The organism is uncultured Rossellomorea sp. (assembly GCF_947488365.1).
Taxonomy (GTDB): Bacteria; Bacillota; Bacilli; order Bacillales; family Bacillaceae_B; genus Rossellomorea.
Genome location: NZ_CANKZT010000006.1, coordinates 57,672 through 115,342 on the forward strand (window position 1 = coordinate 57,672; position 57,671 = coordinate 115,342).

Genomic DNA, 57,671 nt, shown 5'->3' on the forward strand with positions numbered 1-57,671 from the left:
CAATAGAGAGCTCAGGGTCAGGTTTAACGCCTGTGAATATTCCGTAAGTAAGCCCTTTCAAAAATGGGGTGATTTGATCAACCACCCCGACTTTTTGGAGGACTTCATCTGTGACGATTAGTGGGTTTTGAATTTGGAGGCGCTTGATTTCATCCGGTAAAACTTCTGTTGCTCCTTTTCCTGTCACCAATTTGTTAGCAATTTTAAAAGTTGAGATTGTCATGAAAAGTATCTCCTTTCGATTCTTCTATAAACAGTAATGCAAGTTCTGTGCCAACTTTCTGAAAAGTATGAACAGAAGGAAGGAGGTTTGTAAGGCTGTCGAAAAATAGTCAAATCCGATTATAAAAATAATCAAAAAAGAGAGCCTTGATTCTAAAAGTAATCAAAGCTCCCATTTCTTCATTTTTTGGACGATCGTGGATTGACTGACTTCGAGGACTTCTGCTGCTTTTCTCGTTGTTTTATATTTTCGTATTGCATTAGTGATCAATTGTTTCTCTACTCGATCCACGGCCTCTTTTAAAGGAAGAATTTCTCCTTCATAAAATGCGTCTGGTTTCTTGATGGATTCACTTAATTCAGGTGGGAGATCTTCACGTCCGATTGTTTCTAAAGGAGTGATAACGACTAAGCGCTCAATCAAATTTTTTAATTCTCGAATATTACCAGGCCAATCGTATTCATGTAAACAATCCAATGCCTCAATGCTCATCACTTTGCTTGATCCATATTCATCATTGAAGCTTTGTAAAAAGTGTTGAGAAAGGGGAATGATTTCTTCGCGACGCTGACGCAGGGAAGGGATTTGAACTGGAACGACGTTTAAACGGTAATATAAGTCTTCGCGAAATTCCCCTATTTCCACTAAGTTCTTAATGTTTTTATGAGAAGCAGCGATGATTCGAACATTAATTTGTTTGAGTTTTGAAGAACCAATGGGAATGAATGCTTGATCTTCAATGACCTTTAATAGTTTTACTTGAAGCTCCAAAGGAAGATCACCGATTTCATCAAGGAATAACGTGCCATTATCCGCCACTTCCAGCAATCCTTTTTTTCCTTTAGATAAAGCACCGGTGAAAGCACCTGATTCATACCCGAATAATTCTGCCTCTATTAAACTTGGAGGGAAGGCTCCGCAGTTAAGCTCTAGAAAACTGCTGGTCGAACGATTCGAATGCTCGTGTATGTATTTTGCAATCATCGTTTTCCCAACACCGGTTTCCCCCTGCAAGAGGACTTTTACATCCGTTTTGGCTACTCGATTAATGGTGGTGAAAACCTTCTTCATCCTTTCACTGGAATAGATGGAAGACTTCTCTGCTTCATTAGAAAACGTAGCATTCGAACTTTGGCGGAGGTTCTTTAGTTCTTGCAGCTCATCAATTTGCAGTTTTAATTTTAACAGTTCGGTGATATCACGAACACTGTTTACAACGTATAAGATTTCATCGTCATCATTGAAAATCGGTGTACCGGACACGATGATTTTTCTTCCATTGTGAATGGACTGCATCAATGTAATCGGTCTTTTTTCTTTCAAGACCTGGATGGAGGCAGACTTGGATATATATCCAGCCTTAATGAGCTCTTCCATATGATAACCGATAAGTTGCTCGGATTTGAGGTCCGCTATTCTTTCATAGGATTTGTTTACCTTGACCGTAATACCATGTCCATCTGTAATGAAGACCCCATCATAAAGGGAATTGATTATATCATTGAAAACAGGACTTTCAAGTAGCTCACTATATTGATTTTTTTTCAACCTTATCTTTGGAGGAGAATGATGGAACATTATTTTCTTGAGAATTTCACCAATCGATTCCCCGAGATGACCATCATGAAAAATCGTATTCATATCATCAAGCGTAAGAATTCCGACAATCTCATTCTCATGATTCACAACCTCCAGAGCATCCACCCCAGATTCTGAAAATAATTCAATCGCACGATCCACCTCATCTGAAACTAGCAGCTTCATACAAAATCCTCTCCCATTCAACATGCTACTTCGTTAACTCTATTCTACACTAAAGTGATGAGGGACGGACCTTCACTTCCCATGAGCCTGACTAGAAAGGGTGTTTAAATCGTATCTCTCTGAGGGAACATAAACCATATGAAGATTTCAGGGAGGTATGCATATGAAAGCCATCATCATTGATCAATACGGAGACAAAGACGTATTACAAGAAAAAGAACTCGACCAACCAAGAATCGGAGACAATCAAATCTTATTGGAAAATCATGCAACATCCATTAATCCAATTGATTGGAAGGTACGGGCAGGATACTTGAAAGACATGCTCGACTTTGAATTTCCAATCATCCTTGGATGGGATGCAGCAGGTGTGATTGCAGAAAAAGGCAAGAATGTGAAGGGGTTTGAAGTCGGTGACAGAGTATTCGCCAGACCGGCAACGACAAGGCTGGGTACATATGCTGAGTATGTGGCAGTAGATGATAAACTCCTCGCCCAAATGCCTGACAGCATGAGCTTTGAAGAGGCTGCTGCCATTCCCCTTGCCGGATTAACGGCTTGGCAATGCTTAGTAGATTTTGGACAAATCAAAGAAGGGGATAAGGTGCTCATCCATGCGGGATCCGGTGGAGTAGGTAATTTCGCGATTCAGATTGCGAAAAGCTTCGGAGCACACGTCGCGACTACGGCAAGTAGCAAAAATGAAGAGTTCGTCAAATCATTGGGTGCTGATCAGTTCATCAATTATAAAGAAGAAGATTTCAGTGAGGTGCTGCAAGAGTTTGACTTAGTACTGGATTCCATGGGTGGGGAAGTCCAATCAAACAGCTATAAGGTGCTTAAAAAAAACGGAAAGCTCGTATCCATTGCACAGCCTCCATCTGAGGAAAAAGCGGCAAAGTACGGTGTGAAAGCCGAATTCTTGTGGCTCGATCCTAAGGGAGAGCAACTGGCCAAGCTTGCCGACCTGTACGAGTCCGGTCAATTGAAGCCTGTAATCGGAGAGACATTTGAGCTGAGTGAACAAGGATTAAAGGACGCCCACGCATTAAGCGAAACACATCACGCTCAAGGGAAAATCGTGATTAAAGTGAAATGAAAATGGAAGGGACGGACCTTGATGGAAGGTCCGTCCCTCTTTGCTACTTCTTCCCCTCACCATCATCTTCATCCTCCACGATCGTTTCCTGCTCCTCGTGAAATTCCACTTCCGTCTGTCCAGTCACTTGATCAAACGGTGTGTAAAAGAGGGTAACGCTTTTCTTTTTTACAAACACCTTATATAAGCCGATCCGCACCAATATGGTTAAGGCAGTTGGGAAACCTACAACCAAAAGATTGATCGGATCCATATCAGGAATCTCCGCCAGCGGTTGTCACGGATACAGCCGAAATGGTTGCAATCATCGTTGCTTGCTGCGCTTGTATGAGTGTTTCAATGGCAGTCGATAAACTCGCCTGCATCACTGTAGAGTTCGTAATCTTATCGCTGATCAAAAGGTTCACGGCCATCATTAAATTGATATCCTTGTGCCACTTGAAGTACTTATCAGAGTTAAGTTCTTCCCAGACATCCTTTACTTGATTCACTAAGCTAGAGTCGGCATTTACAAAAGATAGTAGAGCGATTTGAGGATAGAACATCGCCTTCGTCTTGATGCCTGCTTGCTTCATGGTATCAAACAAATGAATGCAGCGGCTGACAAGCTCATCTTGAGACGCTTCCTCGTGCAGGGAAAGAATGTGACTCATGCTTTGCAGATCATTCCCTTTTCTGAATCCTGCATCGTTCAATTTCGTATAGAAGCCTTCAATCGTATGGACCATCTCACTCTGATCACCTTCTCTTTGAGCAAGCAGAGTAGCGAAGGGATAATCACTATGTCCTGTTAAAAAGAAATGCTGGGCCCTCATTTCTTTATAAACCTTCATTGCACGATAGGACAAATCTGTACTGTAATCATCATTTGAAAGCAGGGTCATGGCAGCTATATAGGTGAACGTTCCTCTAGAAAATCCAGCTTCCACTAAAGAATCATATAAGGCAAGAAATTCATGGAACTTTACTTCTGGCGTTTCAAAACGTGTATCAAGCATCCCCGCAAAAGTAAATCGAATTTCATGCTTTAACGTCGAAAATGCACCGACTTCATTTTTAAGATAATCACTGACTTCTACAAAACGGTCCAGGTCAAATGCGCGTTCATTCGTTACGTACAATGAAGCGACCATCATTAAGGAACGGGAGTCCGATACCTTCCAGCGCAATTTCTTCTTTAATTGTGAATAGATATCCTTGTATTTCTTCACTTTACTCATTACATCTTCCATTCATTGCACATCCCTTATTTTGTTAGTTAGTAAGATATACGAGTGTATGGAAAAAAAGTTTCATGCAAACTATGTAAAGGAAACTTGACGTTAAGTTTCCTTTACACTATGATATGGAAATATAAGGAGGTATCCCTCTTTGAAAAATAAACTAGTAGAATACCGGAAGACGTTTGGATACTCACAGGAAAGATTGGCGGCTAAATTAGGGGTATCAAGGCAAACCATCATCTCGATTGAAAAAGGGAAGTATGACCCTTCTTTGAATCTGGCTTTTCAGCTGGCAAATGTATTCGAAGTGTCAATTGAAGAGATTTTTATTTATGAAGAGAAAGGGGGAAAGAAATAGTGCAAACAAAGGCATACCTGGTTTTAGGATGGGTTCTGGTCATACAGACTGCTTTCTTGTTCTTTGTCGGCATAACGGCAAAGGAATTTCCATATTTTGCTCTTACTCCCATGTCATTGACTGTTTTAAGTTTTTGTATGTATTATCTCTATCCACAGTTTAAACAAAAGGATGAGCGGATGAAGATGATCCGGGAAAAGGGGATCTATTATTCGTATTTTGCCATCTTGGTGTTTCACATCATTTTCATGACCATTCTGCAGTTTGACGTGATCCACCTAACAGCAATGAACCTATTAAATGTCCTGACCAGCCTCACCATCATGACCGTATTTATCTCCATGGTGATTGTGGCGAGAATCTACTAAAGTAAAGAGGGACGGACCTTGATTCCTAAGGTCCGTCCCTCATCATCATCATCATCAATCTTTTTCCTGATCCACTATTTTCAATGGAGATGCATCGTCACTCTCTTCCACTATATGTTTCAGCTTGGACAGCTTATTGGTCCAGAACTGCTCGTAATATGAGAGCCAGTCTTTTAACTCAGCTAGAGGCTCAGGTTGTAATCGATAGATTTTTTCCCTGCCCACTTTTTCACCATAGACCAATTCAGCTTCAGAAAGAATGGTGAGATGCTTGGCGATGGCTGTTCGACTGATTGGAAAATGAGAGGTCAGTGCTGAGATGGGCATCTCTTTTTCGGAAAGTAACCTTAGGACCTCCCTGCGAGTCGGGTCTGCGATCGCCTGGAATACATCATGTTTAGCTGCAGACACTTATCCTTCCACAACCTTCCTAAGCCTCTGATCCACAATGCCGACCCAGCCGTTGGCCATTCTGTCACGAATAACAGAGCTTTTTTCATGCGCTTTGGATACAACCGCATCATCATGCTTCCAGCCGCCATGGATAAGCGTAAATTCTGTTTGATCTCCTACCTCTTTTAAGAGAAAAGTAACCACCCACCCATCTGTATCCCATGAGAAGGACAACTTGTAAGGGGGATCTAGCTCCAATACCTTACAAGGAGAAGGTCCAAAAGGGGATTGAATATGAAATTCGTGACCGACTTCCGGTTTGAAATCATTGGGCATGAACCAAGAGGAAATACTGTCTGATGTGGAAACCGTGTTCCATACTTTTTGGATGGGAGCGTTGAATAAAACGGTTTGTTTAATATCTTCTAATTGATTTGATTTCATGAATGTCGCCTGCTTTCTTTGGTTGAAATAACACCAATTGGTTTTGTATTTATAATATAACACCTTTTGGTTTCGTGTCAATGGTGGTGTGATGAAAGAAGGAGAAAGGTGGGAGATTGTAGAAGTAGAGTTCTTGGCGTAATTGATTACGTCTTTGATTGGTAGTATTGGTGTAATAGGTGAATTTTATTTGATTTTCATCCGTTGATTTAGGTGGTGCATTTAACAGGCAAATAAACGACGATATTCACCTGTTGAAATTTGCAGGAAATTTAACAGGCAAATCATTTTGTGGCAAAGTACCGGTCACACAATAGCACAGAATGACAGGAGGACTTACCATCCGAATGGTACATTTAGATAGCAGGGAGGAGATAAGCAATGGAAATGCTTAATAGGATGAATGATTGCCTCCAGTATATCGAGGACAATCTTGATGGAGAAATCGAGACGGATGAATTGGCCCGGTTGTCACTCAGTTCAAAATTTCACTTTCAGAGGCTGTTTTCACTTGTGACAGGTTTTACCGTAGCCGATTACATCAGGAAGAGGAGACTCACATTAGCGGCTCAGGAACTGACTAATACGAATGCCAAAGTCATCGATGTTGCTCTTAAGTACGGATATGAGACACCAGAATCCTTCTCGAAAGCCTTTCGAAGGGCTCACGGAGTATCCCCATCCCAAGTGAGGGAATCAGGCACTCCCTTAAAAGCATTTCCACGCATCTCATTCCAAATCCAACTTAAAGGGGAAGTCGAAATGGATTACAAGATTGAGGAAAGAGAAGCATTTCAAGTGATTGGAAAAGGTAAAAGAGTTTCAACGTGTAACGGTGAGAATTTGAAAGACATTCCTGCATTTTGGAATGAAGTGAACACGACTGATTTAGATAGGAAGATTTGTGAAGCAGCTGGAAATAACGAGATGCTCGGGATTTGTATGGAGTTTGATCATCCAAATGAAGAGTTCACGTATTTTATCGGGGCTGTGAAGAAGACAGATAATAATCATACACTAGAGGTAAAAGAGATTCCCGCTGCCACATGGGCTGTCTTCGAATCAGTCGGGCCGATGCCACACGCGATCCAAATCGTCTGGAAGCGAATCTTCTCTGAATGGTTCCCTTCCACAGGGTATGAACATGCAGGCGGTCCCGAGTTTGAATTATACCCGCCGGGAAATCCGAATGACGAAAACTATCGTTGTGAGGTGTGGGTTCCGATTATGAAGAAATAATGGCAGATGGCCTCCAGTTCATGAATGGGGGCTTTTTTGTCATTCATCTGGACTTTTGATTGGGATACTCATCAATTCAGTTATGAAAAGTCCATTTTGATAGTGAAAGTCATATGATTTAAATCGCGGGGGAAGGTAAAAAGGGTTTTATTATCGACTTTAACGTGTTTATTATCGACTCTTGAGATATATTATCGACTTTGCCGATTTTATTATCGACTTTCGTCCATATATTATCGAGTTCGATTCTATTCAATTTGCCCATTACTGAAATATTTCCTCATCCCTCAACATTGGCTTCCTACTATTATTAACTCAGTAAAGTAAACCAGCTAACTCTTAAATAATAACTGCATTCCTTCAATATTGTCCCCCCACGCATAATACTATAGAATCATATATACATACATATTGGGGTGAAAACGATTGAATTATAAACGAATTAAACCGCGAAAAATATATGAAGAAGTGGCTGAGGTTTTGATCGATATGATTAAATCGGGTCAGTTGAAGTCAGGCGACAAGCTGGATTCCGTTCAGCAGTTGGCTGAGAATTTTCAAGTGGGCCGCTCGGCTGTCCGTGAAGCATTGAGCGCGTTGCGGGCGATGGGGTTAGTTGAAATGCATCAGGGTGAAGGTACATATGTAAGAGAATTCGATTCAAGCATGCTTTCTCTTCCCATATATATTGCAGCCTTAATGAAAAAAGATGACGTAAAACAATTGCTGGAAGTGCGGAGGATATTAGAGATAGGTGCTGTTGAAGCGGCTGCTTCGAGAAGAACCGACGAGCAGCTTAAAGAAATTAAAACGGCTTTAGATCAGATGCATTCAGCCAGTGATGAAGAACTGGGGGAAGAAGCAGACTTCCGTTTCCACATGGCGATTGCCAAGGCTTCACAAAATGAACTGTTGACGGGCCTCATGAACAATGTGTCGGAAATGATGGTCACCACCATGAGAGAAACGCGACGTCTCTGGCTATATTCAAAAAAGTCGACCTTGGATCGCTTATACCAGGAACACCAAAACATCTACGAAGCCATCGAAGCAAAAGACGGACAAAAAGCACAGCAACTCATGCTCCACCATCTACATAGCGTCGAAGAAGTCCTCATGAAATACTTCGAGGACATCCAAGAATAAGAGGGACGGACCTCCAAAAAAGACCAAACCTTGATTTAACAAGGATTGAGCTTTGATGAAGGTCCGTCCCTCTTGTTTTTTTATAAAATTACAAAAATAAGGTTGTGGTATGTAAGCGTTTTATTTATACTGTTACATATATTAGTCATCTGATGACCTGTTAACATGATTTGTTGGGGAGTTTGTGGGAGAAAATGAAATTCACTTTTAGAGGGGGAAGTTAGGATGAGTGTTGGTATGTTAGCTTTATTGGCGGCCATGCCTATTTTTTCGGTTTTCTTGTTTTTAGTTGTATTGAGATGGCCGGCAAAGAGAGCGATGCCTGTTTCGTTGATTGTGACCGTGCTGATGGCCATGTTTGTGTGGGAGGTGCCGGGGAATCAGATTGCAGCCGCAAGTGTGAAAGGGGTTGTAACCGCACTGGAAGTGGCAGTCATCGTATTCGGAGCGATTCTATTATTAAATACGTTAAAGGAAAGTGGAGCTGTTTTCACGATCCGCAAAGGATTCACGAGTATCTCACCTGACCGGCGCGTACAGACGATCATCGTTTGTTGGTTGTTCGGAGCTTTCCTGGAAGGAGCTGCAGGATGGGGAGCACCAGCGACGATCGTTGGTCCACTCCTCGTTGCGATCGGTTTTCCGGCCATGGGAGCCGTCATGGTCGCCTTAATCCTGCAATCGACTCCCGTTTCCTTTGGGGCAGTTGGGACTCCCATTCTGATCGGAGTGAATACAGGGTTAAAGGATTCACCATTGGTTCAGCGATACGTGGCAGAACAAGGAACGACCATGGATACCTACATAAATGGAATCGGCGGTCAGGTCGCCATCATTCATGGAATCATCGGAATCTTCATTCCCCTCTTTATGGTCACCATGCTTACGTACTTCTTCGGAAAAAATAAATCCATCAAAGAAGGATTGGCCGTTTGGAAGTTTGCTATATTTGCAGGATTGGCGTTTACGATTCCATATGCTCTTGTAGCAAATCTTCTTGGACCGGAATTTCCTTCCTTGATCGGTGGTCTAGTCGGCTTGGCCATCGTGGTGCCGGCGGCTAAAAAAGGATTATTCGTTCCAAAACGAACATGGGATTTTGACAAACCATCAAATTGGGACCCGGCGTGGAATGGTTCGCTGAAAATTGACGAAACAGAAAAACCCAAGAAAAACATTTCATTCCTTGCAGCTTGGATGCCATATCTCTTAGTAGCGGTCCTATTAGTTCTTACGAGGTTAAAATCGCTGCCTTTCACAGACTGGATCCAAGCTTGGGTTTTATCTGCAGACAATGTATTTGGTACGACGATCTCGGTTGCATCAAAACCATTGAACATACCGGGAACGATTTTTATCTTCGTTTCACTGATCAGCATTTTTATCTATAAAATGAATATGAAAGATTACGGACGCGCCGTAAAAGATTCCTTTAAAACCATCGTCAGTGCAATGGCAGCATTAATTTTCGCTGTACCAATGGTCCAGGTATTCATCAATTCAGGTGTCAATGCTGCGGAGTATGCAAGTATGCCACTGGTGTTAGCTGAAGGAATTTCCAATGTATTCGGAAGTTATTGGCCACTGGCAGCTCCTACGATCGGGGCCATAGGTGCCTTTGCTGCCGGAAGTAACACCGTGAGCAATATGATGTTTTCCCTTTTCCAGTTTGGAGTAGCGGATAATATCCTGGCAACGCCTGCCGTGATTGTTGCACTGCAAGCAGTGGGAGGGGCCGCAGGGAACATGATTTGCGTTCATAATGTCGTTGCTGCTTCATCTGCTGCAGGGTTAATCGGAAAAGAAGGAAATCTCATTAGAAAGACGCTCATTCCAATGGGTTTTTACGTCCTATTTGCCGGGGGGATTGGGTACGTCTTGATTAATGGAATCGGCTTTAACATTGGCACGTTCATCCTGGTTGGAATTGTAGTGATGATTGCCGGCCTTATCATAAATGGGCAAAAACAAAGCAAGAAAGACTTGAAACAAACAGCATAAGGAATGGTCATATAGCAAGCTCCCATTAATAGTGAGCTTGCTTTGTTTTTAGCTTTTGAAATGGGTGTATGTCCATATGCTGAAAAAATGGGAATAATCAGCAGGTGAATTCAACACAAAAATCAACAGTTAACATTCAATCAAATTTCAACAGTTGAACACAAATACCATTATCATTTAAAAGAGGAATGACAAACGTATGCATCGAACTTACTAAAAGATAATCCAAACCAAGTCATCTGATGACCTGTTGACTTAAAGTGATCTACGTTTTACACTAGTACTATTAGTGAACTAGCAGAGAATTCCAATGAATTTTTGCGGAAAGTAAAGGTGAGGTCTATGAAAGTATCATTATTTGTGACTTGTTTAATAGACATATTTCAGACCGATGTGGGAATGGATACGGTTGAATTACTTGAAAGGCTTGGGTGTGAGGTTGATTTTCCAGAAAAGCAGACCTGCTGCGGTCAGCCTGCTTATAACAGTGGATATGTAGCGAAGGCGAAGGAATCAATGAAGCATATGATTTCGGTTTTTGAGAACTCGGACTATGTGATTACTCCGTCCGGATCGTGCGGAACCATGTTTAAGGAGTATCCTCATCTTTTTAAAGGGGACCTTGAATGGGAGGGGCGTGCTCAAGAATTAGCGGATAAAACGTATGAGCTTACTCAATTTATCGTCGATGTGCTGGGAGTCGAGGATGTAGGTGCGAAGCTCGATGGGGTAGCCACCTATCATACTTCCTGTCATATGACGCGTCTGCTGGGGGTGAAGGAAGCCCCTATGAAACTCCTAAGTCATGTGGAAGGGTTAGAAATGAAACCGCTGCCACATCGTCATGATTGCTGTGGATTTGGTGGGACATTCTCGGTGAAAATGTCCCCGATTTCAGAGCAAATGGTAGATGAAAAGGTGCAGCATGTGGAAGAAACAAAAGCTGATATTTTAATAGGTGCGGATTGCGGATGCCTGATGAATATTGGTGGGCGCATTGAGAGGCAGGGCAAGCCGGTAAAGGTCATGCATATTGCTTCTGTATTGAATAGTCGATAAGAAAGGAGGAAGGCAAATGGCAATGAAAATAGGAAATCAATCCTTTAACGATCGCGTTTCAAGCGGGCTAGCCGACACGTTTATGAGGGGAGCCGTTTCCTCTGCTCAAGGGCGTTTCCGGGATGGCCGGTTAAACGCGGCCGAAGAATTGGGGAATTGGGAAGATTGGCGTAAGCTTGGGGAAGAAATTCGTTCCCATACCATTGAAAACCTTGATTACTATCTTGAGCAATTGAGTGAAAATGTAGCGGGACGCGGCGGCCATGTATTTTTTGCGGAAACTGCAGAAGAGGCCAACGAATATATTACAAATGTTGTGAAAAAAAAGGACGGTAAAAAAGTCGTTAAATCGAAGTCCATGGTGACAGAAGAAATCAATATGAATGAAGCCTTGGAAAAAGCGGGCTGCGAGGTTGTTGAGAGTGATCTGGGAGAATGGATACTTCAAGTCGATGATCACGATCCACCTTCTCATATCGTGACTCCTGCCCTTCATAAAAATAAGGAACAAATCCAGGAAGTATTTCGAAACAAACTCGGCTATGACAAGACAGAAAAACCGGAAGAACTGGCTTTATTTGCACGGGAAAAGTTAAGGGAAGAATTTCTTCAGGCTGATATCGGAATCACAGGATGTAATTTTGCCATTGCCGAATCAGGCACAATCTCTCTTGTGACCAATGAAGGGAATGCCCGTATGGTCACGACGGTGCCGAAAACGCAGATCACCGTAATGGGAATGGAGCGGATTGTCCCGACATGGGAAGAGATGGAGGTCCTCGTTAGCCTGCTGACCCGTGCCGCAGTCGGACAAAAGCTGACAAGCTATATCACCGCTCTGACGGGTCCTAAACAAGAAGGAGAAGTGGATGGTCCAGAAGAATTTCACCTTGTAATCGTCGACAATGGCCGTTCGAAAATCTTGGGTACCGCCTTCCAATCGATTCTACATTGTATTCGTTGTGCAGCCTGCATCAATGTGTGCCCTGTCTATCGACATGTTGGCGGCCACTCGTATGGATCGATTTATCCCGGGCCTGTGGGAGCTGTCTTGTCTCCGCTACTTGGTGGATATGAAGATTATAAAGAGCTGCCGTATGCATCCACATTATGCGGAGCTTGTACGGAAGCATGCCCGGTTAAAATTCCGCTTCACGAACATTTACTCCGTCATCGTCAGGAAATCGTTGAGAAGGAAGGAAAGGCCCCTATTTTTGAAAATCTATCCATGAAGGCCTTCAGTCTCGGAACGGCTTCACCAGCCATGTACAATATCGGGTCCAGATTCGCACCAACGACTTTTGCTGCTTTTACAAGAGACGGGAAGATTTCAAACGGACCGGGACCATTGAAAAACTGGACCGAATCCCGTGACTTTCCTGCACCGAAGAAAGATCGATTCAGAGATTGGTATAAAAAAAGACAGAAGGAGGGAAAAGCGGATGAGCATCGGTAATATTAAGAATCGTGATTCGTTTTTGAATAACCTGGCATCTCATCTGGGAAGAGAGCGCAAATCGCATGTTGACAAGCCTCAATGGAATCACAACCCCCAATGGGAAGTGTACAAAGATTACTCTCAGGATCAGCTCGTTGACGTATTAAAGAAGCAGTGCCAGATCATTCATACCGACGTACATGAAACCGTTGCATCTGAGTTATCCACGCTGATCCCCCACCTTATAAGGGATTACGGTGGGAAAACAGTTGTGACCTGGGATGACCCGCGATTTGCCGAGTTTGGTCTATCTGATTTTGGAGATGATGGGATGGATGTACGTGTATGGGATCGAAATGGCGGAGAAGAGAATCTTGCTTATTCAGCGACTGCTGATATCGGTATTACCTTTAGCGATGCCACACTTGCCGAGTCGGGGACGGTTGTCTTATATAGTGATGATGGTAAGGGACGTGCAGTCAGCTTGCTCCCTGCTGTCTACATCGCCATCATCCCCAAAAGTACGATCGTCCCAAGGATGACCCAAGTGGCCAGAGACATTCACAATAAAATCGAAAGCGGTGAACGTGTCGCATCCTGCGTGAACTTTATATCAGGTCCAAGCAACAGCGCGGATATTGAAATGAATTTGATTGTGGGTGTGCATGGTCCTGTTAAGGCTACGTATATAATTGTGGATGATCGATGAAAAATCCTGGACCTGATTACTGGTTTATGTACCAGTGATCAGGTTTTTTTATTAGAAAAGGGGAGGGGAACTTCTCCATCATTCACTCAATTTAGGCCAACCCACACCATACCAATATCTCCTCTTCAACACGTGATTGACTCATTATATTCATCATGTTACTATAAAGTCACATATTATAGGTGACCAATCATTCACATGTAAAACACAATGAAAGGATCGTTAATATGAAGGACGAACTTTCCACATTATTTAAGGCGCTGGGGCACCCGATAAGAAGGGAAATCCTGGACCTGTTAAAGCAGTCGGCAAGAACAACCGGTGAACTGAATGAGCATTTTCCCGAGGTGACAAGATATGCGATCATGAAACATTTGACGATCTTGGAGGAAGGGAATTTGGTGGTGGTGAAGCGGGAAGGGAAGTACCGACGAAATTACCTTAACGCGGTTCCGCTTCAGGAAATGCACAATCGGTGGGTAGGAAAGTATATGGAGTCTACCGCCAATTCGCTGTTAAAGTTACAGGCATTGGCAGAAAACAAAGGGGGAGAAGAAGGAATGGAAAGAAGTAAAGTATTTCGTATTGAGCAAGAAGTGATGATAGATGCACCAAGGGAACAGGTATTTAAAGCGTTAACCGAGCAAGCGGGGGATTGGTGGGAGTTTAAATTGGCTCCTGAGGGAGTAAGTTCACAATTCACATTTGATCCTGTACCTGGTGGGCAATTTATTGAGAAGTGGCGTGAAAACGAGGGGGCGCTTTGGGGAACGGTGTATTACGTTAATGCTCCTGAGGAAATCCGTCTCCATGGCCACCTTGGTATGCAAGGTGCCGTAAACAGTGCATACACATACCGCTTGATTGAAAAAGGCGATTCCACGCTTCTTCAGCTATCCCATACTGCATCAGGAGTCATTGAAGACGATTGGCAGGAAAAGCATTCAGAAGGGTGGAGTTACCTACTGGGTACCCTGCTGAAAAAATATGTGGAAGAGAAATAAAAATACGAAAAAGTTCATAAAAGGTGATAAAAATGGTAGATGTACTGACAGAAATAACCATTCGCTGCCCGCTTCATAAGGTTTCGGAGTATGCTGCCGATCCAGATAATGCACCAGAATGGTACGTAAATATTGATTCGGCAGAATGGTTGACGGAAAAGCCTTTATCCATTGACTCTCAAGTTGCATTTAAAGCAAAATTCTTAGGGAAGGAACTCTCTTACGTTTATGAAATTACGGAGTTTATCCCGGGTGAGAAGCTTGTAATGAAAACCGCAAACGGACCGTTTCCAATGGAAACCACCTATACATGGGAGGCACTTGATGAACAAGTGACAAGGATGACTCTCCGAAATCAAGGAAAGCCCACCGGTTTTTCTAAATGGGTGGCGCCTTTTATGTCTACCATGATGAAAAAAGCGAACAAAAAGGATTTAAAAAGAATCAAAGACATTTTGGAGAGCTAAAAGGAAGAAGGCTGTTTTCTTTTGAAACTAAAGAATTCAGCCTTCCTTTTTCTTGTGGAATGGTGAGCAAGAAAAATCTGGTGTGTGTCCCCTGTCTGCCTAAAAAGAGAAGTATGCTCCTGAAAAGGGGCGGACTGTATTCATGTTCATTTGATCACCACATAAGGCCTCATCATTTCATAATCCTCATGCTCTAAAATATGACAATGCCAGACATATAACCCTGTATAAGGACCGAATGGCACAATAATCCGTGTCATTTCCCCTGGGTTTGCACAAACCGTATCTTTCAAGCCCTGCTCATTGGTCTCGGGTTTGATACGAGGTCCAATGGGTACAACACTCCCTCCCGTTTGATAGATCTCCTTATCGAATTTCTGTCGGTCGAGGACTTGAAACCTGACCAAATGCAAGTGGATGGGGTGGGATTCTTCTGTTACGTTGATGAAATTCCATATCTCAATACTCCAAAGATGGGGCATTTCTGTAATTGGATCCGACCATAATTGATTATTTAAAAGGTGAATTTCCCGCTTGTATTGATCATTACTCATGTTCAACAGAAGATTTCTGGTTTGATAAGCATTGCTCTCTTTCAACCTTGGTACAGCATTTAATGTTGATGGAATCTTGCTCGTATCTGTCCCTACGAGTGGTTTGTTCACACGGAACTGCATCAGGACTCCCGTCGTATCAGGATCAGGAAGATCACCCGTTGGAAAAGGTGCCGGCGCATCGTTTTGGATGGTTATGACTTGCCCTCTCATGGAAGAAAAGTCCAGGATGACATCCGCTCGTTCAGCTGGAGCGAGTAAAATCTTCCGGACGTTAACAGGTGCAGGGAGGAGACCTTGATCGGAACCGATTTGGATAAACGGATGATCGTTAGAGAGTGAGAGTTGATACGTCCGGGAATTAGAAGCATTGATTATCCGAAAGCGATAGCGGCGTGGTTGGACTTCTAAGTATGGCCATACCATCCCGTTAATCAGGATCGTGTCTCCAAATAAATTAGAGCGGATGGAGGGATTGACGTAAGTATTGGGAGGATCAGGCTGTGAAGGATAGTAGAGTGATCCATCTTTATTGAAGGAACGATCCATGATCACCAAGGGAATATCGTATGGAACTTGGGGTAAGGACAAAGACCTTTCCTTTTCGTCATGGATGATATAAGCACCTGCGAGTCCGGCATATATATTCAGGCGGGTGATCCCTACTGCATGGTCATGGTACCAAAGAGTAGTGGCTGGCTGTTGATTGGGGTACGTGTAGACTTTCACTGCAAAGAAAGGACCGACCTCTTTAAAGTCCTTTGTAAACCAGGCATCTGGGTAACCGTCGCTCGTATCAGGGGTAGCGCCACCATGAAGATGAACCACGGTACGGACCTCCGGGTTATCCTTTTCCGCCCCGTGAACAGTTGTATCGATGGGGAGGAAATGCTCCTCTGGAAGTTCATTTTTCCATAGTACCCGCACAGTTTGATTGCGTTTCGCTCTAAAGGTAGGACCTGGGAATTGTCCGTTGTAACCCCATATTTTAGTAGGAGGGAGATCCCGGTGAAGCTTTTGCATTCCCTCCTTCATGGTCACTTCGTAATAAAGGGAATCCTTGTGCGAAGAGGTGGGATGGATCGTTCCCATGACAGGCAGCTGGTCGACGAATTTCTCAAGCATCATAATCCTCCTTTATATGGAACCATTTATTGATATGTATTTCGGTCGTTTTTGAAATATCCTCTTTCCCTATAAAAAAGGTAGAATACACTATTCCCATTGGAGGGTAGCGTTTTTTGTCGGGCTCCTTTACTTCAGTTTAAATTCTCCATAAATCATCATAAATTTGTTACACTATCTAAGTTGCTAAATCGTTCAATCATTGGAGGAAGTCATGTCAAATCGAAATAAAGGAATACTCCTATTACTTCTATCAGCGTTTGGTTTCTCCCTGATGGCTGCATTCGTGAAGCTGTCAGGAGATGTGCCGACGATCCAAAAAACTTTTTTCAGGAACATCGTTTCTGCATTCATCGCATTCGGTTTTGTCCGCTATCATAAGGAGCGATTATTCGGTAAGAAAGAAAATCAGAAGCTGCTGTTGCTGCGCTCCAGTTTAGGGGCTGTCGGGATCGTCCTGTTCTTCTATGCGATTGATCATCTGGTGTTATCCGATGCCGATATGTTGAATAAGCTCAGTCCGTTCCTGACCATCATTTTCTCGGCTATTTTCTTGAGGGAAAGGACACGTGTTTTCCAGGTAGTGGCGATCATCATTGCGTTTATCGGTACCTTGTTTATCATCAAACCTGCGTTCTCCTTTGATGTTATTCCATATTTGGCTGGAGTGTTTTCTGCTATTTTCGCAGCAGGGGCATACACGGTCCTTCGTGTGTTGGGAAGCAGAGAGAAATTTTATACGGTAGTCTTTTACTTTTCATTTTTTACGACTGTCGTACTTATTCCGTTCGTGATCGCTTTTTATGAACCGATGAGCGCTCAGCAATGGATTTATCTATTATCCGCCGGCGTTTTCGCGACAGTGGGTCAGTTCGGAATCACGATGGCTTACAAGTTTGCACCTGCAAGGGAAATATCAATCTTTTTCTATTCAACCGTCGTGTATTCCGCCATGATCAGCATCTTCTTATTCGGGCAGATTCCTGACGTATTAAGCATCATCGGATACGTCATCATCTTTGCTGCTTCGTTATATATGTTTTTGAAAAATAATCAAGCAGGTAAAAAATCAGAAGCATGATTCCTTTCCTCATCCCTTTACCGGATGGGGATTTTTTTGTTAAGGAAAGAGAAAATGACAGCTTTTTGAAAATCAGTATTTCCAAAAAAGCTGAAAGAGCTATAATGTAAGTATATGGAATTAATTGCGGAGAGGGGAGTTTTCATGGTCCTGCGCGAAACAAAATCAGCCAAGTGGGCAATCGCCCTGTTAGGTGTCGTTCTCCTTAGTAATCTTTTATTGTATCAATCAGTGGTTCAACGATTTCTATCGATAGAATTGGAGAGGGGAGTAGTCATAGGATCTCTACTGGATTTGATGATTATTTCCCCGGCCCTGGCCTATGCCGCATTCAAACTGTCGAAGAAACAAGTCGTTGGATTGATGGTATTCGGCCTTGTGTTAGCCAGATTCATCATTCCTGAAGAATTATTTGAACCGTTCACTATCCTTCTCTATTCCGGGATCGGTTTAGAAGTATTATTCCTGGCAGCAGAGGTTGGGCTTATCTTCCTTGCTGTACGAAAATTCCCCGAAATTCGATCTGCCATGAGATCATCAGGAGTAGGACCGATCTTTTCTTTGCTGCCGGCAGTAGAGAAAAAAGTGACCGGTCACATTCTGATCCGGATCCTTTCCTCAGAGGTGTTAATGGTTTACTATGCTCTATTGTGCTGGCGCAGCAAACCTCCTGTCCATGCCGGTGCAGTAACGATGCATCATAAGACCAGTGCCGTTGCCATGAACATCATGCTCATCCATGCCGTCGTGATCGAGACGATCGGTATCCACTGGTGGCTTCATTCCAAGCTTCCGATTCTGTCTTTCATTCTCTTGATTCTGAACGTTTATACCGTTCTATTGTTTATAGCTGAAATTCAGATTACCAGGCTGCATCCACTGGAAGTGAAAAATGGTCATCTTTATGTGACGCAAGGGTTGATGCAACGAATAGGCTTACCTCTTAATCAAATTGAACAAATCGAATGGGGGAGGAAACCTGGCAAAGAAGCACTCGTTTTCATGCATAAAGACTTTGAAGAGATTCATCCACAAGTCGTTCTATCTTTGAAAGAACCAGTGGAAGCAACGATGTTTATGGGGAGAAAGCAAAGAGTCTCTGAAATTGCTCTAAGGGTGGATGAGCCGGAGAGGTTGAAGGAATTGTTGGAGGTAAGGAATTCATGAAAAAAGTGCCTGACTTTTAATAAAGTCAGGCACTCAGCATCGATCACTTCATCCGATACACCCAATCACAATGCCCGATCATCGTTTCATCATGTGTCACCATGATGGTGGCGATATTTCTTTCCTTTGTTTCCTTGGCGAGAAGCTCCACGACGGACTTGCCGCGAGCTTGATCCAGGCTTGCAGTAGGTTCATCTGCGAGGATCAATCTTGGTTCGTTCATGAGGGCACGGGCGATGGCAACCCGCTGCTGCTCCCCGCCTGACAGCTGTTCAGGATAATGGGACCTGCGATCAGCCAATCCGAGGTGGGATAATAATTCCCCTGCCCGTTTCCGGAGTCTGTCCCCCTGTTTATTCAGCTTTCCTACAAACACTAATTGCTCTTCCACCGTTAAAAAAGGAACCAGGTTTGATTGTTGAAAGATAAAGCCGATCTCTTTGAGGCGAAGGGATGTTTGTTCTTTCTCGTTTAGATTGTGGACGTTTCGCCCGTTCATTTTCACTTCACCACTCGACGGACTGGTTAAGGCTCCTATGATGGAGAGAAGCGTACTTTTTCCCGATCCGGAAGGTCCTAATATGGCACCGAACTCACCTGGATTTACCCTCATGGATACATGGTCCAATACCTTCAGCTTCTCATTTCCCTGTTCATATGTTTTGCTCACATCATGTAACTCTAAAATGGCTGTCATCTTATTTCACACTCCCGATTGCTTGTAATGGATCCACAGTCACAATGCTTCTAAAGGATAAAAGGGAACCGATCCACGCCATCAATAGAATTAATGCACTGTTGAATAGGATCATGGTGACCGATAATTCAAAAGGTACGTCTGCCGGAATCACTAATGTAAGTCCGAAGGTAACGACATTCCCTGCAACGATGCCTGCGATGGTAAGGGTGGAAATTTGCGCGAATAGTGCACCGAGAAGAATGCCCGCTTTCGTCCCGATCGCTTTTAAAACACCGTATTGGTGAAGTTTTTGCAGGGTCATGACATAGAAGAAGGTGGCTAATACAATCGCTGATATGATGAGCAGAAAGATCACCATCATATTCAGTGAGCCTTGCTCTGCAGAATAGCCAGGCACATTAGATAGAATCTCTTCTTTAGACACGGTATCCATTTTTGAAGGCGTGTCTATCATTCCTTCATTCGTAAATAGAATCGCTTGGTATGTGAGCGAATCGCCATAAAGATCCTCCCATGTTTCTAAAGATGTAAAAACGGCCGGCGTGTGGCCGTAGCTGAATCGTTTTTTAGTAAATCCCTTGATCACCCACTTTTTGTCGTCGTAGGTGAAAGAATCCCCAATCTCCAACCCTTCTTTCTTCAGGCCAGGATCAGCAAGAACTTCATAGGGAGCAAGCTTCGGGTGCTCTGCCGTCGTTGGCATAAAAGTACTGTCGGGGTCAGCGGCAAATAGGCTTACATTTACCGTCTTGCCCCCCTGATCGATCTCTACCATTTTCAAACCAAGAGGAGATCCTCCTTTTATAGAAGCAATCTCTTGTTCTGTTATCTGTGATCGTTCAAGCTGATGCTTGTCACCAGCTTCCACCACATACGTGTCAGCAGGCATATTCTTTATAGCCGAAGCGTTATCCACCGATAATCCATTGGCAAGTCCTGATATCGATAGTACCAGGCTCGTGATTAATGTGATAATGCCTATAATTAATAAAAACTTTACCTTCCCATAGCGCATTTCTTTCCATGCTAGAAACAAAAAAATCACCTTCCCTTTCATTACTTCTCACTAATGATAAAAGAGAAGTATGAACGGAAGATGAACAACGGATTAAGGAAGAGTCACCGTAAAGGTGGTTCCTTTATTGGTCCTGCTCTCAACATGGATTTCACCATGGTGCAGGGTGATGATCTTTTTGACAATGGAAAGGCCAAGGCCGCTGCTATCCTTTTCTTTACTTCGTGAGTAATCTGCTTTGTAAAAACGTTCAAATATCTTTCCCTGGTGTTCAGGAGGAATGCCGATTCCGCTGTCTTCAATAATAAACCTGAACCCCTGGTGATGTTTGTGAAGGAACAGGTTGATTTCGCCCCCTCGGGGTGTGTATTTGATGCTATTTGCCAACAGGTTCTCAAATACCTGATAGAGCAGCTCTCCGTGACCGTTATAAGTCACATCATCGGCTTGGATGGACACAGCGAGGTCTTTTCTTTCCCACAGCCATCGTGTTTGTTTCATGAGATCATGGAGCAATTGAGTCATGTTAGTGGGTTCATGTTGAATCGATCCATTATCCTTATCGAGAGAAGCGAGGGTCAGCAGCTGCTTACTCAGCTTCGACAGCCTGGTGCTTTCTGATTCAATCACTTTTAAGTAATGGTCCCGATCCTCTTCTGACAAGGAAGGAGAGAGAAGCAGATTGGCATAGCCCTTCATGGAGGACAGGGGCGTCTGGATTTCATGCGAAACATTTGAAACGAACTCCTGTCGCATATTCTCCACCTGCATCAGCTGCCGGCTCATGGTTGTAAAGGAGCGGGCTAAGGTACCGATTTCGTCCTTGCGGCTTTCATTCAATCGAATCGAATACTCACCGCCGGCAATTTTCTTCGTGGCATTCGTCAATTCACGAATCGGTTTCACAAGATAGCGGGTACTGAAGAACACGATCAGCATGCTGAGAAGTATCGTAAAAAGAAGCAGGACAGATAAAAGAATATGAATTTCATTAAACTGTTGTTTCACATTGGGTCTCATGAACAGGGCATGGGGTTTTCCATCAATTTCAATGGGAACACCAATGCTGTTGGTTAATTCATTTGAGAAAAATCCGGTCACAAATGTGGTAGATGGATAATTCGCAATTCCATGGTAAGTGGATCCGTTCACAACACTTTCTACAATTTCCTGAGAAAGGCTTTGATCACGGAAGTCCTCTCCGTAGAATGTTCCGGGAGCTTTACCATCTGTTACATAAAATTGATAGCTGAGCTTCGCCGTTTTTTGAAAAAAACCAGGAGCATCCATTGAAGCTGCATTAAATAGATCAACGATGTCTTTCGCGATTTCAGTGTTTTTTTCATCATTGGCTGGCTTTAAAATATGTTGATAGTAAAGATTCGAACCGATGAAAGCAATGACACTGCTCGTCAACATGATAAGAAGGGTGACGACAACAATCCGGACATACAGCGAGCGCATTTTAGGTCACCTCCAATTTATAGCCAATTCCACGGACAGTAGTGATCAAGAAATCATCGGAATGACGGAAACGTTCACGAAGCCTTTTAATATGGACATCAATCGTTCGGTCATCCCCTTCAAAGTCCATTCCCCATACATGTTGAATGATTTCTTCCCGTGAAAAGGTTCTGTTAGGGAAGCTCGCTAAATAATATAATAATTCAAATTCTTTAAGTGGAAGAATGATTGTTTTTGCTCCGTCCTTCACTTCGTACGATCGTTTATCAAGAATCATTTCATTGAGACGAATTTTCTGGGGAGCGGCACGGTGAAATCTCCTCAGGATCGCTTGTACTCGAAAGAGAAGCTCTTCCTTTTCAAAGGGCTTTACCATATAATCATCGGTTCCGGCTTCATAGCCTTTCGCTTTATCGGTAAGACTGTTCTTAGCGGTTAAAATAATAATCGGAATATCGTAGGTTTCCCTGATTTCCTTCGCCAATTGAAACCCATCCTTATTTGGCATCATCAAATCGACAATCGCCAAATCGATCGACTGTGCTTCAAGAATGACAGAAGCTGCGTCCCCGTCTTGTGCTTCAGTAACCAAATAGCCATTCTGCTCTAAATGAACACGTATAAGCTTACGTAAATGGGGATCGTCATCTACGACAAGTATTGAAATCATCACTAATCCTCTTTTCCGTCACCTGTTTTTATGAATCAACTTTAGCATAACTCACGCTGCTTACACCAATTAATGACCCATTCCAGTACTGTTGGATATAATATAAATAAAAATATCTTTCACCCATATCTTTTTAACCAATTCATCCGTTATAAGTATGAGAGGATTCAAAGGAGTGAGGACGATGCAAACGAGATCTGGCTTAAAAAAGAATGAAGGACAGCCAAATGATGAAGTCATGGAAGAGCTTGTTCCCAAGCTCTATCGATACTGCTATTTTCTGACGAAGAGCAAATGGGACGGTGAGGACTTGGCTCAAGAGTCCATATGTAAGGCACTGAGTCATTATCCTGCTCAACAGTGGAAATCATCTTTACTTAATAAAATCGCTTATCATCTATGGGTGGATAAAGTTCGGAAACAGAGTAAGGAAGCGATTGGCGGAGTCCCGGAAGTGAAGGCTGAAGACATTCCAAATGAGGGGATCAGTCTTGAAACCCTGGAGAAGCTTTCAAGAAAGATGACACCCAAACAGTTAGTCACTTTTGTTTTGAAAGAGGCGTTTCAATTCAAGATTTCTGAAGTGGCAGAAGTTCTGGGGATGACGGAAACCGCTGTGAAAGCCTTGCTGAATCGATCGAGGGAAAAGCTGAAAAAATTCTCCGATGATGGAGACGGGTGCGGCGTTCAAACCTACTGGAATGAAGCGCTTCAGAAGGAGTTGAACGCGATTTTATACCGCAGCCTAATGGCCCAGGATCCCAGTCTTCTTTTGGCATACATTCCAATCCTCCTTGCACATGCTCCCGCCCAAGGCCGATTTGTACGAACGTCTGGCTCTCCTTCAAGCGTCCTCTCACTAGCTGCATAACGAATGAAGGAGGAAGTAAGGATGAATACCATACCTTATGTCATTGAACAGTCAAGCAAAGGGGAACGATCCTACGATATTTATTCACGATTGTTAAAAGACCGGATCATCATGGTGAGTGATGAAGTGAATGACCAGATGGCCAACAGCATTGTCGCCCAATTGTTATTCCTTGCTGCAGACGATCCGGAGAAAGACATTTCCTTATATATCAATAGCCCTGGTGGCTCCACTTCAGCGGGGTTCGCCATCTTTGATACGATGAACTATATAAGTCCTGATGTTCGAACGATCTGCACCGGAATGGCGGCTTCTTTTGGCGCGATGCTGCTGCTTGCAGGGACAAAGGGAAAAAGGTTTGCCTTACCAAACAGTGAAATCATGATTCATCAGCCATTAGGTGGTGCCCGTGGGCAGGCTACAGACCTGGAGATTTCAGCGAAGCGGATTCTGAAGCTAAGACAGCACATCAACGAAATCATTTCTGAAAAAACAGGCCAGCCCGTTGAAAAGGTTGCCCTTGATACCGACCGTGATTATTTCATGAGTGCATATGACGCGAAGGAATATGGGATTATCGATGAAATTATAGAGAAGAAATGATGGAAAGGAAGGGACGGTCGTTGGGGCCGTTCCTTTTTTATGTCATTCATTTGCTGATAATGGAGAGGAATTCAGCAGCTGAACGAAGGGGAAGGGTGTACCAGGCACAGAACGTGGGATTTGTACCTGGTACATTTCTCACGATACGCCATAACTCAAGAAGGGTATGGTAAAATAAACCATGATATTTTATGTGTATGAGGGAGGAATCGCAGGTGACATTGGTTATACTTTTGGGGCTTATCGGGGTTTTTATTTTCATGAGAACGCCAAGTGAGAAAGCCTATTCATTTAAGTGGATTGATTCCTTGAATACGTATGAGTGGTTTCAAAATCCTTGGGCAGTCGGATGTTTTTTATTTGGGATGAATCTGGTTTTATTTGGTACAACAGGACTGATATTGTATGGTCTTACCTTGATGATGATTCCATACCTTCACCTTGTTATCATGTTGGCTGCTGTTGTGGTGAGTATCCTGGTGTGGAGTTCAATTGGAAGTGCGAAAGAGTGGGAGAAAGGTGAGAGACTGAAGGCAGGTATGGTGGGAAGCAGTTTCTATTTGCTTCTCTTTTTGTTCATCCTGTATCAATGGGTCACTTATGTACCTCAGTATCCAGGTGAGGACGGGGTTATGACCTCTGTAGGATTCTTTCTTGGGCTATTGGTATCGGGGGTGGCGTTTGTCATATGCTTTGTGATAATGGTTTTTCTTCCCGTTGATAGGCGTGTGTAGCAGGATTCCTTTCTTTTTCTCATCCATTCTATTATCCTTATAGAATACATTCTGACAAAAAGAGGTTTTAGCATGAAAACAATACATAGCGATGTGATTCAATTTCGTGGATCTCATTACGATTTTGGTTATATGCAAGGGTCTAGGATAAAGGATTCGGTCACGGTGAGAAATCGCGAGAATCAATGGAAGGTACGAAAACAGCGCTTTTCCATCGGCATCCGGGAAACAAAGGGAGCGATCAAAAGATTTGCCCCTGGCATCTGGGATGAACTTCTTGGATTACAAGAGGCGCTCGAGTGGCCGTTGGAAAGAGTACTGAAGGAGTTTGGCGGATATCGTGTTGAGTATGTGAAGTCCGGCTGCTCGATTATGACGGGCAAAAATTATTTGATCCGAAATTATGATTATCATCCGAAGACGTATGAGGGAAGGTATACCTTTTACAAGCCGACGGATGGAGGGTATAGTATCATCGGACCGAGTCAGCGGGTGACGGGACGGATGGACGGTATGAATGAGAAAGGATTGGCCATTGGATATAACTTCATGCATCGGAAAAACCCAGGGGATGGCTTCATTTGCTGTATGATTGGACGTTTGATTCTGGAATCATGCGGAGATGTATCGGAAGCTGTTGAGATGCTGAAAGAAATTCCTCACCGGCACTCTTTTAGTTATGTGGTGTATGACAGAAGCGGTGAAACCTTTATCATTGAGACTTCCCCTCGTGGCGTGGAGATTCGGCAGTCGAATGCGTGTACGAATCATTTTGAGGTGATGACTCATGAAAATCGAAATCATCTGGTCGATTCGAAACGCCGATTGAGTATCATTCAAAATAAGCAGGCAACAGATGCCCATGAAGCATTCCGCTTAATGAATGATACTGATAAAGGCGTTTTCTCCGATTTATACGGAAGCTGGGCTGGCACCATCCATACATCTGCTTATTTTCCTAGTGAGATGAAGGCTTGGTTTGCCCTGGGTGGGGACCGGGAACCAGTTGTCTTTGATTTTGCCAAGTGGCTTGAAGGGGAAGATGTTGTCCTTGAAAAGATCATGGGTGAGGTGGATACGGATATTCCCTTTGTGCACATGGATGAAGGAGCCGATTGGTTTAAACAGTAGAATTTCATAAAAAATGCCCCCGGTCCTGTAACCGGGGGCATATTAAGATTAAACGAACTTCACGACATCTTCATATGGTCGACGCGTTTTCGGTACTGGATCCTTTACCCGGTATCCGAATGCCACCATGACGGAAATGCTGAAACGACCATCTTCCAATAACCCTTCTTCATCTAAAAGCGTATTCAACTTTTCAATGTCAAAGCCTTCGATCGGACACGAGTCGACCCCGATTTGAGCGGCTGCCGTCATCATATTTCCAAGGGCTAAATAGGTTTGCTTTCCGGCCCAGTCGTATAGGGGACGATCGCCTTCAAGTAAATCGAAATCAACCTTCTGGAATTGCTCGATCTTTTCTAAGTATTTTGCCATATGATCTTCAGGCAAGTGTTTCACGTTTTTAAAATGATCTTGTAAGTATTGTGAATCGTATTTCGTATCTTTTTTCGTTCTGGCCAGGATCACGACGAAATGACTGGCTTCAGGCAGCTTTCCGTACGCTCCCCAAGCCGTATTCTTGATCTTTTCTCTCAGTTCAGGATTTTGAATCACGACGAATCTCCAAGGTTCGAATCCAAACGAGCTTGGTGACAGACGGCCGGTTTCCATGATGAACCTGAAATCGTCATCGGACACTTTCTTGTTTGGGTCGAATTCCTTTGTTGCATGTCTAAAATGGTAGGCATCTAAAATGTCTTGCTTTACTTGTTCTTTATTATCAGCCATTAAACATTCACTCCTTATCCATTGATTCAATCATGTTTAATTTACCATAAGTGAGAAGGTGAATCATGTGATGTGCCTGAACAATTCTTAATCGTTTGGTGTAGTTTCTTAATACCGCTAATGATTTCCGTGCAAGACTTCGCTTTCCGCGGGTAGCCGGTGAGCCTCCTCGGCAAGCCTGCGGGGTCTCACATAAGCTACTTTTCCCGCAGGAGTCTTCGTCTTGCACTCCAATCAACCGCTGGAAACAGCTAAAATCAAATGTATGGAAATAAATATAAACCCGAACCAATCCACCTTCTAGGAAGCAGGTTTGTTCGGGTTTTACTTAGACTAAAACACTTTTGTCCTGCCCTCTTTGATATTTAAAACAATACATAAGATACGACAATATACAAAACGGTTATAATAAAAGATGGAGCCATATATCTCCACTTGTTCATCACGTTTGTCGGGCGAAGAAGCAAGTAGACGATGACGAGTGTCATCAATAATCCCAATCCCGCGATAAAGATATGGGAACTGTCGACTGCTTCAAGGATGGCGCCTTTTCGGTAAAGGACATCGGTCAGGACGAGCAGTTGTATGTTAAAGAGGTTGCTTCCGAGAATAGAGCCGATCGCCATATTATAGTTTGCCAATTTAAAAGCAGCAAGGACTGTAACAAGCTCAGGCAGGGAAGTGGAAGCAGCGATGAGAAAGCTGCCTACAAAGCTTGCGTTCATACCTGTTGCCTTTGCCAATTGGTCACCTGCAATCGATAACACACTTCCTGACGCAAATACGACCAGTGCAGCAATGATAAAACCTATAACGGCCGCTTTTAGGGAATAATCCTTCGCAGGTACAGATTCTCCTTCTGCATCATCGCTGGAAACGAATTTCATCGCAACGAAGTATAGAATGATAATAAAGAACATTTCAATCCCAACGCCAAAAACTTCAATGGAGCCTGGCATAAAAAGGGCGAAAATGATGATCGTGAGAAACAGGAATCCAAATAGGGCAGAAGGAATATTTGCCTTCCTGTTCACCTTTTGGAACAATCTTCTTTTACGATAAATCAGATCCACCACTGCCAGAATAAAAAGATTGAACACATTACTGCCGAGCATGTTTCCTACGGCAATATCAGGGTTATCGATATAAACCGCCGTTAAGCTCGTTGTTAATTCCGGAAGTGACGTTGCCCCTGCAATGAGGAATGTTCCAACGACAGCCCCACTTAATGAAGACTTCTTACTGATGACATCTCCGAACTGATTCAGGTAAATAGCAGCCGCAACCACGATGGCTGCAGCAAGTAGAAAAACAATGTAAACCATATAATCCCCTCCAAGCCAGCGCATACAAAAAAGACCCCGGCACAAATTTTGTACCAAGGTCTTGCGTGCTGAAGAATGAGCTAAAGCCTGATGAACCAGGTATTTTCATACCGTGATGACGATTCACCAGCCGTTTACCGGTCGCTACTCCCCTTGTTACTATTAATGTATTAGGATTTTGAAGGTTTGTCAATGAAAGTGCTTATATTATTTTATGAGGAGGCGAACGTGTGAAAGTGGAAAGGGAATATCAAGTGAAACAAATAGTTGATTATGATATCAAAGGAAAAATGAAAGCTGAAATACAAGAATTATTAAATGAATGTTTTGGAGATGGCTATCCTGATGATAGAATTTACTTTAAACAGATTCCTCATTTCAGGTATCTCGTCCATAACGAAGATCAACGTTTAGTGGGGCATGTTGGGGTGGATTACCGAGTCATGAAATTGGAAGGTGAGCCTATAAATGTATTGGGGGTAATCGATTTGTGCGTTTCAAAGGGTAGTCGCTCCCTGGGAATCGGATCACAACTTCTCTTCGAATTAGAAAGGTTCTGTAATGGGCGAAATATCGATTTCCTTCTCTTATTTGCCGATGATCCTTCCTTATATAAAAGAAATGGCTTCCAATCGGTGTCCAACCAATGCACGTGGATGAAAATCAACGACCAAAACCAGACCACCAGGGGCATTGGGACCGAAACCATAAACCAACTCATGATCAAACCAATAGGTACCAAAAAATGGTCAAGCGGCCAACTGGACATGCTTGGTTACCTCTACTAAACTTTGAGGTCCGAGAGGGACGGACCTTCAAAAAGGAGTATGTATGAAGGAAGAGTATTATGATGAATTATTAGGTGTTCGTACGAGTGAGTTGCAGATGGGGTTTCACCGGTCTTTTCATTATCATCGGTACGAGCCGACTCCGTATCAGGCATTGGATGAATTATTCCGACATTATAGATTGAATAGCAGCGATCGTGTGGTCGATTTCGGTTGTGGGAAAGGACGATTGAATTTCTTAATTCACCACCTATTTCAATCTACCGTTGTTGGCATTGAAATGAATGAAGAGTTTTATGAAGAAGCCGTGGCGAACCGGAAAAGCTATTTAAAAAAAGCAAAAGCCAAACGTGAAAATCTCTACTTTTATCACTGCCTGGCAGAAGAGTATAGGATCCATCCAAAGGATAACCGATTTTACTTTTTCAATCCGTTCTCTGTTCAAATTTTCATGAGGATCATCAATAACATCCTCTTTTCAGTGGAACAATCACCACGTGATATCGAGATCGTGTTGTATTATAGCTCGGATGATTATGTGCATTATTTAGAAGATCACCCCCTTTTTGTCTTGCGGAAAGAAGTGAACTTGTCAGGGGATTATGAAAAGAATGAGTATGAGCGATTTTTGGTGTACGGTTTGATGTATTGAATGGGGTGTCTCCTGACTAGCTTTGGGAGGGCACCTTTTTTTTAGGGCAAAGCCAATATTTTTGATTTATCCGCTTTCATATCGGAGAATAGTACATGGCATGTGAAAAGGAAAAGGAGGCGGTTGGAGAATGAGAATACTAGTTGTTGGTGCAGGTGCCGTTGGTGGCTACTTCGGAGGTAGATTGGTAGAAAAGGGTGAGGATGTTACGTTTCTCGTCCGTGAGCGAAGAGAGCAGCAGCTGAAAGAGCATGGATTGCTTATTGAAAGTGTACATGGTGATTTTCACTGCGAGCCGAAAACGCTGAGATCAGAAGAAAAAGCAGAGCCCTTTGACGCCATTATCCTTTCAACCAAGGCTTATCATCTCAAGGGAGCTATCGAGAGTATTCACTCCTTTGTAGGTGAAAATACGATGATCCTTCCACTTTTAAACGGGATGTCACACGTAGGCGACCTTATAGAAGCATTCGGGGAAGAAAGAGTGATTGGCGGTTTATGCTTTGTGGAGTCGACGCTTGATGAAACAGGGAAGGTCATTCAATCGAGTCCCATTCATGATCTCGTTTTTGGAGAAAGAAGTGGTGAGCGAACGGATAGAATTGTGAAGCTAGATGAGGCCTTTTCAGGAACGAAGGCAAACTTTCGATTATCCGACACCATCGAACAGGATATGTGGCATAAGTATTTATTTATCACCACTCTTTCAGGTGTAACATCCTTATTCCGGGCACCGATTGGACCGATTCGGGAAATAGGTGAGGGTGCAGATAGGATCAAAGGAGTCCTTTATGAAGCCGCAGCGGTTATGAGAAGCTTGAAAGCACCACTTGCTGAGAAAATAGAAGAAGCTCAATACGATAAAATCAATCAAATGGGCTACAGTATGAAATCATCCTTACAGCGGGATATGGAAAAAAATCTCTCCGTAGAAGCGGATCATTTATACGGATATTTATTGAAGGCTGCTGAAGCACAGGGGATTGAAGCAAGAGAGTTGCGTTTGATTTATGGGAATTTGAAGATTTATGAGACAGCGAGTAAATAAAGATGATAGACATCTGATGCCTGTTATAAGGTGTTGGATGTTTTTTTTTGTGAAATGGAGTTGGTTTTATGGAAGGCAGTTGTTAAATAAATGCTGAAAATCAGCAGCTGAATCCAATCCCTCAGCTGCCAATCTATACAAGCTCATTGCACCATCCCCTTATTTATGAAAAGAAGGACTCATATTCCTCGACGGGACCACCTTATATAATCGCTGAAGAACCACCATGGAAACAACCGTGACTACTACGTCCAGCGGCAGATACGCAACCATCCATCCCCAGGCAACCGTGTAACTGAATCCGTCCGGTGCTTCTGCCCAAAATGTTAGGGCAAGGTACATGAAATTCGTTCCGATTATGTAATTTAACAATAGGGCGAGGATTCCTGCAATGAGATATCCTCCAAATGTACGCTTCCTTTCCAAAACGATTCCCACGGCGAACGCAACCACGATAAAGGATAGAATAAATCCAAAGGTAGGACTGAATAAACTTGAAGGTCCTCCTTTAAATTGTGCAAACACCGGTGCCCCTACTAATCCCAGAGCTAAATAAACCGTCATCGCCTTCGCGCCCACGCGGCTTCCAAGCACTCCTCCGGCAATGATGGCAAACACCAATTGAAGGGTGACCGGAACTCCTCCGATCATTAAAAACGGAGACACATTCGCTCCTACTGCCATTAATGCCGCAAAAAGACCACATAAGACCATCTCTCTAGTTTTTCCCATTTCCATTTTCTCCTCCTTAAAACTGTGGTATGATTGTTATTATCTTAAATGTTAACCTATTTGTAAATAAGGTTGACATAAAAGGAGGGAAATGATGAAAGGGTTTTTCATCACCGGCACAGATACGGATATCGGAAAAACGATAACAACTGGATTGTTAACAAAGTACTTCTTGGAAAAGGGCATTGATGCGTTCCCCTATAAGCCCGTACAAAGTGGAGCTGTCTTGAAAAAAGGTAGACTAGTAGCCCCTGATACTGAATTTTATGAAGAGGTCACCAATCGTTCTTTTGGAAAAGATGCGAATACATATGTATTAAAAACGCCAAGCTCTCCTCATCTGGCAGCTGCAATAGACGGTGTTTCGATTGAATTGAAGCCAATTTTAGAACAAGTGGAGAAGTTACAAGGCATTCACGAACTTTTACTGATTGAAGGAGCGGGAGGACTGATTGTCCCGTTAAACGAAGAAGCAACCATTCTTGATTTAATCGAACGAGTGTCACTGCCTGTCATTCTTGTCGCGCGGGCTGGACTTGGCACAATTAATCATACGGTACTATCTGTGATGGCATTGAAACAGCGGAGTATTAAAATCGCAGGCATCATCCTGAATCAGACATCCATAGATGAAATGGAGGAGATCGAGCGGGACAACAAACGAATGATTGAAACATTAACCGGTGTAAAGGTAATCGGTGTACTGCCAAACATATCACAGGATTCTTTTGAAACTGTCGATGTAGCGGAATTATTCAAGAATTGGAAACTAGAAGAGTCAGAGGAGGATATACAGAGTGAATCAATTACAGCTTATTGAAAAAAGCAGTCAATATATGTGGCTTCCGTTTACACAGATGAAAGATTATGATGAGAACCCGTTGGTGATTGAAAGCGGGGAAGGGGTTTATCTTCGGGACATCTGCGGGAACGAATATCTTGATGGTTATTCTTCCCTTTGGCTAAATGTCCATGGCCATCGCAATGAGGAAATCAATCAAGCGATTAAGGATCAGCTCGATAAAATCGCTCACTCTACTCTTCTCGGTGCCACCAATGTTCCATCAATTTTGTTAGCCGAGAAGCTGGTCCAACTTTCCCCGGAGAGATTAGCGAGAGTCTTCTACTCAGACAGCGGTGCAACCTCTGTTGAGATTGCCATTAAAATGGCTTATCAATACTGGCAAAATAAAGGGAAACCGGAAAAGCAGAAGTTTATCACTCTCCAAAATGCGTACCATGGAGATACAGTCGGTGCTATCAGCGTCGGGAAGGTGGACATTTTTCACAGAGTCTACAAATCCCTTATGTTTGAATCACTCGTTGCTCCGTTCCCGGACGTCGTTCATCATCCAGATTTAGTAGATGAGGAAGAGATTCGAGATCGTGCACTCGAAGAGCTGGAAGGTATTTTGAAAGAGAACCACCATGAGATTGCCGGGATGACAGTGGAGTCGTTGATACAGGGTGCTGGTGGTATGAATATTATGCCGAAGGGCTACTTTAAAGGCGTCGAAAAGCTTTGCCGGAAATATGAGGTGCTTCTCATTGTCGATGAAGTGGCAACAGGCTTCGGCCGTACAGGAAAAATGTTCGCTGTCGAGCATGAACAGGTCCAGCCGGACATCATGACTGTGGCAAAAGGGATCACCGGAGGATACCTCCCGATTGCAGCAACCCTTACCACAGAAGCAATCTATGAAGCTTTCTATGATGATTACACGTCATTGAAAACCTTCTTCCACGGCCATTCCTATACAGGGAATCAGCTCGGCTGTGCTGCGGCATTGGCGAATCTGGAGATCTATGAAAGAGAAAATCTGATTGAAAAAGTTCAAGAGAAAGCGGGAATCATTGAAACCTTATTAGTTCCATTAAAGGACCATCCCCATGTAAGCAGCATTAGACAGCTAGGGATGATCTGCGGCATTGAGTTGGTACAGGATAAAGCCAGTAAAGAGCCGTTCCTATGGGAAGACAGAGTCGGCTACCGTACCACCATAAAGATGCGTGAACTGGGCATGCTGACCCGGCCGATCGGAGACACCATCGTCTTCATGCCACCACTCGCCACAACCGAAGAAGAGCTCGAGAAAATGGTACGAATTATGGAAGAAGCAATATGCATCACAACGAAGAAAGCAGTTGGGGTTTAGGGACGGACCTTCAACCACCCAGCACTGCTAATCAAAACGGTAGAGAAAGTAGAGAGAGGGACGGACCTTGGATGGGGTTCGTCCCTTTATTGTTTGATAGGGTGGTAGTTTAGCAGGTGAAAAAACGCTGGAAATTAACAGGAGGAATATAGATGGAATCCAACAGTCAAAATAATGTGATTTGTAAGGGGTGCAAAAAAGCGAGAATGTACAGGGTACAAAAAAGGAGGGACGGACCTCCAATCACCCCACCCAAAACCAAAACATTGATTTAACGGGATTTGAGTAAATGAGGAGGTCCGTCCCTCTCACTGAATTGCTTCCAATAAAAAGTCTACGATGTGGATTGCTCGCATTTTATTGGATAGGCCTTCTCGTTCGATGCCGAGTTTCATTTGGAGGAGGCAGCCCGGGTTTGATGTGATGATGGTGGTTGCCTGGGTTTGTTCGACGTTGTCCATTTTGTGATCGAGGATCTTCATGGACATTTCGGATTCGACGATGTTGTAGATCCCGGCTGAACCACAACAGTGATCGGCTTGTTTCATCTCAACGTAATCAGCACCTTCCACTGATTGCAGGAGAAGTCTTGGTTCCACAAATGTCCGCTGAACGTTTCGCAAGTGACATGAATCCTGATACGTGATTCGTTGAGGGGAAACGTTCAATTTCTTTTTATGAAACTCTAATTCTACAAGAATGGAGGAGATGTCTTTGATTTTATTTTTAAATTGAACCGCACGATCTTTCCAATCGGGATCATCCTTCAGTAAGTGATCATAGTCGACGAGAAAGGCTCCGCATCCTCCGGCATTGGTGATAATGTAATCGACTCCTGATTCTTCAAATGCCGCAATGTTTCGCTTTGCCAAATCCTTTGCCGAGTCCTTTTCACCGCTATGGCCATGCAAGGCTCCGCAGCAGGTTTGCGTTTTTGGAATCACGATGTCACAGCCTGCCAGCTGCAATAGTTTCGTAGTGGCATTATTTGTTTCCAGAAACATCGTATCCATTAAACAGCCAGAGAAGAAAGCGACTTTTTTACGAACGTCCCCAATCGAGGAAAGAGACGTTGGGCGCTCCTTCATGTCTTTCAGCTTTGGAACTTGAGGAAGTACGCGCTCCATTGTCGCCATGCTTTCCGGAAATAGTTTCATAACACCCGTAGTGTGTACCGCCTTCTGCAGTCCTGAGCGTTGGTAGATTCCGAGAAGGTTCGTGACCATTCTCATTCTGTCCGGGTGTGGGAATAATCCTTCAAAAACGGTTCTTCTAAGAACCCGTACAGGAAGGGAGTGCTTTTTATTTTGATTGATGATATCGCGTGCTTCTTCTAAAAGGTGACCGTAGTTCACTCCGGAAGGACAAACGGGTTCACAGGCTCTGCAGCCTAAGCATAGATCCAATGTTCGTTCAACTTCTTCATCGGGTTCGATGACGCCATCCACCACTGCCTTCATTAAGGCGATTCGACCGCGTGGTGAATGGGATTCTTTAAATCCTGATTCTATATACGTAGGACAGGAAGGGAGACAGAATCCGCATCTCATGCAATTCAATAATTCATCTTCATCCATTCGGTCTTTAAATTCCTGCTGTATCTTTTGTTTTTCTAAAAGGGTTGTCATCTTGAAATCACCACACGTTTTCTTGATTCTTTAGCGAATACTTTATTCGGATTCATTATGTTAGTTGGATCGAATGATTGCTTGATCATTTTCATGGCTGCAATGCCTTCAGGTCCAAGTTTCCATTCGAGATAAGGGGCTTTCATCATGCCGACTCCGTGTTCTCCGGTAATGGTTCCACCCAATTCAATGGCATGAGCAAAGATTTCTTCAAAGGCCGCTTCGACGCGCTCCATTTCATCATGGTCCCGGGCATCAGTCGCAACCGTCGGGTGAAGATTTCCGTCCCCGGCATGGCCAAAGGTACAAATCTTCAACTCATAGCGATCGGAAATATCATTGATCGCTTTCACCATCTTGGCGATTTCCGAGCGGGGAACCGTCGCGTCCTCTAATATCGTCGTCGGTTTAAGACGTGCCAGTGCCGATAGGGCAGAACGGCGGGCGGTACGAAGGGCATCTGCTTCTATCTCCGTTTTGGCTAATTGAACAGATACAGCGTTGTTCTGCAAACAAACTTCCTCCATTCGGTTCATATCACGTGCAACCACTTCCGGAGGACCGTCCTGTTCGATCAAGAGCACCGCTTTTACATCGGTTGGCAAGCCGATTTTGGCGAAATCCTCGACCACCTCAAGTGTAGGCTGATCTAAAAATTCAAGGGTAGTCGGAATGATACGATTGGCGATAATGCTGGAAACGCTTTGGGCAGCTGCTTCGATATCCTGATAAAGGGCCAGCATCGTCTGCTTCGTTTCGGGCATGGGAACCAACTTTAATGTCGCTTCTGTGATGACGCAAAGTGTTCCTTCAGATCCGACAAAAAGGCGGGTCAAATCATAGCCGGCTACGTCTTTCGCAAGTTTCCCCCCGGTACGGATGATGTCTCCATTGGGGAGGACGGCTTCCAATGCCAGCACATAATCGCGGGTTACGCCATATTTCAGCCCTCTCAAACCACCGGAGTTCTCATTGATGTTCCCACCGATCGTTGAGATTTTCATGGAGCTTGGGTCAGGAGGATAGAAAAGACCCTTTGCTTCTACTGTATGAATGAGATCCAGGGTCACAACACCCGGCTGGACCGTCACTGTTAAATTCTCTTCATCGACTTCCAGGATCTTGTTCATATGGGTGAATAAGAGTACAAGTCCGCCTTCTGTAGGGCAGGTACCTGCGCAGAGATTCGTTCCGGACCCTCTAGGGACGATGGGAATACGGTGCTCATTGCAGACTTTTACGACTTCTGATACTTCCCCTGTCGAACGGGGGACGATGACCGCGTCAGGCATGGATTGGTAATTAGGAGTTGCATCATAGGAATAGACAAGCTTTTCTGCGGGTGTATCCCGGTAATTTTCTTCGCCGACGATTTCGATGAAACGTTTTTTTATTTCTGGAGTGATCATACTAAATTCCACCTTTATTAACATGTTTTTCATATCTTGTATAAAAAGAGTAAAGAGACGATACCTGACGATGGGTCAAGGTCCGTCCCTCATAATAGCTTATTTAATTGCGGCTTTCATGGCTGATCGCAGGTGGCCGTTGTGAAGTGTGAGAAGGTCGTAGACTTCTTTTTCTTCGAGGCCTGTCAGAAGCGATAAGATGGCAGGTTTGACGCTGCCGAATGTTTCAAGGGCTTCGGTTGCTTCCTGTTCGGAGACGTCCGCTGCTTCCATGATGATGTTTCTTGCTCTGACTTTCAGTTTTGCGTTTGAAGGCATCACGTCGACCATTAAGTTGCTGTATACCTTGCCCAGTTTGATCATGGAAGCGGTAGTGAGCATATTCAAAATCAGTTTTTGGGCTGTTCCGGCTTTCATGCGCGTCGATCCTGTGACGACTTCCGGACCGACTTCTGCGACGATCGAGTGGTCGGCTACATCACACATCGGGGATTGAGGTGAGCACACAACAGACGCGGTTACAGCCCCTCTTGATTTTGCTTCCTTTAAAGCTCCGATCGTATAAGGCGTCCGTCCGCTTGCGGCGATACCAACCACGACATCATTTGCGCCAACTTCACGAATCGCGATTTCGTTGCGGCCGCCCTCTTCATCATCCTCGGCGCCTTCTAAGGGAAACTGGATGGCTCTTTCACCACCCGCGATGATTCCAATCACCTGGCCGGGATTTGTGCTAAAGGTAGGCGGGCATTCCGATGCGTCTAGGATGCCCAGGCGTCCGCTTGTGCCTGCACCTACATAAAGAAGACGGCCGCCATTTTTTAACCTCGCTACGATGGAATCGACCACACGTGAAACAACTGGGATGGTTTTTTCCACGGCGTATGCAACGGTTTGATCTTCTTCGTTGATTCTTTCTAAAATCTTCTCCGTGCTCAATGTATCTATGTTTAATGTTTGAGGATTTCTCGTTTCAGTCAGGATCTTATGAAGGTCCATATTCTATAGTACCTGCCTTTCAATTTGTGAATACGGGACGGGGAGTGATGGACCCCAGTATGACGGGTTTACCTGCTCCGGTTGCTCCTGGGACGTTGCCCGGATTTCCGTGAAGCGTTTCGTTCGCCAGGAGGGCAAAGGCGATTGCTTCCTTGGCATCGGAAGAATAGCCGATATCTTCCTGGATCTGAATGTCTAACTGGGGAAGAAGCTCCCTCATCATACAGAGAAGTGACCCATTGTAGCTTCCGCCGCCGCCAATGATGACTTCGTTAATAGGATGCTTTGGAAGAACGAATTTTTCATAGGCATCCGAAATCGTCAGAGCTGTGAAGTAGGTTGCTGTCGCAACCAAGTCTTCTTTCGAAAGATCACCAAACTCTTCGAGGATGCGATTCACGAATACATCTCCAAACAGCTCGCGACCCGTTGACTTTGGAGGGTCTTTAAGGAAGAAATCCTTTTCCCATTCCATCCATTTCTGTGCGACGTCTTTCTGGACCGTCCCTTTCCCAGCAATCGCTCCATCCTCATCAAGAGAGAGGCCGTATAGTCGCTCGCATAATCCATCTATGACCATATTTCCAGGACCGGTATCAAATGCGAATACTTCTTGAAGAGTGCAATCTTTAGGAAGTACAGTCACATTTCCGATGCCGCCGATATTCTGAAGCAGTCTTCCTTTGTCTTTTTTCCGGTAGAGAAGGTATTCAGTATAAGGTACAAGTGGGGCCCCTTCACCGCCGGCAGCCATATCCATGGAACGGAAATTGGAGACGACTCTAGTATTTGTACGATACGCAATCACGCTCGGCTCCCCGATTTGAAGAGTGGAAGGAACCGAATTTTCGGTATGAAAGGGCTGGTGATAGACCGTTTGCCCATGTGATCCGATAAAGTCTAAAGCCTCTACTGAAACGCCAGCCTCTGAACACACCTTCAACACAGCATCGGCATAAACGTCTCCAAGCTCAAAATGCAAGCTGGAAAGGAGGGGAGTGGACGATTCTGTGACACTCATCACGTCGAAGATTTTCTTTTTTACGTGTGGAGGGAAGGGAGCCGTCGAATAATGAACGAGCTCCACCTTTGTATCCGTGCCGCTGCCTTCAATTGAAACAAGGGCAGCATCCACCCCATCCACAGAAGTACCGGACATTAACCCGACAGCTAAACGCTTACTCATATGACAACCTTCCTTCCCTGATGGCTTCTGTCACATCGACTGCCCCGGTGGCAGGGGAGGTTGAATCGACGATATAGGAAGCGTCTGGAAAACGCTCTGAAATACTTTCTTTAAAAATGGATTGCACCACCACATTATGTTCAAGGACACTTCCTTTTAAGGCGATAACCGGTTTCGAAGAGATCTGCAGTTTCTCCAATAAGGCAATCGTCTGTCGAGCAAGCTGCTCCCCGGCTATCTTAAGTAAAAGAAAGGCCTCTTCATTACCAGCCTCAGCTTGCTTGTGAACCGCCTTCGCCAGCTTGGCAATTTCACCTTTGGCAGAAGAATAGATAAACCCTTTTAACCCTTTCCCATCACTCGCTCCGATTTCGTCTAAAATGGTACGGGAGAAAGGGGAAAGTGGTTTACCGGAATCCATCTCCATGGAAACCTGTTTACAGGCTTCCATGGCTATATGATACGCACTGCCTTCGTCACCAAGAAGATGTCCCCATCCGCCGGTGGTTCCTTCCTGTTTCCCGTTTCGTCCATAACAAATCGAACCGGTTCCCGCAATGGTCATCACCCCGTTCTGATTTCCGATTAAACAGAAATAGGCGAGGGTGGCATCATTCAATACGATAATAGGCAGGGAAGTCATCCTTTGTAACTCCTTCTTGATTCGATGAGCCAGATTACCGGACTCGGCACCTGCCATTCCGATTACAATATGGGACACCTCTTCAGAAGAAGTGTGGTCCAAGCATTGTTGAATCACGGATGAGAGGTTGGTCAGTGCCTCTTCAAAGGAAACCGTTGGATTGCCGTGTCCGGATAAACTTTGAAACAGGATGTTCTTCTCTGAATCAAGAACGAGTCCTTGTATTTTCGTCCCGCCTGCATCGATTCCTATCACTCTAGTCATCTAAAGAAACCTCCACATTACTTGGTTTGAAAAGCAAATTTACCCCAAGGCTTCAGGTAATCCAATAAGAAGATCTCTTCTTCGTGGATACGCCCCACCACATTGGTTTTGCCTGAATTCTCCATATCTTGAAGCGCGATCTGAAGTTCTCCTGCATACTGGGCATATAGGTCGTTTTCAATAACAATGTCTCCGCGTTTGATGTCTACCGTATTATGGGGAGCGAATTCTCTTCCACGATATTTCACTCGGCTTTGAGTCGAGCGGATCAAGTAGTCAGATACGTCACCACGATAGAAGTGCGGTTCTTCAAAGATAATCGTCTTTTCTAAGTCAGTGGTCGTCTCATGGGTTTCGACTGTAAAGGTCAGCTTCGATGTGTTCAGTTCACTAAGCAGCTGCATTTCACGTTCTGATGCATAAGCGTTACTGATAATGACGTCATCAATTAACCCTGTTGCAAAAAGATGCTTCGCCTGGACATCGATCGGAAGGTTCCTGTGCATTTCTAATGTAGGCAATCCTTCCGTGACCGGCCAAGGACCGAATGTTGCATCGGAAGAAGAGACAAACGCAGCCGTTCTCATCCCGAAGTCTTTAAACTTTTTACTACATTCAATAAAGAATGGATAGGATAAACCCGAGTAGCGGTGCGGATAGAAGTTATGACATCCAAGCAATTGATCCTTATTCGGTTGATACGTCATGATGTTATCGATGTATTTCGTTGCATTACTCATGTTGAGTTCAATTTTCAAATCATAAGGGTTGTACGACATCATCGATTCTTCATGCCCTGTATACCCGAGATCTAGGCGGATACCGTGAGCCCCGAGATCGCCAAAAAAGGATAAATCATCATACGAGATGTTCAGTTCTTTGAAAATACGGGGACTGATGTCAGCGATGACTTCCATATTTTTTTCACGTGCAAACTTAATCGTTTCTTTAAAGTTCGAGATGATCCCATCTTTGTCACCTTCTACTGATAGTAAGCAGGTGAACACTCGCTTAAAACCGTAAGACGCAGCCAGAGCCAGATATTCTTTATCCTTTTCAGTAGTTGAATGGTTTGGGTAAATTGAAACTCCCAGTTTTTTACTCATTGGTAAGCCTCCTTAAAATTAATTGTTTTCAAGTTTATCTATTCTTTTTAATAAGGGTATCATTTGTTCAATTAACGAGATCTCACTGATAGAGGTCATCAAATGGTCCTGGGCATGAATCATCAGAAGTGATTTTTCAAAATCTTCTCCATTGATTTCTGCCTGAATGAGACTCGTTTGCGTTTTGTGAGCTTTGTTCAGCTCTTCATGGGCTGTTTTCAACATCTCTTCAGCTTCCGCAAACTTACCTTCATGTGCCTTTGCCAGTGCTTCATATGCGGTGCTTTTTGCATTCCCGCCGTTTGATATAATTTCAAATATCTCCATTTCTACGTTGCGTACCTCTGCCATTGTGTACTCCTCCTCATTCCTGTTTAGAACTAGTTTCTACTAGAGTAGTAAAATAAAAGTTTAAATATTTTAAAATAATATTGAAATTTAATTTCATTATCGCATATAATCATATTAAACTGAAAGCCTTTTCAAGACAATCATTTTTTTTGGAGGTGACTATGACAGAATTTCAAGTACTAAAACACATCAAAAGTCAGATGGAGAACTACACCCCGTCTGAAATTGCGGTTGCTCAATATGTGCTCGAGTTTCCTGACAAAGTAATGGAAATGACGACAAAGCAACTCTCACAATCATGCGGGAGCAGTGAAGCAGCCATCATCCGATTCTGCAAACGAATCGGAATCAATAGTTTCAGCGGATTGAAGATCGAACTGGCCAAAAGCACAAATATTGAAGAAACAATGAGTCATGACATCAATACACTCCTGCATTTTGAAGACAATCTTGAAACCGTCTTCAGCAAAGTACTGGTGAACACCTATCAAGCGATCAAGAACACGGAAAAGCTTTTTTCCATAGATGATCTGGATCGGGCTGTGAACGCGTTCCATAAAGCTGAACGGGTATACCTGTATGGAGTAGGAGGTTCAGCTGTAGTAGCGGAAGACTTTACGCAAAAGCTATTACGACTGAACTATCTGGCATTTCAAGCTAGTGATATTCACGTGCAGATGATGATGGCTGCCAATTTAACGGAAAGAGATGTCCTATTCGTCGTTTCGACTTCAGGGCAGACGAAGGAAATATTAAAGCTGATGAACGTCGCCCAAGAAAAAGGGGCTACAATCGTTCTATTGACACAGCATGGGAAATCACCGGCGAGGAAGCTCGCTGATATCGTCTTAACGATTTCCGAGGAAGAACACAACATCCGAATCGGGACCATGACGGCAAGAATTGCTCAACTCGTCGTGATTGATGCTTTATTCGTCGCTTTATGCATGAAAAAAGGACATGGCGTCTATGAGCAAATTATTCATACACATGAAGTAGTACAAAGAATGAAAGAGGAGGAAGAGTAGAAATGAGAGTATTATTCGTATGTTCCGGTGGAATGTCCAGCGCAATTGTAGTGAATGCACTGAAAAAAGAAGGGGACAAGGCAGGTATTGAGATGGAAGTCCATGCAATCGGAACCGGTGAGGTATCTGAGGAGATCTCCAAGGGGTGGGATGTTTGTATGGTGGCACCACAGATCAGACACCGTTTTGATCAAGTGAAGAAAGCCGCTGATGAAGCGAATGTTCCTTGTGGTCCGATTCCTCCACAAGCGTACACGCCACTTGGCGGCCCGACTTTACTGAAAACAGTAAAAGAATTAACCAACTAATTTAATAGGAAACAAGGGGGTAAAAACATGCAAAAGTTTGTGAATTTTTTAGAGAATAACTTGTCAGGTCCAATGGCCCGACTCTCTGAACAAAGGCATTTGCAAGCAATTCGGGATGGGGTTATTTCAGCACTGCCATTTATTATCGTAGGTTCATTTTTCCTGATCTTAGCTTTTCCACCGCTTCCTGATGGCGGAATATTCGGAGACATCAAGCAGTGGGCTGCAGACAACATCGTCGAAATCCTGATTCCATACCGACTGACCATGTTTATCATGTCACTCTATATAGCCTTCGGGATAGGGTACAACCTCTCGAAAAGCTATAATCTGGATCCATTATCCGGTGCCCAAATTTCAGTAGCAGCACTTCTATTAACAATTACACCGAAAGTAATGGACGGAGAAGGATGGGTTCTGCCGATGACCAACCTTGGTGGTCATGGATTATTCGTCGCCATGGTCGTCTCGATCTTTGCAGTTGAAATTTTGAGGTTCTGTAAAACGAAGAACATTACGATTAAAATGCCTGAGCAAGTACCGGCATCTGTATCACGAAGCTTCGAAGCACTTATTCCTGTAGCGATTGTCATTCTACTGGTTTCTGCCGTAACCGTATTAGCCGGAATAGATTTACATCATTTGATCGGTGTAGCTGTTGCTCCATTAGTTACAGCCGGTGACAGTATATTCGGTGTATTGATTCCGGTATTCTTAATTACATTCTTCTGGTCATTCGGTATCCACGGGGTGTCTGTAGTAGGAACGGTGGCCCGTCCATTATGGGAAGTGTTCCTTGTAAACAACGCAGATGCGGTTGCAAACGGAGAAGCAATCCCGCACATCGCACCAGAAACATTCTACCAATGGTTCATCTGGATCGGTGGTTCAGGAGCAACTCTCGGACTAGTTCTGGCCATGGTCTTCTTCTCGCGCTCGAAATACCTGAAAGCGTTAGGAAGAACAAGTATTGTACCAGGCATTTTCAATATCAATGAGCCTATCATCTTCGGTGCTCCAATCGTATTGAATCCGATTCTGATCATTCCATTTATTACGATCCCTCTGATCACTGGTACTTTGTCATATGTGGCAACGTCTATTGGCCTGGTATCGCCAACTTATATCATGCCACCTTGGACACTGCCGGCACCAATCGGAGCGTACCTCGCAACGGGTGGTGACTGGAGAGCCATCGTCATGGTTCTTATCAATATCGCAATCTCGTTCGCTATCTATTTCCCATTCTTCAAGATGTATGACAAGAAGATGGCGAAGATGGAAGAAAGCGATCAACAAGCGGCGTAATAGAAAAGCGGAGGCGGCTCGATCAGCTCCGACACCGGAAAGGCGTTCTTTGCCTTTTTGGTGGGCTGGATTTATGACCTCGAGGGGCTAGCCGCCGGAGCTGGACAAGAGAAAAGCGGAGGGACTTTGCCTAGAGGCGACAAGCATAAGCTAAGCCGTCAAGAAGGTTGCACTTCACCCTTCTTGGCGGAATAGCTTATGACCTCGAGCCTCTAAGCCCCGTAGCTGGACAGGTAGAAAAGCGGAGGGAACAGCCGCTGTAGCTGGACAAATACAAAAGCGGAGGCGGCTTTTCCCTCTCCACATAAGCATTCATATCAAAAAACAGAAGTGGGGGTCCTAGGATTCCCACTTCTTCATTAGCATTAGGAGTGATTCAAATGACAGAAACGGTTGTCCCAAAGCGAATCGGTTTTAGAAGTGTGTTTGTTCTTCTAATCTCCGTATCTATTGGACTATTACTTCTTTCCAAGCCTTTGATGAGTGCGGGACTCGCAAAGGATTGGAGCGTATTTTTAGCAACGGGGATTTCGGCATCGGTTGGACTCTCATTTGTTCTCTTGAAAATTGAAGGTCCTGTTGAAAATGCCTCCGTTAAAAAGAAGCGCGTTTTATTAGCAGTGGTTGTCAGTTTCTTAATAAGCTTTATTTTGGCGTTTGTTGCCAAGTAATCTCGAGGAGGCATTCACAATGAAAAACGGAATCAAGATCGTTACGATCGGCGGGGGCTCAAGCTATACTCCCGAGTTTGTGGAAGGATTGATCAAGCGTTATGATGAGCTTCCAGTGAGTGAGCTGTGGCTTGTAGATATTGAAGCTGGGAAAAATAAGCTCGACATCGTCGGGAATTTGGCGAAGAGAATGGTAGAAAAAGCTGGGGTTCCCATGGAGATTCATCTTACGCTGGACCGGAAAGAGGCATTGGTAGATGCTGATTTTGTCACGACTCAAATGCGAGTCGGACAACTAAAGGCGAGAATCCACGATGAGAGGCTTCCGATCAAGTACGGGATGATCGGCCAGGAAACGAATGGTGCCGGGGGATTGTTCAAGGGAATGAGGACGATCCCGGTTCTATTGGAAATCGCAGATGAAATGAAGCAGCTCTGCCCTGACGCCTGGTTGATCAACTTCACCAATCCTGCAGGCATGGTGACAGAGGCTTTGCTGCGCTACGGGTCACATCCTAAAGTCGTTGGCGTATGTAATCTTCCCATTAATACGAGAATGACATTGGCCAAGCTTCTTGACGTCGAGGTAGAACGACTGCATATCGACTTCGCCGGATTGAATCATATGGTGTACGGATTGGACGTTTTGGTGGACGGTGAGTCAGTTTTAGAGGATGTACTGGAAATCATGAGCAATCCTGACAAGCAGGTCAGCATGAGGAATATTGCGCCGCTCCCATGGGAACCGGAGTTCATCAAGAGTCTGGGAATCATTCCATGTCCTTATCACCGATATTTTTATAAAACGAGTGATATTTTAGAAAAGCAGTTAGAGGAATTCAAGACGGGGACCACCAGGGCAGAAGTGGTTCAGCAATTAGAAAATGAGCTTTTCGAACTTTACAAGGATGAAAACCTTGATATCAAGCCTCCACAGCTTGAACAAAGGGGAGGGGCTTATTACAGCGATGCGGCATGTAATCTCATCTCATCGATTTATAATGATCGCGGTGACATTCAAACGCTGAATGTCCAGAACGACGGAGCGATCAGCGATTTACCACGGGAATCTGCTGTGGAAGTGAATTGCGTCGTTACGAAGTCTGGTCCTAAGCCGATTGCGGTTGGTGAGCTGCCGGTGGCTGTGAGTGGACTTGTTCATCAAATTAAATCCTTTGAACGGGTTGCTGCGGAAGCATCGGTTACAGGGTCCTATGAAAAAGCATTGCTTGCCATGACGATCAATCCGTTGGTGACGAGTGATGTGAAGGCTAAGCAGCTGCTGGATGAAATGCTTGAGGTGCATAAAGAGTATTTACCGCAGTTTCGTGAGCGATTTACACATAGTTAAGGTTGGGAAGTGTCTCAAATATTGATTTGGGGCACTTTTTGCGTGGATTGGCGAGGAGAATGGGGGTAGGAAGTGGTTTTGGTTAAGATATTATCGAGTTTGAGCTGTTTATTATCGACTTTTCGGATATATTATCGAGTTTGGCATGTTGATTATCGACTTTTCAAATATATCATCGACTTTACCCATTATATTATCGATATTCGATAAATAAGCGATGCCCAAGTGGGTCCGATTCCAGTTTATTTTCAAAAACACCCAGTTTATTTTCAAATTCTCAGATTTATTTTCAAAAACACCCAACTTATTTTCAAATTTCCAGATTTATTTTCAAAACGCCTCAACTCAACCCACCCCCTCACCAAGTTCGACCACAATCCTCACATCTTTCTTCCGGACGAGCATACCATGATAGAAAGAACGCTTATCCGAAAGGAAACGTCCGCCTATGATTCCAGTTAAAACAAAAGTAGCAGCCTCCTTATATGCCACGATGTCAATCAGCTTTTGGGGCATATCATTTGTATCAACGAAAGCAGTGTTGGACACCCTTGATCCTTATACGCTGCTCGTTCTTCGGTTTGCGATTGGAGCGCTGTTTCTTCTCATGATTTTACTCTTAAAAAGATATCGACTCACCATTCCGCTAAAGTTTATTCCTCATCTGATTGTGCTGGGGGTACTTGGCGTCTTCATTCATCAAGTGATCCAGGCGACGGCCCTCCTTACAATCGATGCATCATCAGCAGGCTGGATGATTTCTTTTTCTCCCGTGTTCACCGTAATCCTCTCCATGATTTTTTTACATGAAAAAATGACGGTTCCTAAAGCACTGGGCATGATTATAGCGATTACAGGTGTGCTGATGGTAACGACAGCGAGGAGCGGGCAGTCCATCGGATTTGCTGTCAATATCGGTTATATCCTGATGATTCTCAGTACATTAAACTGGGCCATCTATTCTGTGTTGCTGAAAAAACTTCGTATCGAGCTGCCATCCCTCGTCATCACCTTTTATATGAGTCTACTTGGTTTCAGCTTAACCATCCCTTTTCTCATCCGAAACCGGGGCTGGGAAGGCATTTCTCTTTTGTCAAATGTGGAATGGGCCCACTTAATGTTCCTCGGTATGTTTGTGTCGGGAATCGCTTATTGGTACTGGGCGAAAGCATTGGAGGTATTGGATGCGTCAAAGGTTTCGATGTTTCTGTATTTAGAGCCCGTCACCACACTCATTGCGGCGATCCTTCTCCTGCATGAGAAGATTTTCTTCATAAGCATCATGGGTGGAGTCATAATTATAATAGGAGTTGTGATTGTAAACGGCCAGATGATTTCTGTTTTCCAGCGGTTGCTTGGGAGGAAACGATAACACAGGGAGGAATCGCGGTGACCTTAAGGGAACGCATAAAGAATAGATTAGATGAATTGACAACCCCTTCCACGAAAGAACTTAAAGAAGTCTTGCAGTCTCTAAACGTAAGTCTCGATGATTTACAGCCATACTTACAGTCTGCGGATGGAAAACCCTATTATCGAAAGCTCCTTTATCAAAATGAAGTAGCAGAGCTTCTCGTGATGAATTGGTCCGACATGGAATGTGCTCCACATGATCACGGGGACTCAAAGGGATGGATTCAAGTCATGAACGGGACTTCAGTCAATACAATCTTTGAAGTAAAAGAAAACCAGCTTCCACAGGAGATATTTGATCGCGAATATAGGAAAGGTTCTTTCTTTTTTGCACCCAAAAAGGGTGTTCATAAAATGAAGAAGGGGAGTGGGGAAGAGCTGGTGACCCTCCATCTCTATTCGCCGCCTATTCAGGGTATGATGGTGTACGACCTGGGAAAATGTGCTGCCTGTGTTGTTTCTGAAGAATGCGGGGCATGGTGGCCGGATCATATAAAGCAGAAAGTGAAGGAAATTCAATTAAAATGAAAAAAGCGTTCCTCCATTATGGGGGAACGCTTCTTTCAATGATTATTGTACTCTCACTGTTTTCGCATCCTTACTTTCTACCCCTGTCGGAGAAACAGACGTAACTCCATAAGTGTACATTCCACCTTCTTGAGCTGAAGTATCTTCATACGTTGTTAGCTTTCCTTGAGAATAAACGACATCTACAATATTAGCCGGATTCTCGTAATCTCCTTCTTTCACGCCATCAAAGCGATAGATGACATATTTTCTGGCATCGGAGTGATGTTTATCATCGATGGTTAAAGTTACATGATCTTCATGTTTGTCTGCTTTCACCGTGTTCGGTTTCTTTGGAGGCGTTTCATTGTTCCAAGGAGTGGCAGGGGTTAAAGCAGGCTCTGTGTAAACCTCGTTACGTAAAATATCTGCGTAACCAAGTGGGTTTTCAAAGATTTGTCTTAGAGAGAAATGCATTTGTCCAAGGGCGGTTCCGTTATCACGGTTGTCCATGATTTGCTCTGGCAGCTCATAAGGATTGAACCATTCCTGGTCAAAATTGTCTCCCACTTTATAGTCGGCCGTCCCTATATAAAGATTAACAGGATGGTTGTACGCATACTCATTCACTTCCTGACTCCACCAATCCAATAGAACGGAGTAGTTAGCAACAGCCAGTTTTCTAGACCAATAGATTTGAGGGGTAATATAATCGATGCTTCCATCCTTGATCCATTGACGGGTGTCTGCATACAAGTCGTCATAATTCGTTTGTCCTGCCTGTGTGTCGCTTCCTGTAGGATCATCAGCAATATTTCTCCATACACCAAATGGGGAGATACCAAACTGGACCCATTCTTTAATGTCTTTGATGGATGAATTGATGTCAGCTACAAGAACATCTACGTTATTTCGTCTCCAGTCTTCAATATCGTCAAACGAACTTCCATATTTCTCGTATGTATCTTGATCTGGGAAGATTTCTCCTGCAATGCGGTAAGGATAGAAATAATCGTCCATGTGAACGGCTTCAATGTTGTAATTGCTCACTAATTCTTCAACCGTATCAATCAGGTATTCCTGTACTTCAGGTATACCCGGGTCCAAATAATACTGCTTGCCATATTTCACTACCCATTCTGGATGCAGCTTAGCTACATTGTCATCAGCAAGTGACTCGATCGTTTGATTTGGCATCGTAATTCGATAAGGGTTCACCCATGCATGAACCTCGATTCCGCGCTTATGAGATTCATCGATCATGATCTGTAGTGGATCATATCCCGGATCGGTTCCTTGTTTGTCACCTGTAATGTACTGGGACCAAGGAGCCAGTTCAGAAGGATAGAAGGCATCTACAGTAGGTTTCACCTGATAGATGATGGTATTAAATTTCAACTCTTTTAGCTCGTCAAGGGTCTCTGTCACCCAATCCGTATACTCCTCTTGATCCATTCCAGCTTTCACATCAATGTTTTGAACCGTGGCAATCCATGCTGCGCGCATTTCATGTTTAGGCGCATGAGTTTCCGAAGCTTTTGCTTTTCCTGTAGAAAAAGGAAGGGCTAGCGAGAACAACAAGGCGGCCATGATCATGTACTTCACTGCTTTCATCAACAAATTCCCCGCTTTCATTAACAGGTTTCCCATTAAAAGAAACCGTTTTCATTTTATTGAAATAATACTTCACAAAATAAAATAAAAACATGAAATATTATTTCTATTTTCATTATAAGGTGTTGCTTTCTTATGGTATATAGTACCAACGAGGTAAAAAAACTGAATATTCTATCGGTAATCAGTAAGATTTGACTAGTTAAATAGTTCTAAAAACGAAAGAAAGGGAAAGAATGGATACAGAATGTTTCGAACGATCGGGTTGATGTGGTGGTAATATAAGAGTTTGAAGGGCTTCGATTCATTAAGCACTCCATTCACAAAGCAGGGTTGAGAGATCTTTTGATAGAAAGGGATTGACCATGTGGTGCACCACATAGTTTATGATTTAGGTGTGAGGTGGAAAGAATGTACAAGGTGAGCGAGTTTTCCAAGATGACAGGACTGAGTAAGGAAACACTGCGTTACTACGCAGAGATAAAATTGCTCGAACCTGTGTATATCGATCCTGCAAACAACTATCGCTATTATGATAATGGATCCTATCTAGTGGGACGATTATTGGTCTACTTAAGGAGATTTAACTTTTCCATACAAGAAATGTTAACCGTCGTAAATGATGAATCCTTTGAGAATTTGGAACAATTGATACGTGCGAAGAAACGGGATTTAGAAGCGGAGATAGAGCGCATACAAACAGTGATTGCAGAAATGGATGATTTCTTCGAGATGGGAATAGGAGAGGATATGAATGATTAAATGGCATGAAGAACGGATCATTCCAGTCAATATTGAAACGATATGGCATTTGTTTGAGATTGAGAACATTCAACGAATCATGCCGAACGTCGTTGAAAACAAGGTACTGGAGCAAAAGGAAGGCGTGGTAGGGTCCACCTACCAACAGAAATACAAAGAGGGGAAAAGAATCGAGACGTATATTGTAGAAGACCTCGAGTACGAGAACACCCCCGAGAAAAAACACAATAAAATTGGCTTCACACTTGCAAAAGCCTTTGAAATCGAAGCTGAATTCACCCTCCACAAAATAGACGACAAACAAACCAGATTCATCTATAAAGGCGAAAACAGAGGACTGAACTTCCTCGGAAAAGTCTTATTAAAACTTGGCGGAGAAAAAAACAACAACAAAGTCGTCACCGATTTCATGGACCGTGTTGAAAGTGAAGCATTGAAAGAAGCGAATAAGTAGTGAAGAAGAAGGACGGACCTCCACGATTCGTGGAGGTCCGTCCCTCTATACGTTCACAAGCAGGAACTATCCCTTCTTTAATCGAATGTAGCATCGTAAGTGTTATTTAGAAGGGGATGTAGAAAATGGATAATAAAGAAAAAATCATAACACATCACATAAAGGTAATGGAATGGGTGACATCACTTGAGTCCTTATCGGAGGTACAATGGAGAAGGCCGATTGATGAAGGGAAATGGAGTGTTGCGGAAATCATCGGACACTTCATTCCGTGGGATCAATTTGTTCTGGAAAGCCGGATTCCCTATTTTAAATTAGGAAAAGAAATGCCTCCTGGGCCTGACCCGGATGAATTGAATCATCAAGCTGCAAAGGAAAGCAGAGAGCGTTCCAAACACGAAACCATTGAAGCATTCATTCTTACGAGACAAAAGCTGCATAAAGCGATCCTTACAATGAATGATCAGGAATGGCACAGAGAGATAACCATCGGCAAAAGCACAATAACAATCCCTGACTATTTTAATAACTTAGCCAAACATGATGAACACCATATGAATCAGATAAATGAGCTTATTTGAGAGGGACGGACCCACGGAATTTTCGGAGGTCCGTCCCTCTTCATATGGTTTGAATTTTGTTAATAGAGGGAAAAGAAGAGGAGTTTCAGGAGCTGAATTTCAGGGTGCGAAAAAAATTTTTCAGTTAAGATTTTGCATGAAAATTCATGTTGGATTTTGATGAAATATGTTCCGATGAGCGATTTTTTGAAAGCGATTTCTTTATGATTGCATCAAGCTTTTAAAGATTCTGAATATTAAGTGAAAACAAACATTTATATATCAACCTTCATCCGTCCAATTACATATATATTTGGAAAAACAACTCTCTATCCATTAACTTAATTTTTCGTTTTTTCTAATTTTCATGATATACTAACGAAAATTAAGAAAATTTAATTAACCGGTTAATTATTCAAAAAATATACAAGTTTAGTAGAGGAGGACATTGGATGAAAACGAATCTTCCTGTAGCGCAAGGCATGTATGATCCTGCGCAAGAACATGAAGCATGTGGAATTGGAATGATTGCAAATATTGATGGGACGAAAAGTCACAGCATCGTTCAAAATGCAATTAACATTCTATGTAACTTAGAGCACCGTGGAGGACAATCAGCTGATACAAGCACTGGTGACGGTGCAGGTATCCTTACCCAAATCCCTCATCATTTCTTCAAAAAGCAATGTGAGAAAGAAGACATTATCCTTCCTAGAAAAGGTGAATATGGGATCGGAATGGTATTCCTTCCTGAAAATTATGAGAAGCGCATGAAGAGCAAAGAAATCTTTGAGCGCATCATTGAAGAAGAAGGTCAGAAGACACTTGGCTGGAGACCTGTTCCACTCAATGATTCCTTTGTAGGAAAAGTGGCTTCCAAGTCTAAACCGTTCATTCGTCAAGTATTCATAGGCGTATCGGATGACATACAGTCCCGGATGGATTTCGAGCGCAAGCTATATGTGATCCGTAAACGAATTGAAAAAGAAGTGGCAAATGTTGAAGGACAAGAGGATGTATATCTTTGTAGTTTGTCTTCTACAACCATCGTTTACAAAGGGATGCTCATTCCCGAGCAGCTGGATTCCTTTTATATTGACCTCAACCATCCTGAGTTCCGGTCAGCTTTAGCCCTTGTACATTCCCGCTTTAGTACAAACACTTTCCCAAGCTGGCAGCGATCTCATCCAAACCGATATACGATCCATAATGGAGAATTCAATACATTACGAGGGAATGTGAACTGGATGCGCGCACGTGAGAAGCTGTGCCATTCAAGTGCATTTAAAGAAGAAGATCTGGAAAAGATCCTTCCTGTTATTGACGAGACAGGCAGTGATTCCTCTATGTTTGATAACTGCTTTGAATTCCTTCATTTATCAGGAAGATCCCTTGCTCACACCGCCATGATGATGGTACCGGAGCCTTGGGAAAACGATGACACGATTCATCCGAAGAAAAAGGACTTCTACGAGTACCATAGCTGTTTGATGGAGCCATGGGATGGACCGGCAGCCCTTGTGTTTACGGATGGAAAACAGATTGGTGCCTGCCTTGACCGAAATGGACTTCGGCCTGCACGTTACTATGTGACTAAAAGCGGTATGATTGTTCTTGGTTCTGAAGTAGGGGCCCTGGATATTTTTGCCGATGACATTGTGTACAAAGATCGATTACAGCCAGGAAAAATGCTGCTTGTAGATCTGGAAAAAGGAAGAATCATTCCGGATGAAGAGATCAAGCTGCGTGTTGCCTCTGAGCATCCGTACAGACATTGGCTGGACAACAATAAATTTGAACTTGAGGATTTACCTGAAACGACACATGAACCAGTTCAACTGGATTCAGAAGATGTGCTCTTGCAACAGCAGGCTTTTGGCTACACAAATGAGGAATTGAACAAAATCATTAAGCCGATGGTGACGGATGGGAAAGATCCGGTTGGTTCCATGGGATATGATTCACCTCTTGCCGTATTATCGAAAAAGCCACAGCTTCTTTATAACTACTTCAAACAACTATTTGCTCAAGTAACAAACCCACCGATCGATGCGATTCGAGAACAGATCATTACATCTGTAGGAACAACGATTGGAGCAGAAGGAAACCTGGTTAATCCGGGTCCTGAAAGCTGCAGGCATATCCATTTAAAGTCACCGATTTTAACCGGTGAAGAGCTTGAAAAGATTCGTCATCAAAACGAAAAGGGCTTCAAAGCCGTTACTTTATCGATTTTATTTGATGTAACAAATGAGGAAAATCAGCTTGAAAGCACGCTGGATGCTCTGTATGAAAAAGCTGACCAGGCCGTTGAAGATGGTGCGACACTCCTTATTTTATCTGACCGTGGAGTTGTGAAGGACAAAGCTGCCATTCCAGCACTCCTAGCCGTTTCAGGACTGCATCATCACTTAATTCGCCAAGGAACGCGTACGACTGTCAGCATCCTTTTGGAATCAGGGGAACCAAGAGAGGTTCACCATTTCGCAACCCTGCTCGGATATGGTGCGGAAGCAATCAATCCTTATTTAGCCTATGAAACGCTGCGTGATCTCATCGATAAGGGCGAGCTGCAGGACACTACTTACGAACAAGCGGTTCAAAGCTTTGTGAAATCAGGGACAGACGGTGTCATCAAAGTTTTATCTAAAATGGGAATTTCGACGATCCAGAGTTACCGTGGAGCACAAATATTTGAAGCGGTAGGGATCCATAAAGATGTGATTGATAAATATTTCACCCGTACAGCGTCAAGACTCGGCGGAATCGGGATGGATATCATCGAAAAAGAAGTGCTGTTAAGGCATCGAAAAGCGTTCAATGACCGAAAAGATAATCAACGCACATTGGATTCGGGAGATGAATTCCAGTACAGAAAAAATGGAGAAGATCATGCGTACAATCCAAGTACGATTCACACCCTTCAACATGCATGTCGTACGAATAATTACGAGTTATTCAAAAAATATTCCAACATGCTCACAGACGAGAAGCAGAATCTGCAGTCTCTGCGTGGACTACTTTCGTTTAAAGAAACGAAGCCTATCCCGATTGAAGAGGTTGAATCAGTGGAAGAAATCTGTCGCCGATTCAAGACTGGTGCCATGTCATTCGGATCCATCAGTCAGGAAGCCCATGAAGCATTAGCGATAGCCATGAATAAAATTGGAGGTCGGAGCAACTCAGGTGAAGGTGGGGAACATCCGAGCCGCTTCACACCGGATGAAAATGGGGATTCAAGGCGCAGCTCGATCAAACAAGTAGCGTCAGGACGCTTCGGTGTAACAAGCCATTACCTGGTTAATGCGGACGAAATTCAAATCAAAGTTGCACAAGGAGCCAAACCTGGAGAAGGAGGACATCTCCCTGGAAAGAAAGTATATCCTTGGGTTGCTGAAGTGCGGGGATCTACTCCTGGCGTGGAGTTGATTTCACCACCGCCTCATCATGATATCTATTCGATTGAAGACCTTGCCGAGCTGATTTATAACCTGAAGAATGCAAACCCGCAAGCACGCATCAGCGTAAAGCTGGTATCTGCTGTAGGTGTTGGCACGATCGCTGCAGGTGTGGCAAAAGGCCGGGCGGATGTTGTCTTAATCAGTGGATATGACGGGGGAACGGGTGCTGCACCGAGAACCAGTCTGAAACATACAGGATTGCCATGGGAGATCGGTCTTGCCGAAGCTCATCAGACCCTGTTACTGAATCGTCTTCGCGACCGGATTGTCGTCGAGACTGATGGGAAAATGATGACGGGCCGGGATGTTGTTGTTGCATCGCTTCTAGGAGCGGAAGAGTATGGATTCTCCACTGCACCGCTTGTTGTTCTTGGCTGTGTCATGATGCGTGTTTGTCATTTGAATACATGTCCGGTCGGTATTGCGACACAAGACCCTGAGTTACGAAAAAAATACACAGGTGATCCTGAACATGTAGCGAACTTCATGCGATTTGTTGCCCAGGAAACAAGAGAGCTTATGGCTCAACTTGGTTTCCGAACGATCAATGAAATGATTGGCAGAACCGATATCCTGGAAGCAAACGAAGCGATTGATCATTGGAAAGGGAAAGGAATCGACCTCTCTGCTCTTCTGTATCAACCAGATGTACCTGAAAAGGTGGGCCGCTATGCGACAAGAAAGCAGGATCACGAGCTTGAGAAAACACTCGATTATCAAGAGCTGATTCCCCGCTGCCGCCAAGCGATTGAAACGGGAGAACCGGTTGAATGGACGACAGCGATTCGAAACATTCACCGCGTAACCGGCACGATGCTTGGAAGCGAAATTACAAAACGTTATGGGGCAGAAGGCTTACCGGAAGATACAATCCGTTTGACGTTTAAAGGATCTGCAGGGCAAAGCTTTGGAGCCTTTATTCCAAAAGGTCTGACCCTTAGACTTGTCGGGGATTCAAATGACTTCGTAGGAAAAGGTTTATCAGGCGGGAAAATCATCGTTCATCCTGATCCGACCGCTACGTTCATCCCAGAACGAAACACGATCATCGGTAACGTTTCCTTCTACGGGGCGTCTGGTGGAGAAGCATATATTTATGGAGTGGCCGGCGAGCGATTCTGTGTCCGTAACAGTGGAGCGCAGGTAGTCGTTGAAAGCGTCGGGGATCACGGATGTGAATATATGACAGGTGGAAAAGTGGTTGTACTCGGACTTACAGGACGGAATTTTGCCGCAGGTATGTCAGGCGGAGTCGCCTATGTACTGGATGAAGATGAAAACTTCAGATCGAGATGTAACCAGGAGCTTGTCCTCGTTCAGCCATTATTTGATCCGGACGAAATGAAAGATGTATACGACATGATCGAGAAATACGTTCATTATACAAACAGCAACAACGGTAAGAAGATTTTAGCGAACTGGGATTCCTACGTGTCCAAATTTGTGCGCGTGATTCCGAAATCATACCTCAAGATGAGAGAGCGGATCAGTGAGCTTGAAAATAGTGGATTAGAGAAATTCGATGCCGAAATGGCAGCATTTGAAGAAGGCACAAAAGAAGAGAAAAAAGTGTTAGAACCAGCGAAATAAAGAGGGAGGGGGATATTATGGGAAAGCCAACTGGATTCATGGAATATAAAAGACAAACATTAGATGAAAGAAATCCAGCTGAACGAACGAAGGATTGGAACGACTACACCTCTCCTCTTTCGGAAGAAGAAGTCAAGAAACAGGGGGCGCGCTGTATGGATTGCGGCGTTCCTACCTGTCAGTCTGGAATGGAAATCAACGGAGCGACAACTGGTTGCCCCGTTTATCACTTAATACCGGAATGGAACGACCTTGTGTACCAGGGACAATGGAAAGAAGCCCTAAAGCGTGAACATCAGATGAACAACTTCCCGGAATTCACCGGTTTTGCTTGTCCGGCACCATGTGAAGGAGCATGCGTACTCGGGATCAATGAGCCGCCTGTGGCGATCAGAACAGTGGAACGTTCGATTATTGAGAAAGGGTTTGAAGAAGGCTGGGTCATTCCTGAACCACCTGAACACCGCACAGGTAAACGAGTGGCGGTCGTGGGTTCAGGTCCTGCAGGATTAGCCTCTGCTGCTCAATTGAATAAAGCAGGCCACCTTGTGACTGTTTTTGAAAAAAATGATCGTGTAGGCGGACTATTAACATATGGCATTCCGGAAATGAAATTGCCTTATTCAGTTGTTAAGCGTCGCGTTGATATTTTAGAGGAAGAGGGCATTGAATTCGTTACGAATACGGAGGTCGGGAAAGACTACACAGTGGAAAATCTGCGTGAAAACTTTGACGCAGTCATACTTTGCGGAGGTGCAGCCGTCCATCGTAACATCCAAGTAGAAGGACGTGATTTAAAAGGCGTTCATTACGCAATGGAATTCCTTCATTCGAATACAAAAAGCCTGTTGGATTCCAACCTGGAAGACGGAAATTATATTTCTGCTGAAGGGAAAGACGTCATCGTCATCGGTGGTGGGGATACAGGCACAGACTGTTTAGCCACTTCTGTAAGACATAACTGTAAAAGCCTCACTCAGTTTGATATCTACGATAAAAAGGGTGCCATGCGGGATGAAGTCGGCAACCCATGGCCGCAATACCCGGTCATTCACCGGGTTGAGTACGGTCAAAAAGAAGCAGCTGAAGTACTTGGAGAAGATCCACGTGCATACGCTGTCATGACCAAGAAGTTTGTCGGTGACGAACATGGTCATATCAAAGAAGTTCATACGATCAATGTAAAGCTTCGTTATGATGAAGATGGAAACAAAATCCGAGATGAAATTCCTGGAACTGAAAAAGTATGGCCGGCAGATCTTGTCCTTCTGGCAATCGGATTCAGTGGTCCGGAACAAGACCTGATCAAGGAACTTGAAGTCGAAACAAACAGCAATTCCACCGTTAAAGCAGAGTACGGCAAATACCTGACCAACGTCGATGGAGTCTTCGCTGCAGGAGACATGCGCCGAGGCCAAAGCCTCATCGTCTGGGCCATCAACGAAGGCCGTGAAGCAGCACGCGAATGCGACCGCTACCTCATGGGTGGAACTGAATTACCTTAATAGAGGGACGGACCTCCGTTGGGCTTGATGCCTGACGGGGTTTTTTTTGCGTGTTTAAAGAGGGACGGGCCTCCCT

At 43.9% G+C, this 57,671-nt stretch carries 57 protein-coding genes (1 of these 57 only partly in view); 34 read left to right on the plus strand and 23 right to left on the minus strand.

Features of this window, described 5'->3' with window-relative positions:
* On the minus strand, positions 1-223 hold the start of the coding sequence (locus Q1B03_RS18050; RefSeq protein WP_299744695.1) for an iron-containing alcohol dehydrogenase. It extends 926 nt beyond the left edge of the window; the window shows 223 of its 1,149 coding nt (coding positions 1-223); the start codon lies at positions 221-223; its stop codon lies beyond the left edge, outside the window.
* Between the two features lie 162 nt (positions 224-385).
* Positions 386-1,987 carry a sigma 54-interacting transcriptional regulator gene (locus Q1B03_RS18055; RefSeq protein WP_299744698.1) on the minus strand — a complete coding sequence of 534 codons (1,602 nt, stop codon included), beginning with the start codon at positions 1,985-1,987 and terminating at the stop codon, positions 386-388.
* 163 nt (positions 1,988-2,150) lie between these two features.
* Here Q1B03_RS18055 and Q1B03_RS18060 point away from each other — a divergent pair, with 163 nt between their 5' ends.
* Positions 2,151-3,086 carry an NADP-dependent oxidoreductase gene (locus Q1B03_RS18060; RefSeq protein WP_299744701.1) on the plus strand — a complete coding sequence of 312 codons (936 nt, stop codon included), beginning with the start codon at positions 2,151-2,153 and terminating at the stop codon, positions 3,084-3,086.
* 43 nt (positions 3,087-3,129) lie between these two features.
* Here the strand turns inward: Q1B03_RS18060 and Q1B03_RS18065 are convergent, their stop codons facing one another.
* Together Q1B03_RS18065 and Q1B03_RS18070 are read right to left on the minus strand one after the other, a co-directional pair.
* Entirely contained in the window at positions 3,130-3,339 is a 210-nt protein-coding gene (locus tag Q1B03_RS18065; protein ID WP_299744704.1) for a DUF3951 domain-containing protein, read from the minus strand.
* A 1-nt stretch (position 3,340) separates the two neighbouring features.
* Positions 3,341-4,318 (minus strand): DUF4003 family protein, encoded by a 978-nt coding sequence (locus tag Q1B03_RS18070; RefSeq protein ID WP_299744707.1) that lies wholly within the window; start codon positions 4,316-4,318, stop codon positions 3,341-3,343.
* A 139-nt stretch (positions 4,319-4,457) separates the two neighbouring features.
* On the opposite strand from Q1B03_RS18070, the gene Q1B03_RS18075 reads away from it, so the two are divergent.
* On the plus strand, positions 4,458-4,667 hold the full coding sequence (locus Q1B03_RS18075) for a helix-turn-helix transcriptional regulator (protein WP_299744710.1): 210 nt from the start codon (positions 4,458-4,460) through the stop codon (positions 4,665-4,667).
* Positions 4,667-5,035, plus strand: a complete 369-nt coding sequence (locus Q1B03_RS18080; RefSeq protein ID WP_299744713.1) for a permease — start codon at positions 4,667-4,669, stop codon at positions 5,033-5,035. Before Q1B03_RS18075 ends, Q1B03_RS18080 begins: the two co-directional genes overlap by 1 nt.
* A 54-nt stretch (positions 5,036-5,089) precedes the next feature.
* On the opposite strand, the gene Q1B03_RS18085 is transcribed toward Q1B03_RS18080, so the two are convergent.
* Both Q1B03_RS18085 and Q1B03_RS18090 read right to left on the minus strand, forming a co-directional pair.
* A complete protein-coding gene (locus tag Q1B03_RS18085; protein WP_299744716.1) occupies positions 5,090-5,446 on the minus strand; it encodes a helix-turn-helix transcriptional regulator in 357 nt (118 codons plus the stop codon).
* Complete coding sequence (locus tag Q1B03_RS18090) at positions 5,447-5,872, minus strand: SRPBCC domain-containing protein (protein ID WP_299744719.1); 426 nt, start codon at positions 5,870-5,872, stop codon at positions 5,447-5,449.
* 381 nt (positions 5,873-6,253) lie between these two features.
* On the opposite strand from Q1B03_RS18090, the gene Q1B03_RS18095 reads away from it, so the two are divergent.
* The 8 genes from Q1B03_RS18095 (at position 6,254) to Q1B03_RS18130 (ending at position 14,935) form a co-directional block, all read left to right on the plus strand.
* Positions 6,254-7,111 (plus strand): AraC family transcriptional regulator, encoded by an 858-nt coding sequence (locus tag Q1B03_RS18095; protein WP_299744722.1) that lies wholly within the window; start codon positions 6,254-6,256, stop codon positions 7,109-7,111.
* Positions 7,112-7,537: 426 nt separating this feature from the next.
* Positions 7,538-8,257: a FadR/GntR family transcriptional regulator gene (locus tag Q1B03_RS18100; RefSeq protein ID WP_299744725.1), complete on the plus strand. Its 720-nt coding sequence runs from the start codon at positions 7,538-7,540 to the stop codon at positions 8,255-8,257.
* A gap of 225 nt (positions 8,258-8,482) precedes the next feature.
* Positions 8,483-10,258 (plus strand): L-lactate permease, encoded by a 1,776-nt coding sequence (locus tag Q1B03_RS18105; protein ID WP_299744728.1) that lies wholly within the window; start codon positions 8,483-8,485, stop codon positions 10,256-10,258.
* Positions 10,259-10,600: 342 nt separating this feature from the next.
* Positions 10,601-11,317, plus strand: coding sequence for a (Fe-S)-binding protein (locus tag Q1B03_RS18110; RefSeq protein WP_299744731.1), 717 nt, complete (start codon positions 10,601-10,603; stop codon positions 11,315-11,317).
* 16 nt (positions 11,318-11,333) lie between these two features.
* Entirely contained in the window at positions 11,334-12,773 is a 1,440-nt protein-coding gene (locus tag Q1B03_RS18115; protein ID WP_299744734.1) for a LutB/LldF family L-lactate oxidation iron-sulfur protein, read from the plus strand.
* Positions 12,760-13,464, plus strand: a complete 705-nt coding sequence (locus Q1B03_RS18120; protein ID WP_299744737.1) for a lactate utilization protein C — start codon at positions 12,760-12,762, stop codon at positions 13,462-13,464. Before Q1B03_RS18115 ends, Q1B03_RS18120 begins: the two co-directional genes overlap by 14 nt.
* 227 nt (positions 13,465-13,691) lie before the next feature.
* Entirely contained in the window at positions 13,692-14,468 is a 777-nt protein-coding gene (locus tag Q1B03_RS18125; protein ID WP_299744740.1) for an SRPBCC domain-containing protein, read from the plus strand.
* A gap of 32 nt (positions 14,469-14,500) precedes the next feature.
* Entirely contained in the window at positions 14,501-14,935 is a 435-nt protein-coding gene (locus Q1B03_RS18130) for an SRPBCC family protein (RefSeq protein ID WP_299744743.1), read from the plus strand.
* 146 nt (positions 14,936-15,081) lie between these two features.
* Here Q1B03_RS18130 and Q1B03_RS18135 read toward each other — a convergent pair whose 3' ends face one another.
* Positions 15,082-16,617: a multicopper oxidase family protein gene (locus tag Q1B03_RS18135; RefSeq protein ID WP_299744746.1), complete on the minus strand. Its 1,536-nt coding sequence runs from the start codon at positions 16,615-16,617 to the stop codon at positions 15,082-15,084.
* A 211-nt stretch (positions 16,618-16,828) separates the two neighbouring features.
* Between Q1B03_RS18135 and Q1B03_RS18140 the strand changes: the two genes are divergently transcribed.
* Together Q1B03_RS18140 and Q1B03_RS18145 are read left to right on the plus strand one after the other, a co-directional pair.
* Positions 16,829-17,695 (plus strand): DMT family transporter, encoded by an 867-nt coding sequence (locus Q1B03_RS18140; RefSeq protein ID WP_299744749.1) that lies wholly within the window; start codon positions 16,829-16,831, stop codon positions 17,693-17,695.
* 144 nt (positions 17,696-17,839) lie between these two features.
* The gene (locus Q1B03_RS18145; protein ID WP_299744752.1) at positions 17,840-18,862 is read left to right on the plus strand and encodes a hypothetical protein; all 1,023 of its coding nucleotides are present in this window, start codon (positions 17,840-17,842) and stop codon (positions 18,860-18,862) included.
* 43 nt (positions 18,863-18,905) lie between these two features.
* On the opposite strand, the gene Q1B03_RS18150 is transcribed toward Q1B03_RS18145, so the two are convergent.
* The 4 genes from Q1B03_RS18150 to Q1B03_RS18165 form a co-directional block, all read right to left on the minus strand.
* Entirely contained in the window at positions 18,906-19,559 is a 654-nt protein-coding gene (locus tag Q1B03_RS18150) for an ABC transporter ATP-binding protein (RefSeq protein ID WP_299744755.1), read from the minus strand.
* A gap of 1 nt (position 19,560) precedes the next feature.
* Positions 19,561-20,598, minus strand: a complete 1,038-nt coding sequence (locus Q1B03_RS18155; RefSeq protein WP_299744758.1) for an ABC transporter permease — start codon at positions 20,596-20,598, stop codon at positions 19,561-19,563.
* Between the two features lie 72 nt (positions 20,599-20,670).
* Positions 20,671-22,041: a cell wall metabolism sensor histidine kinase WalK gene (locus tag Q1B03_RS18160; RefSeq protein WP_299744761.1), complete on the minus strand. Its 1,371-nt coding sequence runs from the start codon at positions 22,039-22,041 to the stop codon at positions 20,671-20,673.
* A gap of 1 nt (position 22,042) precedes the next feature.
* Complete coding sequence (locus tag Q1B03_RS18165) at positions 22,043-22,711, minus strand: response regulator transcription factor (RefSeq protein WP_299744764.1); 669 nt, start codon at positions 22,709-22,711, stop codon at positions 22,043-22,045.
* 184 nt (positions 22,712-22,895) lie between these two features.
* Between Q1B03_RS18165 and Q1B03_RS18170 the strand changes: the two genes are divergently transcribed.
* The 4 genes from Q1B03_RS18170 (at position 22,896) to Q1B03_RS18185 (ending at position 26,050) form a co-directional block, all read left to right on the plus strand.
* Positions 22,896-23,582, plus strand: coding sequence for a sigma factor-like helix-turn-helix DNA-binding protein (locus Q1B03_RS18170; protein ID WP_299744767.1), 687 nt, complete (start codon positions 22,896-22,898; stop codon positions 23,580-23,582).
* A 3-nt stretch (positions 23,583-23,585) separates the two neighbouring features.
* Positions 23,586-24,185, plus strand: a complete 600-nt coding sequence (gene clpP, locus Q1B03_RS18175) for an ATP-dependent Clp endopeptidase proteolytic subunit ClpP (RefSeq protein ID WP_299744770.1) — start codon at positions 23,586-23,588, stop codon at positions 24,183-24,185.
* A 215-nt stretch (positions 24,186-24,400) separates the two neighbouring features.
* Positions 24,401-24,919 carry a hypothetical protein gene (locus Q1B03_RS18180; protein ID WP_299744773.1) on the plus strand — a complete coding sequence of 173 codons (519 nt, stop codon included), beginning with the start codon at positions 24,401-24,403 and terminating at the stop codon, positions 24,917-24,919.
* A 72-nt stretch (positions 24,920-24,991) separates the two neighbouring features.
* The gene (locus Q1B03_RS18185; protein ID WP_299744776.1) at positions 24,992-26,050 is read left to right on the plus strand and encodes a C45 family peptidase; all 1,059 of its coding nucleotides are present in this window, start codon (positions 24,992-24,994) and stop codon (positions 26,048-26,050) included.
* 48 nt (positions 26,051-26,098) lie between these two features.
* Here the strand turns inward: Q1B03_RS18185 and Q1B03_RS18190 are convergent, their stop codons facing one another.
* The 3 genes from Q1B03_RS18190 to Q1B03_RS18200 form a co-directional block, all read right to left on the minus strand.
* Positions 26,099-26,776, minus strand: coding sequence for an NAD(P)H-dependent oxidoreductase (locus tag Q1B03_RS18190; protein ID WP_299744779.1), 678 nt, complete (start codon positions 26,774-26,776; stop codon positions 26,099-26,101).
* A 7-nt stretch (positions 26,777-26,783) separates the two neighbouring features.
* Positions 26,784-27,014, minus strand: a complete 231-nt coding sequence (locus Q1B03_RS18195; RefSeq protein ID WP_299745136.1) for a hypothetical protein — start codon at positions 27,012-27,014, stop codon at positions 26,784-26,786.
* A gap of 127 nt (positions 27,015-27,141) precedes the next feature.
* Positions 27,142-28,101 (minus strand): sodium:calcium antiporter, encoded by a 960-nt coding sequence (locus tag Q1B03_RS18200; RefSeq protein WP_299744781.1) that lies wholly within the window; start codon positions 28,099-28,101, stop codon positions 27,142-27,144.
* 230 nt (positions 28,102-28,331) lie between these two features.
* Here Q1B03_RS18200 and Q1B03_RS18205 point away from each other — a divergent pair, with 230 nt between their 5' ends.
* From Q1B03_RS18205 to Q1B03_RS18215, 3 genes are all read left to right on the plus strand, one after another.
* The gene (locus Q1B03_RS18205) at positions 28,332-28,889 is read left to right on the plus strand and encodes a GNAT family N-acetyltransferase (protein WP_299744784.1); all 558 of its coding nucleotides are present in this window, start codon (positions 28,332-28,334) and stop codon (positions 28,887-28,889) included.
* Between the two features lie 43 nt (positions 28,890-28,932).
* Positions 28,933-29,541, plus strand: coding sequence for a methyltransferase (locus Q1B03_RS18210; protein WP_299744786.1), 609 nt, complete (start codon positions 28,933-28,935; stop codon positions 29,539-29,541).
* 130 nt (positions 29,542-29,671) lie between these two features.
* Positions 29,672-30,589, plus strand: coding sequence for a ketopantoate reductase family protein (locus Q1B03_RS18215; RefSeq protein WP_299744789.1), 918 nt, complete (start codon positions 29,672-29,674; stop codon positions 30,587-30,589).
* A 159-nt stretch (positions 30,590-30,748) separates the two neighbouring features.
* On the opposite strand, the gene Q1B03_RS18220 is transcribed toward Q1B03_RS18215, so the two are convergent.
* A complete protein-coding gene (locus Q1B03_RS18220; RefSeq protein WP_366141310.1) occupies positions 30,749-31,321 on the minus strand; it encodes a biotin transporter BioY in 573 nt (190 codons plus the stop codon).
* 91 nt (positions 31,322-31,412) lie between these two features.
* Between Q1B03_RS18220 and bioD the strand changes: the two genes are divergently transcribed.
* Positions 31,413-32,141, plus strand: coding sequence for a dethiobiotin synthase (gene bioD / locus Q1B03_RS18225; protein WP_299744795.1), 729 nt, complete (start codon positions 31,413-31,415; stop codon positions 32,139-32,141).
* Between the two features lie 16 nt (positions 32,142-32,157).
* Positions 32,158-33,477, plus strand: a complete 1,320-nt coding sequence (gene bioA / locus Q1B03_RS18230) for an adenosylmethionine--8-amino-7-oxononanoate transaminase (RefSeq protein ID WP_299745139.1) — start codon at positions 32,158-32,160, stop codon at positions 33,475-33,477.
* Between the two features lie 308 nt (positions 33,478-33,785).
* Here the strand turns inward: bioA and Q1B03_RS18235 are convergent, their stop codons facing one another.
* The 7 genes from Q1B03_RS18235 to Q1B03_RS18265 form a co-directional block, all read right to left on the minus strand.
* Complete coding sequence (locus Q1B03_RS18235) at positions 33,786-35,105, minus strand: (Fe-S)-binding protein (protein WP_299744798.1); 1,320 nt, start codon at positions 35,103-35,105, stop codon at positions 33,786-33,788.
* A complete protein-coding gene (gene glcD / locus Q1B03_RS18240) occupies positions 35,102-36,514 on the minus strand; it encodes a glycolate oxidase subunit GlcD (protein WP_299744801.1) in 1,413 nt (470 codons plus the stop codon). The genes Q1B03_RS18235 and glcD overlap by 4 nt, the downstream gene beginning before the upstream one ends.
* 99 nt (positions 36,515-36,613) lie before the next feature.
* Positions 36,614-37,513, minus strand: a complete 900-nt coding sequence (gene murQ, locus Q1B03_RS18245; protein ID WP_299744804.1) for an N-acetylmuramic acid 6-phosphate etherase — start codon at positions 37,511-37,513, stop codon at positions 36,614-36,616.
* Positions 37,514-37,532: 19 nt separating this feature from the next.
* Positions 37,533-38,699 carry an anhydro-N-acetylmuramic acid kinase AnmK gene (gene anmK / locus Q1B03_RS18250; protein WP_299744806.1) on the minus strand — a complete coding sequence of 389 codons (1,167 nt, stop codon included), beginning with the start codon at positions 38,697-38,699 and terminating at the stop codon, positions 37,533-37,535.
* The gene (locus Q1B03_RS18255) at positions 38,692-39,606 is read right to left on the minus strand and encodes an ROK family protein (protein WP_299744808.1); all 915 of its coding nucleotides are present in this window, start codon (positions 39,604-39,606) and stop codon (positions 38,692-38,694) included. The genes anmK and Q1B03_RS18255 overlap by 8 nt, the downstream gene beginning before the upstream one ends.
* A 17-nt stretch (positions 39,607-39,623) precedes the next feature.
* Positions 39,624-40,712: a DUF871 domain-containing protein gene (locus Q1B03_RS18260; RefSeq protein ID WP_299744811.1), complete on the minus strand. Its 1,089-nt coding sequence runs from the start codon at positions 40,710-40,712 to the stop codon at positions 39,624-39,626.
* Between the two features lie 18 nt (positions 40,713-40,730).
* Positions 40,731-41,063, minus strand: a complete 333-nt coding sequence (locus tag Q1B03_RS18265) for a PTS lactose/cellobiose transporter subunit IIA (RefSeq protein WP_299744814.1) — start codon at positions 41,061-41,063, stop codon at positions 40,731-40,733.
* Between the two features lie 161 nt (positions 41,064-41,224).
* Here Q1B03_RS18265 and Q1B03_RS18270 point away from each other — a divergent pair, with 161 nt between their 5' ends.
* The 7 genes from Q1B03_RS18270 to Q1B03_RS18300 all read left to right on the plus strand — a co-directional run bounded on the left by Q1B03_RS18270 (position 41,225) and on the right by Q1B03_RS18300 (position 47,670).
* Positions 41,225-42,091: a MurR/RpiR family transcriptional regulator gene (locus tag Q1B03_RS18270; RefSeq protein ID WP_299744817.1), complete on the plus strand. Its 867-nt coding sequence runs from the start codon at positions 41,225-41,227 to the stop codon at positions 42,089-42,091.
* Positions 42,092-42,093: 2 nt separating this feature from the next.
* Positions 42,094-42,399 (plus strand): PTS sugar transporter subunit IIB, encoded by a 306-nt coding sequence (locus Q1B03_RS18275; protein WP_044339788.1) that lies wholly within the window; start codon positions 42,094-42,096, stop codon positions 42,397-42,399.
* Between the two features lie 27 nt (positions 42,400-42,426).
* Positions 42,427-43,707: a PTS sugar transporter subunit IIC gene (locus Q1B03_RS18280; RefSeq protein WP_299744822.1), complete on the plus strand. Its 1,281-nt coding sequence runs from the start codon at positions 42,427-42,429 to the stop codon at positions 43,705-43,707.
* Positions 43,708-44,087: 380 nt separating this feature from the next.
* A complete protein-coding gene (locus Q1B03_RS18285) occupies positions 44,088-44,378 on the plus strand; it encodes a hypothetical protein (RefSeq protein ID WP_299744825.1) in 291 nt (96 codons plus the stop codon).
* A 19-nt stretch (positions 44,379-44,397) separates the two neighbouring features.
* Positions 44,398-45,729: a 6-phospho-beta-glucosidase gene (locus tag Q1B03_RS18290; RefSeq protein ID WP_299744828.1), complete on the plus strand. Its 1,332-nt coding sequence runs from the start codon at positions 44,398-44,400 to the stop codon at positions 45,727-45,729.
* A gap of 448 nt (positions 45,730-46,177) precedes the next feature.
* The gene (locus Q1B03_RS18295; protein ID WP_299744830.1) at positions 46,178-47,101 is read left to right on the plus strand and encodes a DMT family transporter; all 924 of its coding nucleotides are present in this window, start codon (positions 46,178-46,180) and stop codon (positions 47,099-47,101) included.
* A 17-nt stretch (positions 47,102-47,118) separates the two neighbouring features.
* A complete protein-coding gene (locus tag Q1B03_RS18300) occupies positions 47,119-47,670 on the plus strand; it encodes a cysteine dioxygenase family protein (protein ID WP_299744833.1) in 552 nt (183 codons plus the stop codon).
* Between the two features lie 42 nt (positions 47,671-47,712).
* Here Q1B03_RS18300 and Q1B03_RS18305 read toward each other — a convergent pair whose 3' ends face one another.
* Positions 47,713-49,263, minus strand: coding sequence for a glycoside hydrolase family 10 protein (locus tag Q1B03_RS18305; protein ID WP_299744835.1), 1,551 nt, complete (start codon positions 49,261-49,263; stop codon positions 47,713-47,715).
* A gap of 411 nt (positions 49,264-49,674) precedes the next feature.
* On the opposite strand from Q1B03_RS18305, the gene Q1B03_RS18310 reads away from it, so the two are divergent.
* The 5 genes from Q1B03_RS18310 (at position 49,675) to Q1B03_RS18330 (ending at position 57,595) form a co-directional block, all read left to right on the plus strand.
* Positions 49,675-50,025 carry a MerR family DNA-binding transcriptional regulator gene (locus Q1B03_RS18310; RefSeq protein WP_299744838.1) on the plus strand — a complete coding sequence of 117 codons (351 nt, stop codon included), beginning with the start codon at positions 49,675-49,677 and terminating at the stop codon, positions 50,023-50,025.
* Positions 50,018-50,479, plus strand: a complete 462-nt coding sequence (locus Q1B03_RS18315) for an SRPBCC family protein (RefSeq protein ID WP_299744841.1) — start codon at positions 50,018-50,020, stop codon at positions 50,477-50,479. The genes Q1B03_RS18310 and Q1B03_RS18315 overlap by 8 nt, the downstream gene beginning before the upstream one ends.
* Before the next feature lie 125 nt (positions 50,480-50,604).
* Positions 50,605-51,060, plus strand: coding sequence for a DinB family protein (locus Q1B03_RS18320; protein WP_299744844.1), 456 nt, complete (start codon positions 50,605-50,607; stop codon positions 51,058-51,060).
* Between the two features lie 431 nt (positions 51,061-51,491).
* Positions 51,492-56,090 carry a glutamate synthase large subunit gene (gene gltB / locus Q1B03_RS18325; protein ID WP_299744847.1) on the plus strand — a complete coding sequence of 1,533 codons (4,599 nt, stop codon included), beginning with the start codon at positions 51,492-51,494 and terminating at the stop codon, positions 56,088-56,090.
* A gap of 17 nt (positions 56,091-56,107) precedes the next feature.
* Positions 56,108-57,595, plus strand: a complete 1,488-nt coding sequence (locus tag Q1B03_RS18330) for a glutamate synthase subunit beta (RefSeq protein ID WP_299744850.1) — start codon at positions 56,108-56,110, stop codon at positions 57,593-57,595.
* Positions 57,596-57,671: the final 76 nt, after the last annotated feature.

Bases quoted from the DNA above. Each gene is read 5' to 3' on its own strand.
- Q1B03_RS18125 (WP_299744740.1), top strand. From the start codon at position 13,692: ATGAAGGACGAACTTTCCACATTATTTAAGGCGCTGGGGCACCCGATA.
- Q1B03_RS18285 (WP_299744825.1), top strand. From the start codon at position 44,088: ATGACAGAAACGGTTGTCCCAAAGCGAATCGGTTTTAGAAGTGTGTTT.
- Q1B03_RS18090 (WP_299744719.1), bottom strand. From the start codon at position 5,872: ATGAAATCAAATCAATTAGAAGATATTAAACAAACCGTTTTATTCAAC.
- Q1B03_RS18110 (WP_299744731.1), top strand. From the start codon at position 10,601: ATGAAAGTATCATTATTTGTGACTTGTTTAATAGACATATTTCAGACC.
- Q1B03_RS18210 (WP_299744786.1), top strand. From the start codon at position 28,933: ATGAAGGAAGAGTATTATGATGAATTATTAGGTGTTCGTACGAGTGAG.
- Q1B03_RS18185 (WP_299744776.1), top strand. From the start codon at position 24,992: ATGAAAACAATACATAGCGATGTGATTCAATTTCGTGGATCTCATTAC.
- Q1B03_RS18235 (WP_299744798.1), bottom strand. From the start codon at position 35,105: ATGACAACCCTTTTAGAAAAACAAAAGATACAGCAGGAATTTAAAGAC.
- Q1B03_RS18310 (WP_299744838.1), top strand. From the start codon at position 49,675: ATGTACAAGGTGAGCGAGTTTTCCAAGATGACAGGACTGAGTAAGGAA.
- Q1B03_RS18150 (WP_299744755.1), bottom strand. From the start codon at position 19,559: ATGACAGCCATTTTAGAGTTACATGATGTGAGCAAAACATATGAACAG.
- Q1B03_RS18190 (WP_299744779.1), bottom strand. From the start codon at position 26,776: ATGGCTGATAATAAAGAACAAGTAAAGCAAGACATTTTAGATGCCTAC.
- Q1B03_RS18140 (WP_299744749.1), top strand. From the start codon at position 16,829: ATGTCAAATCGAAATAAAGGAATACTCCTATTACTTCTATCAGCGTTT.
- Q1B03_RS18160 (WP_299744761.1), bottom strand. From the start codon at position 22,041: ATGCGCTCGCTGTATGTCCGGATTGTTGTCGTCACCCTTCTTATCATG.
- Q1B03_RS18320 (WP_299744844.1), top strand. From the start codon at position 50,605: ATGGATAATAAAGAAAAAATCATAACACATCACATAAAGGTAATGGAA.
- Q1B03_RS18200 (WP_299744781.1), bottom strand. From the start codon at position 28,101: ATGGTTTACATTGTTTTTCTACTTGCTGCAGCCATCGTGGTTGCGGCT.
- Q1B03_RS18270 (WP_299744817.1), top strand. From the start codon at position 41,225: ATGACAGAATTTCAAGTACTAAAACACATCAAAAGTCAGATGGAGAAC.
- Q1B03_RS18315 (WP_299744841.1), top strand. From the start codon at position 50,018: ATGATTAAATGGCATGAAGAACGGATCATTCCAGTCAATATTGAAACG.
- Q1B03_RS18290 (WP_299744828.1), top strand. From the start codon at position 44,398: ATGAAAAACGGAATCAAGATCGTTACGATCGGCGGGGGCTCAAGCTAT.
- Q1B03_RS18135 (WP_299744746.1), bottom strand. From the start codon at position 16,617: ATGATGCTTGAGAAATTCGTCGACCAGCTGCCTGTCATGGGAACGATC.
- Q1B03_RS18280 (WP_299744822.1), top strand. From the start codon at position 42,427: ATGCAAAAGTTTGTGAATTTTTTAGAGAATAACTTGTCAGGTCCAATG.
- Q1B03_RS18115 (WP_299744734.1), top strand. From the start codon at position 11,334: ATGGCAATGAAAATAGGAAATCAATCCTTTAACGATCGCGTTTCAAGC.
- anmK (WP_299744806.1), bottom strand. From the start codon at position 38,699: ATGAGTAAGCGTTTAGCTGTCGGGTTAATGTCCGGTACTTCTGTGGAT.
- Q1B03_RS18255 (WP_299744808.1), bottom strand. From the start codon at position 39,606: ATGACTAGAGTGATAGGAATCGATGCAGGCGGGACGAAAATACAAGGA.
- Q1B03_RS18065 (WP_299744704.1), bottom strand. From the start codon at position 3,339: ATGGATCCGATCAATCTTTTGGTTGTAGGTTTCCCAACTGCCTTAACC.
- Q1B03_RS18145 (WP_299744752.1), top strand. From the start codon at position 17,840: ATGGTCCTGCGCGAAACAAAATCAGCCAAGTGGGCAATCGCCCTGTTA.
- bioA (WP_299745139.1), top strand. From the start codon at position 32,158: ATGTGGCTTCCGTTTACACAGATGAAAGATTATGATGAGAACCCGTTG.
- Q1B03_RS18060 (WP_299744701.1), top strand. From the start codon at position 2,151: ATGAAAGCCATCATCATTGATCAATACGGAGACAAAGACGTATTACAA.
- Q1B03_RS18220 (WP_366141310.1), bottom strand. From the start codon at position 31,321: ATGGGAAAAACTAGAGAGATGGTCTTATGTGGTCTTTTTGCGGCATTA.
- Q1B03_RS18330 (WP_299744850.1), top strand. From the start codon at position 56,108: ATGGGAAAGCCAACTGGATTCATGGAATATAAAAGACAAACATTAGAT.
- Q1B03_RS18215 (WP_299744789.1), top strand. From the start codon at position 29,672: ATGAGAATACTAGTTGTTGGTGCAGGTGCCGTTGGTGGCTACTTCGGA.
- Q1B03_RS18105 (WP_299744728.1), top strand. From the start codon at position 8,483: ATGAGTGTTGGTATGTTAGCTTTATTGGCGGCCATGCCTATTTTTTCG.
- Q1B03_RS18120 (WP_299744737.1), top strand. From the start codon at position 12,760: ATGAGCATCGGTAATATTAAGAATCGTGATTCGTTTTTGAATAACCTG.
- clpP (WP_299744770.1), top strand. From the start codon at position 23,586: ATGAAGGAGGAAGTAAGGATGAATACCATACCTTATGTCATTGAACAG.
- Q1B03_RS18070 (WP_299744707.1), bottom strand. From the start codon at position 4,318: ATGGAAGATGTAATGAGTAAAGTGAAGAAATACAAGGATATCTATTCA.
- Q1B03_RS18265 (WP_299744814.1), bottom strand. From the start codon at position 41,063: ATGGCAGAGGTACGCAACGTAGAAATGGAGATATTTGAAATTATATCA.
- Q1B03_RS18305 (WP_299744835.1), bottom strand. From the start codon at position 49,263: ATGAAAGCAGTGAAGTACATGATCATGGCCGCCTTGTTGTTCTCGCTA.
- Q1B03_RS18170 (WP_299744767.1), top strand. From the start codon at position 22,896: ATGCAAACGAGATCTGGCTTAAAAAAGAATGAAGGACAGCCAAATGAT.
- Q1B03_RS18165 (WP_299744764.1), bottom strand. From the start codon at position 22,711: ATGATTTCAATACTTGTCGTAGATGACGATCCCCATTTACGTAAGCTT.
- bioD (WP_299744795.1), top strand. From the start codon at position 31,413: ATGATGAAAGGGTTTTTCATCACCGGCACAGATACGGATATCGGAAAA.
- Q1B03_RS18055 (WP_299744698.1), bottom strand. From the start codon at position 1,987: ATGAAGCTGCTAGTTTCAGATGAGGTGGATCGTGCGATTGAATTATTT.
- Q1B03_RS18275 (WP_044339788.1), top strand. From the start codon at position 42,094: ATGAGAGTATTATTCGTATGTTCCGGTGGAATGTCCAGCGCAATTGTA.
- murQ (WP_299744804.1), bottom strand. From the start codon at position 37,513: ATGGACCTTCATAAGATCCTGACTGAAACGAGAAATCCTCAAACATTA.
- Q1B03_RS18130 (WP_299744743.1), top strand. From the start codon at position 14,501: ATGGTAGATGTACTGACAGAAATAACCATTCGCTGCCCGCTTCATAAG.
- glcD (WP_299744801.1), bottom strand. From the start codon at position 36,514: ATGATCACTCCAGAAATAAAAAAACGTTTCATCGAAATCGTCGGCGAA.
- Q1B03_RS18095 (WP_299744722.1), top strand. From the start codon at position 6,254: ATGGAAATGCTTAATAGGATGAATGATTGCCTCCAGTATATCGAGGAC.
- gltB (WP_299744847.1), top strand. From the start codon at position 51,492: ATGAAAACGAATCTTCCTGTAGCGCAAGGCATGTATGATCCTGCGCAA.
- Q1B03_RS18295 (WP_299744830.1), top strand. From the start codon at position 46,178: ATGATTCCAGTTAAAACAAAAGTAGCAGCCTCCTTATATGCCACGATG.
- Q1B03_RS18260 (WP_299744811.1), bottom strand. From the start codon at position 40,712: ATGAGTAAAAAACTGGGAGTTTCAATTTACCCAAACCATTCAACTACT.